The following is a 48,704-nucleotide window of genomic DNA, read 5'->3' as shown; positions in this document are numbered from 1 at the left end:
TATTCTATTCTTCTTTAATACTTTTATCAAGAATCATTGTTATTAATCTTGATATGCTTAAACCTTTACTTTTAGCACATTCTCTAATTTTCCTAATAACGCGAGAATTTGTGTAAAAATGCATACCTCTAGTTAAAGGTTCTTGTCCGGCAATTTCTAAACTTGAATCTATATAAACATCTTTAGATTCTTTTTCTTCTTTTTGTTCAGGTTTGTATTCAGTTTTATATTCAGAATTAGTTATTTTTACCGGTGATTCTTTAATTTCTTCTATTTTTGGTTCTCTTTTTTCTTCTTTCTTTTCTTCTCTTCTTTTATCTTTTATAAGATCGATTCTTGTTTGTTCGTAAGTTTCAGAATAAAAGAAGGGATCATTAGGGTCGATTAAGTTATTATCCTTATTCTTTTCGATTTTAACTTCTTTATCGTCTTCGTACTCAGGATCAACTTCTGTTAGATCATCATCTAAGTCAGCACTAAGATCAGTAAATCTTTTTTCCTTTTTCTTAGGTTTTTTATTATTCTCCATCTTGTTTACTTTCTCTCTCTTTCTTTTCTTTAATTGTTTCTCTAATTAGATTAATAATCTCTTTAGTTATTTCGATATATTCTTGTTGATACTTAGATTTTTGATTAATTAGAACAATTGGTAATTTTTCATAACCTACTGATGCTGAAGATTTAGTGGTAAATGAAACAATGTTTTTACTTAAAGGAATGTTCTTTTTATTTATTTTAGTTTTAACAATACTTAAGATATCGTTATGTAGTTTCGTTCTAACATTAACTTTAGTTGGTACCACTAATACCTTTAAATCTTCGTTTCTTTCTTTAAATGTTTCAATAGTATCAATAACTCTTAATAAACCTAATATAGAATATTGATCAGGTTCAAACGGAATAACAATAACATCAGATATGTGCATTGATACTGAAACTATTGTAGACATTGCTGGAGGAGTGTCTAAGAATACAAAGTCATAAGTTTCATCCAATTTCTCAATAATATTTTTTATTACTGATAATTTGTATTCTTTTCTAGCTACATCCATATCAACGAAACTTAGTTCATGATTAGAAGGAAGTATATCTATACCAGTAAATACATTTAATACACAGTCATCAATATCTTTTTCACCTCTAAAAATATCGATAAGAGTATTTTTTAATCTTTCAGGGTGTTGCCCGAATGTTGCAGACACATTACCTTGACCGTCAAGGTCTACAATTACAGATCTTGTTTTAGGAAAGAATTTAGAAAACACTGCGCATATATTGGTTGCTAATGTAGTCTTTAAAACTCCACCTTTATTATTAATGAATGATATGATCATAGTTTAATCGTTAATAATATTATAACAATATAATATTGATATTAAAATAATATTATTGTATGTATTAACCTTTATAAGTAAATAAAAATAACCTTATATGGTATTAATTGTTAAAAACAACAATATTTTTAATATTCAACGGTATTTTTAACAATATTTTATTAATATTAAAAAATATTATGAGTGGTATATATTCTTAATAATCTTCTTATATTTTCTTATATCTTTTCGTATAGTTTTAGTTAATAAATTTAATTACAAAACATATCAAGAAAATAATTAAGCTGTTTTATTTCGTTTTTAAAAACCTTTTAAAGGGCTGTAGCAATAGTATTATTTAATTATTTTGAGCTAGATTAGCTAAATGTTATCTTTTACTATTCAATTTTGTTTTTTAAAGTCATAGTTAATAATGTTTTAGGATTTATTTCTATAAATAGCTTTATTTTTAAGAGCTTATGTTTAAGTTTGTTTCGAGATAAGGTTATTTGTAATATTCAATAAAACTAATGATAATTTAGCAATATTTAATAATATTGTTTTAGTATTGTGACATTTCTATATTGTTCACTATATTTTAATAAATGTAATATTGTTTTAATATTGTCTATATTGAGCTTATATTTTGAGATTCTTAAATAATATTTAAATAATATTGTGCTACGTATATCAGTTTTAATATTGAATACATTATCCTGTTTTTGCTCTAATAATAGCTAATATCCGGTTTTTTATTACAATATTAAATTAATATTATAAATATATTATTATACACTAGCTTTAAGTGATCTTATTCTTTAATCAATAGTAAATCATTGGTCATTACTATTATCGGTCGCAATACATTTATATACGCCGTATATCGCTATATTTTAAGATTACCTATTAATGATTAATATTTATTACCTATAAATAACAATATTATTTTAATATTATTTAAATATTCCGTTCATATAAACCGCTTAATATTAATAAAATATCTATTTAGTATTTATTATTCGTATTCAATACTTAAATAATATTATGTTGTTTTAGGTCTTTTATAAACTATATCCATATTTAAGAATATTAATAATATTATTTAAATAATAAGCTTTAAATACTTACTAAACACTTAAAATAAAAACAATATTAAATTAATATTATTTGTTTATATTTACTTTTATATCTTGTCTATTGAGTATATTTTTATAATATTGTTTTAATATTACTTTTAATTCTATTGTTGATATTGATTATTATTCGTCTATTATCAGCTATTAATAAATAAACAATATTTTTTAATATTATCAAAATATCATTGTTTATTGACTACCAAACAAAACTAATAAGAAAAATACAATAATATTATTTTCATATTATTTTAATAAGACTAATATGTCTTAATATTAATCTTATTGATAAAGTTATTTAATAAACTATAAAAATAGTCGGGAATATTAATAATATTAATATAATATTGTTTTAGTATATCTCTTTTTTAACCGCTATACACATAATATTGATTTATAATAGCTACTTCAATTAATACTTTTCTTTTTATTTTTTAGTATTAAAATAATATTGTTTATAAATAAAGGGTTTTATAATAATATTTTTATAATATTATTGATATATAAAGGATTATTAAAATAATATTATGAACAATATTTTAATAATATTATTGTAGTATCGATACTTATTAATAATTTAATTGGACGACAATATTTTAATAATATTACTTTAATATTAAGACTTATTGTTAATTTTTAGAGAACAATATTTTTATAATATTGTTGTAATATTAAGGATTATTGGTTAATTTATTCATAATATTCTTATAATATTGTTTGAATATTGTGAATGCTATTGATAATTACTTAACGCTTTATTGCCGTAATACTTTAATAATATTGTTACCTTCGTATTATTCTTTATCCCATTAATAGATAAGCTCTTGTGTTTATCTTATAAAAATAACAATAGCCTTTTAATATTGTTATTTATCATATATTTATTGATATATTTCTGTATTATTTTTTAATATAGTTTTTTATAAAAAATGTTTTACTGTTTGTAATAGTCTTTTCTAATATTTTCTAAAAATTACGGTTAAATAAACAATATTTTTTTAATATTAAAAAACTATTATTAATAGTAATATTGTTATAATATTAAGCCTGTTTAACTAAAAAAACTATGCTTTATGCAAGTTTAATGACATAGGGTTAGATGGATTCATTCTGGCTTAGTGTTTGATCTGTAAGAAGTGTGTTTTGGTACTTTTAGGTAATAAAAACACCTTATAAAGTACCTAATTTACTTATTTTTTATTCAAAAACATTGATTTTAAAGGGTTTTAGGTGTGGAAAACTGCTGTTTTTAGTGTTTTTATTAAAAATTTAAAAAATGTCTGTTATAATTTTTAAGCTAACTATATTACATAGTAATATAGTTAAAAGTTATTATATTTTACTTATATATAATACTTGAATTTTTCAAAAAAAGCTAGTATAATTACATTAAAATATTTATATTTTAATGTAGCTAAAATAAGCAGAAAAAATAGTGGATTATCCACAGACTTATCCACAATTCGCAAAGCTAATAATAAAAATTTAAAAAGTAAAATATAAGAAATGAAATTCTTTACAAACAAAAATTCTTTTTTAGAGGCAATTAAGTTTTCAAGTAACTTTGCTTCAGACAACAACCTAGATCTTGTTTTAAAAAACTTGCTTATTAAAGTTAATAGCAAGGGTTGTAAGATTTACTCAAGTAATGGTCAGGTATCTTCTATCTACAAAATTGAGGATGACATTGATGTTGAAGAGGAAGGTGAATTTATTATCAATGCCAAAAAGTTATCTACCGTTATTCAATCGATTACTTCAGATACTGTAACTTTTGCTAAGCTAGATAATCAGTTAATTATCAAGTACGCTAAAACACAAACCTCATTAAGTCTAGAAGAGGATGTATCTTATCCGGACATTGAAATAGATGATTCTAAATTTAGCGTTATCGATATTGACAGTTTCTTATTCGCTAAGAGCATCAAGAAGGTGATGCACTCAACATCTATCCAAACCAACAAGAACTCAATAAGCGCAGCTATTAACTTCCAAAAAGATCCTGAAGATATGAATATATGAATTACAGGATCTGACACAATCAAACTATCTTCTTGTTATTACAAAGTTGGTAATACGGCTGATGCCCAAGAAACTAAATTCAATTTTTCAATTAACGCATCATCTCTTTCTTACGTGGCTTCATTCTTGAAAGAAAAAGATGAACTACTGTTGAAAATAAATAGCAAGAGTGATAAGGTTGTATTAACTAATGGCAGATTCGTTTTATACTTAAGAATTCAAAACGAACCATACCCTGAATTCAAGAGAATCTTAAATTCTGGTGAAACTTGCTGTAGCTTTGTTGTGGATAAAGATCTTATTAGTAACGAACTTCATTCATTAACTGGGGTATTATCTTTATCAGATCAAGGTAAGAATAACGTTGAAGCAAATTTCGAAATCACTAAAAACGTTTTAAAGATATCAACTAAGTCTTTAGATATTGCTTCATATAATTCAGAAATCGATATTAATCAGTTTCAAGGTGAAAGCATCGATATAAACATCAACCCTTTCTTCTTGAACGACCACATCAAATCATTTGAATCTAAAGATATAGTTTTTGAACTATTCTTACAACCTGCTATATCTGCTCATATACTTAAAGTTTATGAAAAAAATAATGAACAATTTAAACTTAAGTTTATACAGGTTTTAGCCCCTTCATCAACAAATTAAAATATGACATTATACGAATTGTTAGAAGTCAGCGAAAACGCAACATTAAGTGAGATAAAATCCTCTTACAAAAGATTAGCAAAAAAATACCATCCTGATATCAACAAAGACGGGCATGATAAATTTGTTCAAATAAACAATGCATACTCTATTCTTTCAGACGCTGAACAACGTGAAAAATACGACTTGATGTTAGAAAACGAAAATTCTAAGACTTTTGAATTTTCATCTGACGGTATTACTTACGAATATTCGGGTGCTGAAATATGACACGAGAATTTCACTAAAAATATTAGCTTAACTCAGCAATGAGATTTCAATCCTTCAAACTTTTATTACGAAGAGTATCAAAAATACAATAAGTTTGACAACATTTCGATTGACGGATTAGGTGCATTTTTAGATTACGATATATCTTGTTCTTTCTTTGAACTAGATAATAGCTTTAGTATTCCTAATAATCTTGTTACGAGATTGATGAATCGCCAAGATGTTATTAAGTACAACGTTACTAAAAACGAATTGATCGATTATCTAAAACATCGCTATGACTTCAGTTCATGATTAATCTTGAAAAAATACTTCAACATTGAAGCGATCATCGAAGTAACTCAAGATGAAATTAATAACCAACGTACTGTTAATATCCCGATCAAAATTAAAGTTATTAATAGAAACCGAAGTTATGAAATTTGACATGAAGAACTTAGAAACTATGCTTTCTTAGTTCCACCTAACACTAAGACAGGTGACGTATCAGAATTCTTTGGAAAAGGTAACGTTGCACTTGGATGACAAGGTGACTTAATTGTTCACTTCAAAGTTGTGCCTAGAGTTGAAAAACGATTAAAGATTTTCTCGAGTATTTTAAACAACGAAAAAACCAGTTTATGATTCTTAGTGCCTAGTGAAAATAACAAAAATCCTAACACCAAAATCTTTAATTACAAAACCTACCAGTTCAATAGTTAAGTTTGCCATATGGTATAATATAGCATATTATGAAAGGGTCTGGATTTAGGTAAAATTCACCTTTTTTATAATTTAAAAAATGGATAACTTTACTCACAAAATATAGATTACTTTTAATGATGATTTTCAATTAAAAGTAATATTCTTTTATTTTATGTGTAATATTTATGTGTTTTAGCTAGGAGATAGCAAAAAGTGAGCGACATAAAAAAAGACGAATATAGCTCTGAGAATATTACGATCCTTGAAGGATTAGAAGCTGTTCGAAAAAGACCTGGTATGTACATTGGTTCTACAGACCAGAAAGGTCTGCATCATATGATTTGAGAAATCATTGACAATGCTGTTGATGAAATGATGGCAGGCTTTGGTACAACCGTTAAACTTACATTGAAGGATAACTACTTAGTAGAAGTAGAAGATGATGGTCGTGGTATTCCGATCGACATTCACGAAAAGACAAGAAAATCTACAGTAGAAACCGTTTTAACAATTCTGCATGCCGGTGGTAAGTTTAATAGTGATTCTTACTCAATGTCAGGTGGTCTTCATGGGGTAGGTGCTTCTGTAGTTAATGCTTTAAGCTCTTCATTCAAAGTTTGAGTAAACCGTGAAAATAAAATTCATTTTATGGAATTTAAGGATGGTGGAATTCCATTAGATTCGCTTAAAGAAATTGGTTCAGATGATAAAAAACAAGGAACAAGAATTCAGTTTGTTCCTGATTTTAGCGTTATGGAACAATTCGAATTTGATGAAGTTGTAATATCTGACAGAATGCAACAATTAGCATTCTTAAATAAAGGTATTAAATTCATCTTTAATGATGAAAGATCAGATAAGAAAAATAACCAAGAATGATTATATGAAGGTGGAATCAAACAATACGTTGAGTATTTAAATGCATCTAAAGAGCCAATTATTCCTCAAATCATTTATGGAGAGCAAAAAACTAAGGTTACTTTACCTAAAAGAAATTTAGAAGTAACAATGTTATTAGAAGTAGCTTTTCAATACACAAATGGTTATTTCAATTCAACATATTCGTTCTGTAACAATATTCACACAAACCAAGGCGGCACCCACGAAGAAGGGTTTAGAAACGCTCTTTATAAAATCATTAATCGTTACGCTTTAGAAAAGAAATTTATCAAGGAAACTGATGGTAAGATTTCAAAAGAAGATATTGTCGAAGGTTTAACAGCAATTATCTCGATAAAACACTCAGAGCCGCAATACCAAGGTCAAACTAAAGATCGTTTAGGAAACACTGAAGTAAGAGAATTTACTAATACAGTAGTTTCCGAATTATTAGAAAGATTCTTTTTAGAAAATCCAGAAGAAGCATCAATAATAACATCTAAAGCAGTTTCGGCAATGTTTTCAAGAAAACGTTCAGAAGCAGCCTTAGAATCAGCTCGTAAATCTCCTTTTGAATCAGCTTCTTTACCAGGTAAGTTAGCTGACTGTACAACAAAGGATATGGAAATATCTGAACTATACATAGTCGAAGGGGATTCGGCTGGTGGTTCAGCTAAATCTGGTCGTGATCGTTTTTACCAAGCAATCTTACCACTTAGAGGTAAGGTTCTAAATGTTGAAAAAGCGAACCACGAAAAGATCTTTAAAAACGAAGAAATTAGAACATTAATTACAGCAATCGGTGCTGGTGTAAATCCCGAGTTTTCTCTTGAAAAAATTCGTTATAACAAAATCATCATAATGACCGATGCAGATGTCGATGGCGCTCACATTCGTATCTTGTTGTTAACATTCTTCTTCAGACACATGTATCCTTTAATTGAAAAAGGACACGTATATATCGCGCAACCTCCGTTGTACCGTATTAGTCAAGGTAAGAATAATAAATACATTTATTCGGACGCACAATTAGATCAATGAAAGAAAGAAAACCCGAATGCTCGTTATGAATTACAACGTTATAAAGGGCTTGGGGAAATGGATGATATTCAATTGTGAGAAACAACCATGGATCCTGAAAGAAGAACTTTATTAAAAGTTTCTATTAATGACGCTGCTAACGCTGATAAAACATTCTCATTACTTATGGGTGATGAAGTTTCGCCACGTCGTGATTTCATCGAGAAGAATGCTAAATTAGTTAAGAATATTGATTTTTAGAATTACTTAGGTTTAATCAATGAATCATAACGACAAAAATAATATAAAACAACTGTTAGATAAAACAGTAGTAAAAGAAGCATCAATAACCAAAGAACTTGAAACATCATTCATGGAATATGCCATGTCTGTTATTGTTTCCAGAGCTTTACCAGATTCTCGTGACGGATTAAAACCAGTTCACCGTAGAGTTTTATATGGGGCATACACTTCAGGTTTAACTCACGACAAACCGTATAGAAAATCAGCTCAAATCGTAGGGCATGTTATGGGGAAATATCACCCTCATGGTGACAGCGCTATTTATGAAACAATGGTTCGTATGGCGCAACCATTCTCATTGCGTTATATGCTAATTGACGGGCACGGTAACTTTGGTTCGATCGATGGTGATAGCGCAGCGGCTATGAGATATACTGAAGCTAGATTATCAAAAATATCAGCTGAAATGTTACGTAACATTGATAAGGAAACAGTTGATTTTGTTGATAACTATGACGCTTCAGAACAAGAACCGACAGTTTTACCTTCATTATTTCCAAACTTGTTAGCTAACGGTTCAAGCGGGATTGCTGTAGGGATGGCAACTAACATTCCGCCTCACAACTTAAGTGAATTAATTGGTGGGATTAAGTATTTATTAACGAATGAAGATGCAACTATTGAAGATCTTAAACAATTTGTTAAAGGACCAGATTTTCCAACAGCTGCTGAGATCTTAGGTGAAGCTGGAATTAATGAATACTTCAATACCGGTAGAGGTTCTGTTTCAGTTCGTGCTAAATCAGAAATAGAAGAATTATCAAATAATAAAAACAACATTATTATTACAGAAATTCCTTATATGGTTAATAAGGCAAATCTTATTAACAAGATTGCTGATTTAGTTAAAACTGAACAAATCCAAGGAATTGCAGATTTACGTGATGAATCTAACCGTGATGGTATTCGCATTGTTATTGAAACAAAACGTGATGTTATACCAGAAGTTTTATTAAATCAACTTTACAAATCTACACAATTACAAACAAACTTTTCGGTTGCAATGCTTGCTTTAGTTAATAACCAACCTAAGGTTCTTAATTTAAAAGAAGCATTACAAATTTACATTGATCATCAATTCGAAATTTTACTAAGAAAAACAAGCTACGAATTGAAAAAAGCGCAAGCTTCAGCTCATATTGTAGAAGGTTTAGTGATTGCTACTAACAATATTGACGATGTTATAGAAATTATTAAAAATGCTAAAGATAATGAAGATGCTAAGACAACTTTAATATCTAAGTATGAACTAAGTGAGTTACAAGCTAAAGCTATTCTTGATATGCGTTTAAGAAGTCTAAGTGGTCTTGAACGTGAAAACTTACAAAAAGAATTAGAGAAGTTACGAGAATTAATTAAAAATCTTGAAGAAATCTTACAAAGTAAAGAAAGAAGAATTCAGATTATTATTGAACAATTAGATGAAATTGATAACAAATTTGGTGACGAAAGAAGAACCAAGATTTGTTATGGTTTAAATTCAACTATTGACAATGAACAACTAATTCCGGTTGAAACTGTAGTTATTACTAGATCATCTAAAGGTTATCTAAAAAGAATACCGATAAGTGCTTATAAACTACAGCACCGTGGTGGTGTTGGTGTCAAAGGTATGAACACTTACGAGGACGATGACGTTGAATCATTAATCGTATGTTCAACTCACTCAGATTTATTATTCTTTACGAATTATGGTAAGGTTTATCGTATCAGAGCACATCAAGTTCCAGTAGGTTCTAGAACTTCTAAAGGAATTCCTGCGATTAACTTAATTAGCATTGAAAAAGATGAAAAACTAATGTCATTATTATCAACTAATGATTATGATAGTGGTTATTTCTTCTTCTCAACTAAAAAAGGTACAGTTAAAAGAGTTCAAGCTTCAGAATTCTCGCGTATTCAAAATAATGGGAAGATTGCTATCACTTTAACTGAAAATGATAGCTTATTTAAAGTAATTAAAACTTCAGGTGATGAAGAAATTTATTTAGGTGTTTCATCAGGATTATTAGTAAGATTTAAAGAAGATACTGTTAGATCAATGGGTCGAGCTGCTCAAGGTGTGATCGGGGTTAAATTCAAAGATCCTAAAGATGAAGTTATTGGTTTATCGTCATCTAATCAAGGTAATTTATTGCTTGCAGTTTGTGAAAACGGTGTTGGTAAGATGACTGATCGCCAAGAATACCGTATGACTAACAGAGGTTCAAAAGGTGTTATTACAATAAAAGTAACTCCTAAGACTGGTAATATAATCAATACACAATTAGTAAATGGTAATGAAGAATTATTAATGATCTCATCAACAGGTAAGATTGTAAGAGTTCCATTAGCAGAAGTTTCAGAACAAGGAAGAAACACTTCAGGCGTTAAATTAATTTCATTGAATGAAAAAGAAACTCTTCAATCTGTAGCAATCTTTGATGTTGAAGAAGATGAATCGCAAACACCAACTTCTAATCCATCTCAACAAGAAGAAAACAATTCATTAGATAACACTGAATCATCAAATACTAATGAAGAAAACAACGAACAAAACGATGGTTCTAATGAAGAATAAAAAAACTACAAAATAATAATTAGGTATTAAACATTATGCTAGACAAAAATCTCTTAAAAACTAACTCAAAGGAGATTAGAGAACAGCTTAAAAGCAGATCTTTTAATTTAGATTGATACGACGAATTCTTGCGTTTAGAAAAACAATTAAGTACATTACTTAAATCAATCGAAAAGATCAACGAACAAAAGAATTTAAACGCAAAAAAAGTAGCTACTGCAGAATCAGATTCTGAAAGAAAAAAACTAATTCAAGAAGGTGCAAACCTACGTGTTGAATTAGAAAAGAATGAAGCTAAATATAATGAAGTAAAAGAACAATTTGATTATATTTACGAAAGAATACCGAATTTACCAACTGATGATGTTCCGATTGGTAAAGATGAAAATGAAAATAAGGAAGTATATAAATCAAAAAAACCAACTGTTTTTGATTTCAAACCCTTAGCTCACTATGAGATAGCTACTAAATTAGATATTATCTCACTAGATGTAGCTGCTAAAATCACAGGATCTCGTTTTTCAATCTACAAAAAAGATGGCGCTAGATTAATGCGTGCAATTCAACAATTTTGTTTAGATGTTAATTCGGATAAATACGAAGAATACCTACCACCTGTAATTGTTAATAAAGATTCTTATTACGGCTCAGGACAATTCCCTAAATTTGTTGAAGATGTTTTTGAGTTAAAAGGTACTAATTATTATTTAGCATCAACAGCAGAAGTTCAATTAGTAAATCTTCACAGAAATGAAATTCTTAACGAAGCTGATTTACCTAAATATTACACTGCTTCTACTGCTTGTTTCAGATCTGAAGCTGGGAGTGCTGGTAAAGATACTAAAGGTTTGATTCGTCAACACCAATTCTATAAAACTGAATTAGTAAAAATAGTTCATCCTTCTAGCTCTAAACAAGAACATGAAGAAATGGCTCGTGATGCTGAAAAGATTTTAGAACTATTAGAATTACCTTATAGAAGAATTGTTTTATGTACTGGTGACATGGGTTTTAGCGCTGTTAAAACATATGATTTAGAGGTATGAATTCCTTCTGAAAATAAATATCGTGAAATCTCTTCTATATCTAATTGTGGTGATTTCCAAGCTCGTAGAGCTAATATTAAATTCAAAGATTCGATATCTAAAAAGAACCGTTATGTACACACGCTTAATGCTAGCGCATTAGCTCATGATCGCTTATTTGTTGCTATTGTTGAAAACTATCAACAAAAAGACGGGTCAATTAAGATTCCAAAAGCTTTATTAAAATATTTTGATAATAGAGAATATATAAAATAAAAAAAGATATAGTAAATAGATAGACATGAAAAACAAAGGGGTATTTATTGTTATTGAGGGAGTTGACGGCTCTGGTAAGAGTTCTTTTATAAAAAGAATGTCTGAAGAGTATTCTTCAATAGATTCTCAACCAATAATCTATTCACGTGAACCTGGAGGGTGTGAAGCATCTGAACCAATTCGTGAATTGATTATGAATCTATCAAATTCCGATCCATTAACAGAAGCGTTATTATTTAGTGCTTCTAGAAATGAACATATTAAAAAGAAAATTATCCCTGCACTTAACGAAAATAAGATCGTTATTTGCGATCGTTTTGTAATGTCATCTTGAATCTATCAAGGTCAAATAAAAGGTGCAGGTTATGAAAAAGTTAAAGAAATCAATAAAATTGTTGTTTATGGATTAGAACCTGATCTAACCCTAATATTTGATGTTGAACCTGAAATAGCATCTAAAAGAATATCTCAACGTAGCACAATGAATCACTTAGATACATATACGCAAGAACGAGTTCATAAAGTAAGAAATGCTTATTTAGATATTTACAAAAATAACCATAATATTAAAGTAATTAATGCTTCACTTGATTTAGATCAAGTTTATCAACAAGCTTTAAATATAATTACTTCTTTTGTTAAAAATCATGGATCTAACTAACAAATATACACCAGTTCTTTTATATGAAAATAAAGGGTGCTATTTAGAAAAATATCTACAACAATATTTGATTAATATTATTTGTTTAGAAGAAAATAAACCATGTAAAAAATGTAAATGATGTTTAAAAATCATTAATAATGGATACTATGATTTAATCAAGGTCTATCCTAAAAATAACATTATTAAAAAACAGGATGTTATAAATATCCAGAATAAATTTAGTGATACTGCTCTAGAAAATAGAGGATTAAAAATTTATATCATTAACCAAATAGAAAAAGCAAACAAAGAATCATTAAATTCTTTGCTTAAGTTTCTAGAAGAACCAAAAGACAATACCATAGGGATTTTAACTACCAGAAAGCCATACGGCATCTTAGATACAATTGTTAGTAGATGTGTTAGATATTCAACAAAAACTTATAACGAAAAAGTTCAATTTAAAAATAACTATAAACCTAAAGAACTAAAAATTATCAAATCAATTTTTTATAGTTATGATGATATTTTAGAATATGAATCTTTTAAAGATATTTATAAATTACTTGATTTAATAAATTTATTAGATATCAAAAACAAGAATTTTGATCATATAATGAAGATCAGAAATTTGTTCGAAAAATTGGATTATTACGAAATTAGTTTGATATTAAATTATTTAATATTTACCGGTGATTTTAATAAAAAAAATAAATTAATACCAATTTTAGATAACTTAAATTTAAATCTTTCTAAGAACGCAATTTTGTTAAGCATTCTTGATTAAATAGTGATGAAAAAATACGAGACAATATATGCATTAGCGACAGCACCATATAATAGCGCGATTCAAGTTATAAGAGTTTCAGGCCCTGATACATATGAAGTTATTAATAAGATTACAAACAAAGAAATAACCAAAGAAGGTTATAAAATTCAACATGCCAAGATTATAGATAGTAATCAAATTATTGATGATGTCTTATTAATGAAGTTTGTAGCTCCTAAAAGTTTTACAGGAGAAGATTCTATTGAAATAAACTGTCATGGTGGTATTTTTGTTGTTAACAAAATAATGGGATTGTTAAATAAACATGGATTGCACCTAGCTCAAAAAGGAGAATTTTCTAAAAGAAGTTATCTTAATAAAAAGATAGATCTAAATCAGGCAACAGCAATTCATGATTTAATTTTTTCTAAAAATTCATTAAGTCATTCAGCCAGTATTAATGCTTTAAGTGGATCATTTTCTAAAGATATAAAAAGTATTCAATTAGAGATTTTTAAATTAATAGGTTTAGTAGAAATAGCTATTGATTATCCTGAGTACGAAGATGAGAAAAAAGAATTAATTGAAGAATTTAGAAATTTAGAAAATATACGGCAAAAACTAACAAGAATAGTTAATAAATCTATTAATTTAAGAAAAAATTCTGAAGGTATAAATGTAGCGATAGTAGGCGAACCAAATGCAGGAAAATCTTCATTATTAAACGCTTTTTTAAAAGAACAAAAATCAATAGTAACAAATATCCCGGGTACAACCAGGGATGTAGTTGAAGGACAAATAATCTTAAACAATCAATTAATAATAAATCTTATTGATACAGCAGGAATCAGAAAAAGTAACGATAAAATAGAACAAATAGGAATAACTAAGAGTTATGAAATGATTGATAAATCTGATTTTGTGATTTATGTTTTGGATTTAAAAGATTATGAAAAGTACAACAAAACAGATATTTATAAGTATTTAATTAAAAACAAAAAAGAATTTGTTCTTGTTGGTAATAAGGCAGATCAATTTGATCCTACCCAATACACTGGTGAAGTAAAAATAAAAATAAGTGCTAAAAATGATGAAATAAGCGATTTAACCGATTATTTACAAGAAAAATGCTTAGCAATTTTTAATGATGAAAACAAACAGGACAGTATGTTTCAACAAGAATGACAAATTAATTTACTGCAAACAGCACTTTACAATATTAATTTAATATTAGAAGATAAAAGTCAGTTTCACGATATTGTGATTCAACACTTAAATGAAGCTAATAACGCATTATTAAAAGTATTATCTGAATACGAAGATTACAATTTGATTGATGAAATATTTAAAAACTTTTGTCTAGGTAAATAATCATGAAATATAAATCATACGACACACACTGTCATGTAAACTCACCAGAATTATTCGATAAATCAGATAAATTAATAAAAGATTTTGATAATGAACACATTTATATCAATGTTGTTGGTACTTGCTTAGAGGATAGTGTATTAGCTGATCAAATAGCTAAGAAATATCCTAATTGTTCTGCTTGTTTAGCTATTCATCCTAATGATGTTCAAAAACACGACATTAATGTCGTTAAAATGAAGTTCGAAGAACTGCTATCAAAACCTAACAACAAAATTGTAGCTATAGGTGAATGTGGTTTAGATTTTTATTACACAGACGAATACAAAGAGTTACAATACGAATTCTTGGATATGCATTTAGAATTAGCTAATAAATATAAAAAACCATTAATGCTTCACATTAGAAATGCTCATCAAGAAATTGTTGATTATTTAAACGCTAAACAAGTATTAGTTCCTATCATTTTTCATTGCTTTTCTCAAGATTTAAAAACATTTAACTTAATCGAAAATTTATTGAAAAATATAAAGAAATATTACTCAATCCCAGGTATTGTTACATTCAAAAACGCAAAGGCTTTGCAAGAAGTAATCCCGTTAATTAAAAATGATGAATTATTGGTAGAAACCGATGCTCCTTATTTAACACCTCATCCTTTCAGAGGTAAAGAAAATAATTCATTGTATTTAAAATACACAATTGAAAAGATTGCAGAATTAAAAAATATGAGTTTTGAACAAGTTCAACAACTCATATTTAATAACGCTTTTAATTTATTTAAACCTAATATGCATTAGGCATTTTTCTTTTTTCAACCATATTAACCATCGGTTTAGGGCGATATCCTGATCCATTATTTTGGTTGTTGTAATAACCTCTTTGATCATTACTGTGATATTGATCATTTGAGTAATTATTATATCGCTGATTTTGCGTATTTTTATTATTTTGGTTATTTCTTGCTCCACCAGAATTATTAGTTCTTAAGTTATTATAATCAGGATTAACATTCCCAGTCAGGGATTTTACCGAATTTCTTGCTTGGTTTTCTTGATTTTGATTAGGGTCATAAATCACTAAAGCATTTTGTGTTTTTTGCGATAGTTTATAAACTCTTACTTGATCAATTTCAGCTGTTTTATTAAGTTTTTTAAATTCTTCACGTATATCATTAAGAATATCACTAGTTCTGATATTTTGAGCTTTTATTTCCAGATACTTTTTCTTAGGGTTATTTTTAACAATATATTTTTCTTCAATCTGATTAATAAAAATAATTTCAGCTCGCAAAACTGATCATATTAATAGGTTAAGATAAGGTTCTTTCAATCTTTTATTTAGTGCGATAAAAATGAAAAAGAATCATCAAGCATATTGAATTACATTAAATAATCTTTTAAGATCCTTATCATTTTCGATGTTAAGTCTTTTAGCTTTAATGTATTCCTTATTAATTTTACTTAAGTTTATGATTGAAAAAATGTAATTAATAATAATCACACTTCCAAATAAAATTGAAGCACTAATCCCGATCCAAAAAACAGGTGAGTGCAAACCGATATTAGGTGTATCGTCAGGTTTTCTTAAAAGTCAAGGGAAAGAAACGAAAATCGAAAATAATATCAAACAAATGAGATTAAAAATAAAATCAAATGCAGAATATTTTCGTTGGTACTCCCAAGTTTTTCAAGCACTAAAATCAAAACTGCAAGCAAACATATCATATATATTTTAATATTCTTATCATTAATTGAATCAATAAAACTTAAACAGAAAATATTTAAATTAAAGATTTAAAAATATAATTAATTAATAAAAAACAGGTTTTAATTTTGAGTTTTACAGTAAGAAATATATACGAAAAGTTCGAAGTTTTATTAAAATTATTAGATGGTGAAAAAAATCTAGATCGAACAATATCCAAACCAGGGTTATCACGGGCAACATTTGAATTAGTTGATCTATTTGAATCAGATCATATTAATAATGTAATTGTTTTTGGGAATCGAGAATTCAAATACTTATCTTCTTTAACGGTTGATGAAAGAAGAAAAAGGGTTACAAAAATTCTTGAACTAAAACCTCCAATGGTAATATTAACTAAATCATTCTTGGATTCTAGTTTTTTAACAGAATGTAATATTGAACAACAAATCCCCATTCTAGCTTCTGATATGTTTTCAACTGAAATCAGCATCTCAATCGGGCTTTATATATCAGAGCAACTGGCTAAATTCAAAACATACCATGGCGTATTAATTGAAGTATATGGTGAAGGTGTTTTAATAACTGGTGAATCTGGGATAGGTAAATCTGAGGTAGCTATGGAAATGATTCGCAAGAATTGTTTGTTTATAGCTGACGATGCTGTGGATATCGCTAGAATTGGCGATCATTTAATTGGTAAACCCACTGATGTTAATCGTCAATTTATTGAGGTTAGAGGTATCGGTATTCTTAATGTGACCAAAATGTATGGAATTGAAAAAATTAAACCATCAGCAAATATTTCGGTTATCATAGAATTAATTAATATAAAAAACGACCAAAACTTTAATTTTGAACGAATCGGTCAAAAAACCCATTATAAAGTTATTGAAAATATTAAAATTCCTCATTATGTTTTGCCGATTAGTTCTGGTAGAAAAATTAGCGAATTAGTCGAAAGTGCTGTAATCGATTTAAAACTTAAAAGAGATTGACAATACAATTCTGGTGATGATTTCGTAGCTAGATTTGATGAAATTATGCGAGGTAAAAAATAATTAACTAATATGTATACACCTTCTGCAAACCACACGGTTAGTGATAGTTTTGGAGTAGCATTTTCAATAGGATCTTTTGATGTAAGATACTATGGTATTTTGTATGCTACAGGGATATTAGTGGCTATAATTGCTGGAATCTTAAGACTTAAATATAAATACAAAGTTGATGATAATCCTTATTTTTATTATGTATTTATTGGGATTATTTCGATTGTATTTGGTGCTAGAATATGATCTTTTGTTATAGGTGATTCTAAGTTTGGTGTTACGCCGTTTTTTGCTATCCACCAAGGAGGGCTAGCCATTCAAGGTGGAGTTATATTTACTTTAACTACGGGTATTATCTTCTTCTTCCTTGTCTTAAGAAAACCTAAATATTACACAAAAAAATGCTATTTAGTTTATGAAAATCATAATTTGATAACCAAAACTTTTTATAAGCAAACTAGTATGTGAGTGTATGCTGATGCGATTATTCCTACAATATTGCTAGGTCAAGCAATTGGTCGATGAGGTAATTTTTTTAATCATGAAGTTTATGGACTAGGTCTAACAGCTGAAGAAGCGCTAAGTAAATGAGGTTTCTTAAAAGTGTTAATGCCTGGTGTTTTTGATCACATGTTTATTACTGAAAATGGAGTAACGCTTTTTAGAATTCCGATTTTTTTAATCGAATCTTTTTGTAACGTAATTGCCTTTGTAGTAATAGTATTCTTACTTGATTTTGTTAAGAACCTTAGAACTGGTGGAAGATGTATGTTGTACTTCTTTTCTACAGGTATCGTTAGATTAATTATTGAAACCCAAAGAGATAGCAACTTTAAATTTGCAACATCAATTGTAACTTCAGCTTTATTTTTAGCTGGTGGTATCTTAGGATTCATCTTAACCCAATGAGTATTCCCTAGATTTAGAAACAAGAAAAATTATTTTTATGTTTTTAACAATATTAAGATTTTCTTGATGTCTATCAAGTTATATCAAACATCTAAAACTAAAGGTTTAACTAGAGAAGAAATAAGACATAAACTAGAACCATCTAAATCAATATATAACAAGAACTTCTCAGAGATGTTCTTCTATGGTGATGATTACGATTTAATTATTAAAAAAGACTAATTATGTTTATAAAACTAGATGGAACGCAATTATCTCTTAAATTAAAAAATAAGTTAGCTACACAAGTGGCTAACAACAAAATTAAGTTACTAATAATTGTTAGTGACCCATCAGATGCATCAAAAATCTATGTTCGCAATAAAGTTAAATACTGTGAATCATTAAACATTCAAACAGAAGTATATGATTTATCAGATATTAACGATACAGATTTTTTCATTATTAAAATGGATGAAAAAATCAAACAATACTCACCTAATGGTGTTCTAGTTCAATTACCAATTAAACAAACACTTAACACTGATAAGATTATTGATAGTATTCCAATCCATTTAGATGTTGATGCTTTTTTATATAAAAAGTTTAATGATTTACAAAAAACTAAAGTTATTCCATGCGTATTAAATGCAGTACTTGAATTGTTTGAAGAATATAACTTAAGTTTTATTGATAAAAAAATATTATTGGTTGGTAATGGTATTACTTCAAACCAACCAATAATTGATTATTTTAATGAACACAACATTAGTTTTGAATTGGTTACTAAAGAGAATAGTCATGAGTTAGTAAGCAAAACAAAAACAGCTGATATCGTAATATCTGCTGTCGGTAAAGCTAAGCTTTTAAAAGACTATGAATTTAAAAAAGGCATAATATTTATTGATATTGGTATTGATAAATATTTTGATCTAAAACAAAACAAGCAGATCGTTTGTGGTGATTTTGATTATGAAAAAATCAAGCAAGTGGCCTCATATGGGACTCCAGTTCCTGGTGGCATCGGACCTTTAACGATATATTCGTTAGTTAAAAATTTAATTAATTTATTTCTAATCCAACAGCTTAATAATTAGCTTTTTTATTAAAATTATATAGATTATATGTCTAAAATTAGAACAAGATACGCACCATCTCCAACAGGTTATTTCCATATTGGTGGTGCTAGAACAGCGCTATTTAATTATTTATTCGCCAAACATAACAATGGTGAATTTATCGTACGTATCGAAGATACAGATGTTGAACGTAATGTAGAAGGTGGTGCTGAGAATCAACTTTATAACTTAAAGTGATTAAATATATTTGCAGATGAATCGATTTGAAACCCAACTGAAAATGGTCCTTATCGTCAATCTGAAAAATTTGATGTTTATAAAAAATATGCTTATCAGCTTCTAGAAGAAAATAAAGCTTATCGCTGTTTTTGTACATCTGAAGAATTGCAAAAAAGTCGTGAAGCATTATTAAGTCAACAAAAGACACCGATTTATTCTAGAAAATGCCTAAATCTTACATCTGATGAGATTCAAAAAAAATTAGATGCTAATATTCCATTTACAATTAGATTAAGATTACAAGACAACAAAGAATACTCATGATCAGATTTGATTCGAGGGGATTTAATCTTTAACACTAGCTCAATGAGCGATCCTGTTATTCTTAAATCAAACGGAATATCAACATATAACTTTGCGGTTGTAATCGATGATCATGATATGAAAATATCTCATATCTTAAGAGGTGAAGAACATATATCAAATACACCTTACCAGTTAGCGATTAAAGAAGCTTTAGGGTTTAAAGATGAATTCGTATATGGTCACTTATCGATTATTGTTGATGAAACTGGTAAAAAGTTATCTAAAAGAAATTTAGGTGTTGAACAGTTTATTGAAGGTTTTAGAGAAAAAGGTTATTTATCTGAAGCTTTGGTTAATTTTATTGCTTTATTAGGATGATCGCATCCAGACAATATTGAGATCCTAAATCTACCTAGTTTGATTAAAGCGTTTACAATTAAAAACCTAAGTGCTGCTCCTTCTTTCTTTGATATTAAAAAACTAAATTGAATATCTTCTGAATACATTAAAACAATGGATGAAGTAATGTATTTAGCTTTTATCAAACCATATGTTGACCTTAATGAATATGAAGAGATTAAAAACCGCGTAACAGAAATCTCTTTAATGTTTAAAAATCAATTGAAATATGGTCGTGAAATTAATGATTTAATTAAAGAAAACTTTGTTCCATGCGTTTCATTTGATAACCTAGACAAAGATGATTTAGAATTCTTAAAATCTAATAAAAATTTCAAAGCGTTATTTTTAACATTCAAAGAAAAATACGAAGCATTAGAAACAATAAACGAAGATACAATTAAAGAAATTATTAGTTGGTTATCTAAACAAACTAAATTACAGGATGTTGAATTAGAAAAACCACTAGGTGGCAAAAATCTTTATATGCCAATTAGAATTGTTATATCTAATAAAAAACACGGACCTGAATTGAATAAAATTATAGCTTTATATGACAAGAATAAAGTTATAGAAAATCTTGATCGTGCGATCGAATATTTAAGTGATGGAAAATAAAGCTAACCGTTCATTCTTTATCAAGGATCCTATTCATAGTGAAATCATTTTTAAAAATGAAACAGCTTGAATGCACCGTTTGATAAAAACAAGCGAATTCTTAAGATTAAAAAGATTGCAACAACTAGGGTTGTCTAGCAATCTTTTCCCTGGCGCTTCTCATACAAGATATTCTCATTGTCTTGGCGTTTATGAACTTATTAGAAGAATGATGAATAATCCGACATTCAAGAAAGTAAGTGATTATGACAAACAGACATTGATGTGTGCGGGGTTATTACATGACTTAGGTCACGGACCTCATTCACATGGTTTTGAATTTTATATGAATAACTGTATTGACGATGGTCAAGAACGTTTTAACCATGAAGTGATGACTGCTAAACAAATCTTAAATAAGCACGGAGAAATCTATCATATTCTTAAGGAGAATGATATAGTCCCAGAAGATGTTGCTGGTCTAATCGATAAGAAAAATCCGATGTTAAAAAAACGACCAATGTGAATGCAACAATTGATTTCATCAGAATTAGATGCAGATCGAATTGATTATCTTAAAAGAGACTCATATTACACTGGCGCTACTTATGGAACGATCGACTCAAAACTCTTAGACCGATGAATTGTTTTTGATCCTAAATCTAAACAAGTTGGTTATGAAAAGAAAGCTATAACCACAATTGAAAGTTTGTTAATCGGACGTTATCACATGTATAAGTCTGTTTATAACAATCACAAGAGTGTTGCTTTAGAAAGAACAATTGCTTTATCACTTAAAAGAATGATTGACCTTATAAAAGAAGGTAAATTTGATTTTTTAGGTTTTGACATCATGGAGCAACTGTTTGATGCGTTGTTAATTAACAACGACATTAACAAAGTTGATCTTAATCAATATAAATATTTAACAGATGATTATTTCAACTCATTCTTGTTCCAACAATGATCAAAAACTCAAGACCATATTCTTAAGAGTTTATTAAAGAATTACTTTGTTGAAAATCGTTTTATCATTTGATCATTTGATGACCAATTAAGACGAGAAGAATTCTATAACAAGCTTAAACAAATTATTGATGATAATCAATACTTTGTAGTTAAAGAAAGTTATAAAGACAAAACTTTTTATTCAAGAACCACCAATTCTTTAGGAATTAATATTTTCGAACAAAATTCTAAAAAATTCCATCCAATTACTGATTATTCAAAAGTATTAAACATTAATTTCCCTGAAGTATTCAATCACCTAATTATTTTTGATTATGATCAAGCTAATAAAAAAACAAGAATTTTTAGACAAATCGAAAACCAATACAACAAATTAACACAGTAACCTTTGTATCGTGTTTATTTATTGACTTGATTAGGTTTTATATTTATAATAGTATTTATTACAAGATTTATAGTTATTTAATGAGCTTTTCTAATTTTCTTTAATAACCAATGTTAAGTTCTAAAAAGAGAAAGATCATTAAATTAGTATCGTTATCAGCTAGTTCTTTAGTAATTGCTGCAACTGGTACTATCGGTATTGTTTATAGCCAAAAAATTAGTAACAGTGATGGCAATTTAATTAAAAGACAAAACAAAGTCGCTTTAGATGGTGGTGGTCAAGCGCAAGATTTGTATAATTCAAATCGTGATAATAATTTACCAACTAAAGCTAAACCGGTTGATAATAGACCTGTGGCTCCAACACCAGAAAAACCAAAACCTAAACCAGAGCCCAAGCCTGAACCTCAACCTGAACCCCAACCACTACCTCAACCAGAAGACCCTCTATTAATCATTCCGGACGATACGCCGATTCCAGACGACCCGAATGACAATTTTGCTGCTACAACTGATATCAAATACGTTACTTACGACAAAATCGACTATAAATTAGATCCAGATACTCCTAAACAAATTAATGATCCTTCTAAAGTTATAGAACTATCAGAAGCTGATGCGAAAAAAGTATATGAATCAAGCAAAGCTCTAGTTTCAGGTGCTTTAAGCGCTCTGAGAGCTAAAGATAAAGAAGCGTTTAGAAACGCTATTAAATTTAATGATAAAGAAAAGTTTGACAAGTGATGAGATAGATTAATGCAACCGCCAGTTAACGAATGAAGACTGAGTGGTTATGATGATTTACTTACATCACTATCTGGAATATCAGATGAATTCATTCGTTCTGAAGCCAAAGCTAACAGAGTTCCGATGATTAGTGTTTGATATAACAACACAACAGTTACTTTTGGTTACCCATCTCCAGCTGATAACCCTTATATTAAATATCAATTAGATGTTAGAAAACATCGTGTTTTAGGTAGTGATACTTATTTTGGAACTGGTAGTCCTGCTGACATTTTATCTGGTAATTTCGAAGGATGATCTAAATACGATACTACTAACGATTTTATTAAAGATAATAAATACGGAATTACTCGTGATGATGGTATTAAAGTAAGACATTATATCCCTAAAAATAAGGAAAGTGATTATTACAAAAACAAGAAAGAATACAATGTTTTTGTATTAGATGTTGATAATACATCTGGTTATCAAAAATTTATTGATTTTGTTAATAAAGCAGCTACCACAACCCCTGAAATAGGTGTTGTACTTGAAAATGTTGGTAAGAGCAATACAAATAGAAATGTATATGACATTATTAAAGCCTTACCTAGCAATTTAACTTCATTAACTGTATTCTTTGAAAATGCTAATACAACTTCATTATTAGCATTAGAAGATCGTAATCTAAGAGAACTTAATATTTATACAACCGGTCAAGTTAATACTTCATTGTGAGCTATCAACCCTTTAGCAATAAGAAAAACTAACTTTATTCCATCATTATTAGATTACAATGTTGGTGGATATCCAGTTGGTTCTAAAGTTGCTTCTACACCAATAATTGAAGGTCTAAAATTTGATAGAAACGATGATCATAAGCGTGTTCAAGAAGGTTTAGATATTGCTAAAGCTAGAAGAAGTGAAAGAATTTTCCAAGGTAAGTTCCAAGGTGAAGGTGCTAAGCCTGTTGCTTGAGACTTTTCTGATGCTCCAATTATAAGAACTCTAGAAAACCTAGATGTTCATGATGCAGAGCTTCGTGAAATTAAATTATCACCATTATTACTTGATTCAGATGAGAAAGGTAATACTTATGTTACTTACAATTTATCTGAATTTAATCATTCTCAATTTGATAGAGCGTTAAGATATGTATCAGCTAGCCCTGATCGTTATGTTTATTTTGGTAGAGGAACAGAATTATCTCCTCCTAAAGCATTAGTTCTAAAAGGTAATGCAACTCAACTGGAAGAAGGTAGCACAATTGATTTAACCAACTTCATTAAGTACGGAATGAATGCTAATTCATTTAAACAAGTTTATACATCATCTAACACGATAGCTAGAAAAATTAGACAAGCTTCAAGCTCTTGAAGAAGAGCTCCACAAGTAATTGTTGTATCTGAAGAAAAACTAGCTAAGTTCCAACCAAAAATCTTCCATAAGGATCCTAATTTAAATCCAATTGGAGAACCTATAAAGAAACAATAATCAAAAATAATGTTATAATAAAGTCTAATAAGATTTTATTTATAAGATTGTTAAAATCTTTTACAGATTTATAGTTATTTAATGAGATTTTTCTTTTAAAAGAGATACTTATGTTAAATTCTAAAAAGCGAAAAATCATTAAATTAGCAGCTCTTAGTGCAACTTCTTTGGTTGTAGGTGCAGGTAGCACATTAGGAATAATTTATAATTCAAGCAAAGCAGAATCAAGAACTAATTTAGTTAAAAGAAGCAACGAAATTAAATTAGATAATGACACAGCAGGTACAAGTGATTCATATAATTCGAATCGCGATTTTAATTTAGAAAAAAAGCCTAAAAAACCAGATAATAAACCTGTTGCAGATAAACCATTACCTAAAGAACCTGAACCTCAACCTCAACCTGAACCTCAACCAGAGCCTCAACCAGATCCAGAGCCAGAAGTTCCTAGTAATTTGGCCGATGATACACCAATTGAATATGTAACTTATGATCATGAAGATTATGGTCTTGATAAAGAAGCTCCTATGCAACCTAACGACCCTTCAAAAGCAGTTTTAAGTGACGAAGAAGCCAGAGTTGTATATGCAAAAAGTCGTGAATCTGTAAATAAAATTAAAAATGCGCTTGAAAATGCTGTAAGAAGTGGCAATAGTGTTGAAGCTAGAGAAACCCTTCGTAAAGAAACTGGTTATGATGGCAATAAAGACTTCTTTGACGCTATTTGAGATAAATTATTCATAAGAACATATAAAAGAAATGGTCAAGATGTTCGTTATATTGATCTTTTATTAGAATCTTTAAATTCATATAATAACGATAGTTTTATAATGTCTGAAGCGAAGGCTAATAGACAAATTAAATTCTATGTTAATCTTGATGGGTCAGCTAACTTTGCTTTTGGTTATAGAAAAGAAGATGATAACCCGTATATTCGTTACTACAGAAAAGTAAATGAACATCGCGTATTGGGTAATAATGACCCTAATAAATGAGGTATTCAAAACTCTAGAGATATTCTATCGGGTCATTTTGATGGTTGAAAGATGACAGATGCTACTTCAACTTTTGTAAACAACAAAGAGTATGGCATTAACAATGATGACGGTATTGAAGTAAGACACTATACACCTGAAAATAGAAACAATGATTACTTCAAAAACAAACAAGATCTTAATGTGTTTGTTTTAGATGTAGATAACTCTAAAGGTTATGCTAAGTTTATGAATTTCCTTAAAAAAGTTAAGGAAAAAGAACCCAACAAGAAAATTGGTGTTGTTCTTAAAAATGTTGGTAAGAAAAATACAACTAGAGATGTTTATGACATTATTAAATCATTACCAGATAATGTTGAAACATTAACTGTATTCCTTGAAGGTGCTGATACAACTTCATTATTAGGGCTAGAAGGCAGACACTTACGAGAATTAAATCTGTTTACAACTGGTACAGTTAATACTGATCTTTGAGGAATTAATCCTTTAGCGATTAAAAACATTAACTTTATCCCATCTACTATAGCTTATAACGTTGGTGGATTTAATCCATATGAAAAGGGTGCTACAATTGCTTCTACGCCAATCTTTAGTACCTTAAAATTTGATCGTAATGACGATTATAAACGTGTCCAAGAAGGCTTAGATATCGCTAAAAACAGAAGAAGTGAAAGAATCTTCCAAGGTAATCATCAAGGAGAAGGGGCTAAACCAGTATTTTGAGACTTTGCTGATGCTCCTATTATTAGAAATCTTAAAAACTTAAATGTTCATGATGCTGAATTGAGAAAGGTAAGATTATCTGGTCAATTAATCGATTCGGATGAGAAAGGTAATACTTATGTAACTTATAATTTAGATGAGTTTAACCATTCTCAATGAACTGCTGCAATGCAATACAAACCTGAGTATGAAAAGAAATACATTAGTTTTGGACGCGGAACTGAAATTCAACAACCACAAACATTAATTCTTAAGGGTGATGAAAGCACTCTTCAGAAAAAAGGGTTAGAAGATTTATTAACCTTTGTTAAATATGCTTCTAATAGTTATGCGTTCAAAAAAGCTATTGTTACTTCTAAATTTTTAGCTCAACAAATAACAGATGCTGTTAGATCACAGCGAAATGATATCCAAGTTACTGTAGCAAAACCAGAACAATTAGAAAAATTCAAAATCAAAAAATTCGAAATAGATAAATCTTTAAACGCTATAGGTAAACCATTAAATAAAGTTGCAACTAACTAGTTATTAAAAATCAAAGATAGATATTAGGTATATAGTAAGCTGCCTTCAATTCCTTAATAAAATCGTAATGTTAAATTCCAAAAAACGTAAACTAATTAAACTAGCAGCTATTAGTTCAACTGCTGTAATAATCAGTGCTAGTAGCACCTTAGGAATAGTTTATTCAACTAGCAAAGTTGAATCTAAATCTAATCTTATTAAAAGAAGTAACGAAATTGATTTAACAAGCGATGCCACTGGAACAGATGATTCATACAATTCGAATCGTGATTTTAATTTAGAGAAAAAACCTGAAAAACCTGACAACAGACCAGTATCAGATAAACCTTTACCTAAGGATACGCCTCCTGAAGAAGAAACTAATAACAGTTTTGGTGAGTTAGCGGATGATACTCCGATTAATTTTGTAACTTATGATAAACAAGATTATGGACTTGATGAAAACACTCCAAAACAACCTAATGATCCTAATAAACAAGTAATTAGTGACGCAGAAGCTAAAATATTAGCAGATAAAGCTAGAACTACTCTAGCAACAGCTAAAAAAGCTGTACTAGATGCTATTAAAAACGGAAATTCAACTGCTGCTCGAGACGCTTTCTACACTGCTTCTGGATTTAGTGGAAACAAAGATTTTTTTGATATTCGTTGAGATAAGTTGTTTAGAGAATACACAAATAATGGTCAAAAAAGACGTTATATAGATGATCTATTAGATCAGATTAACGCTTTTAGTGATGAAGCGTCTATTGAATCTGAATCAAAAGCCAATAGAATTTGAAAAATTCAATTTAATACAGAAGGTATTAATCTTTCAGGTGGATATAGAAATGAAGATGATAACCCATCTATTCGCTATTATAAAGAAGTTAATAAATATCGAGTTCTAGGTAATCCTAATAAGTGAGCAACTGATAATTCTAGAGACATTTTATCTGGTCATTTCGATGGATGAGATATGACTATCGATACCCAAAAATACATAAACGATAAAGAATATGGAATCAATGAGAATGATGGCATCGAAGTAAGACACTATACTCCATCAAACAAAATGGACGATTATTACAAAAACAAAGATGATTTAAGTGTTTTTGTTTTAGATGTTGATAATAATGGCGGGTATGATAAGTTTATAAACTTTATTAAGAAAGTTTATGAGAAAAATCCTAATAAAAAGATTGGGGTTATTCTTAAGAATGTCGGTAAGGTTCATACCACAAGAAATGTTTATGACATTATTAAATCTTTACCTAATAATGTTGAAACCTTAACAGTTTTCTTAGATGGTGCTGATACTACTTCGTTGTTAGCGTTAGAGGGTCGTCATTTAAGAGAACTTAATATTTATACAACTGGTCAGGTTAATACCGATCTTTGAGGTATTAATCCTTTAGCGATTAAAAATATTAATTTTATTCCTTCGTTATTAGCATATAATGTAGGTAACATTAATAAGTTTGAAAAAGGAACTACAATTGCTTCTACACCTATTTTTACCACTCTAAAATTCGATCGTAATGACGATTATAAACGTGTTCAAGAAGGAATTGATATCGCTAAAAACAGAAGAAGCGAAAGAATTTTTCAAGGTAATTTCCAAGGAGACGGTGCTAAACCGATTTTCTGGGATTTTGCAGATGATCCAATTATAAGAAATCTTAAAAACTTAAATGTACATGATGCTGAATTAAGATTTGTTAGATTATCTGGTGAATTCGTAGAATCGGATAACCGTGGAAATACTTATGTTGTATATAATCTAGATGAGTTTAATCATTCGCAGTGAAATGCTGCTATGCAATATAAACCAGAGTATGAAAAAAAATACATCAGCTTTGGTCGTGGAACAGAAATCAAACAACCTAAAACATTAATTCTTAAAGGTGATGAAAGTACTCTTGAGAAAAAAAGTTTAGAAGATTTAGAAGCATTTGTTAAGTATGCATCAAATAGTAAAGCTTTTACTGAAGCTTATACTACATCTAAATTTATTGCTCAAAAAATCCATGAAGCAGTTTGATCTCAGCTAAACGATATTGATGTTAAAGTTGTTAGTAAGGAAAAACTTGAAAAGTTCCAAATTAAGAAATTTAACATTGATAAAGCATTAAATCCAATAGGACAACCTTTAAAAAAATAAATATATATAATAAAAAAAATTAGTTTTTCTTAAAAAGAAAACAAAGATTTATAGTTTTAATGAGCTTTTATTTTATTAAAGAAATAAGTAATAATGTTACATTCCAAAAAAAGAAAGATCATTAAATTAATAGGGCTTAGCTCTTCTAGTTTGGTATTAGGTGCTAGCGCAACAATTGGAATAGTTTTATCTACACATAATGTTGAATCAAAATCAGATTTGCTTAAAAGAAATGGTGAAGTAAAACTGGAAAATGAATCAGAAGGAACTAGCGATTTGCAAAATTCAAATCGCGATTTCAACCTGAAAAAAACGCCAAAAAAACCAGAAAAACCTGACAACAGACCTGTGTTAGAAAATCCTAAACCAGAAGAAATGGTACCGCCAGAACCTCAAGATGATCAAGGTAATGAATTAGCTGAAGATACACCAATTAAATATATTGAATTTAATGATAATGAAGATTATCAATTAGACGAAAAAACGCCAAAACAACCGAATGATCCTAGCATAGCAACAGTATCTGAAGAAAGAGCTAGAGAAATCTTTGTTACAACAAAAAGAAATTAAACGACACCAAAGAAGTAGTACTAAGAGCTGTTGCTAAAGGCGGGAATACTACTGCAAACAGAGATGCATTATTTAATGTTTTAGGTTATCACAACAAAGATTTGTTTGATTCTTGATGAGAACGTTTATTTGAAGATCCAGCACCAGGAAGACAACGTGGGATTGATGATTTATTAACATCAATTAATGTTACAAGCGATTCATTTATAATGAGCGAAGCTAAAGCTAATAGACGTTGAGAACTTTTAGTAGGTGCTGGTAATACCACAATAACATTTAGTTATGAACATGAAGAAGATAACCCTGTAAAAAACTACATGAAAAAGGTTAATGGTTATCGGGTTTTGGGTAATCCTAATAAATGAGCTGTTGATAATCCTGATGAAATTTTAAGTGGTGATTTTGCTGGTTGAAACAAGAGTTTGGCAACTGATGAATATATCACTGGTAACTATGGATTCAATGCTGATGATGGTATTGAAGTAAGAAGATATACACCAAAAGATAAGAATGATGCTTACTATAAAGATAAAGAAGATCTAGATGTATTTGTTTTAGATGTTGATAAAACTTCTGGTTACAATAAATTTATTAATGTTCTTAAAAATGTTGCCGAAAGAAAACCTAACAAGGGTATTGGAGTTGTGTTAAGAAATGTTGGTAAAACTCATACAACTAGAAATGTTTATAACATTATCAAGGCTTTACCAAATACAGTGCAAACCCTTACAGTATTTTTAGAAGGCGCTAATACAACATCTCTCTTAGCATTAGAGGGTCGTCATTTAAGAGAACTAAATATTTATACGACTGGCCAAGCAATTACTAATCAGTGAGGTATTAATCCTTTAGCGATTAAAAACATTAACTTTATTCCGTCACTATTAGGTTATAATGTCGGGGGATTTAATCCTTATCCGCCTGGTGCTACAGTAGCTTCAACACCAATCTTTACGACCTTAAAATTTGATCGAAATGATGATTATGCCAGAGTTCAAGAGGGTTTAAAAATAGCTAAGGATCGTAGAAGTGAAAGAATTTTCCAAGGTGATTTCCAAGGTGATGGCGCTAAGCCAATCTTCTGGGATTTTGCTGACGCTCCAATTATTAGAAATCTTAAAAACTTAAATGTTTATGATGCTGAATTAAGATATGTAAGATTATCAGCGGATTTAATAGATACTGATCCTAAGAGTGGTAGTACTTATGTGACATATGATTTAGATGAATTTAATCATTCACAATGAAGGGCTGCTATTAGATACCGTCCAGAAAATTACAAACGCTATATTAGTTTTGGTCGTGGAACAGAAGTTCAACAACCTAAAGCATTAATTCTTAGAGGTTCAGAAAAAACTCTTGAAAAAGAAGGTTTAGAAGAACTATTAGCGTTTGTTAAATACGCATCTAATAGCAACGCATTTAAAGAGGCTTATGTTTCATCTAATTATATAGCGAGAAGAATTAAAGAAGCGGTTGAATCACAAATGAATGAAATCAGCGTTAAAGTAAAAACTGTTGAAGAATTAAGTAAATTCAAGATCAAAACATTTAAAGTTGATAACACTCTTAATGCTATTGGTGATCCTTTAAATAGTCCTACAAATAATAATTAGGAGTATAATATTATTTAATAATAGATATTAATTAAGAATTAATACAATTAATACAAAAGATTTATAGTTATTTAATGAGCTTTTATTTAAGAAAGCAACAAATATGTTAAATTCTAAGAAAAGAAAGATCATTAAATTAATTGCTCTAAGTGCAACTTCTTTAGTTATAGGAGCAGGTTCTACTCTAGGAGTGGTTTATTCATCGAGTAAATCGGATACTCAATCTAATTTAATAAAAAGAAGTAATGAAGTTAAATTAGATAATAATTCAACATCTACAAGCGATTCATATAATTCGAATCGCGATTTTAATTTAGTTGATAAACCTAAAAAACCTGAAATTAAAGATATTATTGAAACACCTAAAGATCCTGAACCACAACCTGAACCTAATAAGCAACCTTCAGAATCAGAAGATGAATCTAGCGAGTTAGCTCCTGATACGGCTATTAATTATGTGACTTATGAAAAAGAAGCATACAATTTAGATAAAAATACCCCAGCTCAGCCAAATGATCCTAGCAAACAAGTCTTATCAGATGAACAAGCTAAAGCTTTGTTTACTGAAACTAAGAAAAAATTAGATGCAGCTAAAAATATAATAACGAAAGTTGCAGCTAATGGTAACGATCCAAAAGCTAGAGACGAATTTTATAAAATAATCGGATATCACAACAAAGAATTGTATGATTCTTGATGAGATAAATTGTTCAATCCACCAACTTCACCTGGTAGAGCTCGTGGTATTGATGATTTATTAATATCTATTAATACTACAAGTGATAGCTTTATTATGTCTGAAGCTAAAGCTAATAGACAATGAGAAGTTCAGCCTGGTTATGGAAACACAACCATTACTTTTGGTTACAAAAACGAGGATGATAACCCAGTAATTAATTACTATAAAAAAGTAAGTTCTTATCGAGTTTTAGGTAACCCTAATAAGTGAGCTCTTGATAATTCTGATCAAATTTTATCAGGTGAATTTGATGGTTGAACTAAAACAGATGCCACTTCAGAATATACAAATGGAAAATACGGAATAAATAATGACGATGGTATCGAAGTAAGACACTATACACCAACAAATAAGAGCGATCCTTATTATAAGGATAAAAAAGATCTTAATGTATTTGTTTTAGATGTTGATAACACTTCAGGTTATGAAAAATTCATTAACTTTATTAAGAAGGTTTATGACGATGATCATAATAAACAAATTGGAGTAGTTCTTAAAAATGTTGGTAAGAAAAATACAACAAGAAATGTTTATGATATCATTGAAGCTTTGCCGCCAAATGTTGCTACTTTAACAGTATTTTTAGAAGGTGCTAATACCACTTCATTACTAGCACTTGAAAACCGTAATTTAAGAGAACTTAACATTTACACAACAGGCACAGTTAATACTGATCTTTGAGGTATTAACCCATTAGCTCTTAAACATATTAATTTTTTACCTTCTTTAATAGCATATAATGTTGGTGGGTTCAATCCTTATCCAAAAGGAACAACAATAGCATCTACACCAATCTTTACAACTTTAAAATTCGACCGCAACGATGATTACAAGAGAGTTCAGGAAGGTTTAGATATTGCTAAAGCAAGAAGAAGTGAAAGAATTTTCCAAGGTAATTTCCAAGGTGATGGAGCTAAACCGGTATTCTGAGATTTCGCTGACGCACCAATTATTAGAAACCTTAAAAATTTAAATGTTCATGATGCTGAATTAAGATATGTAAGATTATCAGCAGATTTAATTCAATCTGATAAAAATGGTAATACTTATGTAACTTATGATTTAGATGAGTTCAATCATTCGCAATGGACGGCTGCTATGCAATATCGTCCTAGTTATGCTAAACGTTACATTAGTTTTGGGCGTGGAACAGAAATTCAACAACCTAAAAACTTAATCTTAAGAGGATCACAAAATACGCTAGAACGCGAAGGGTTACAAGACTTATTATCATTTATTAAATACACAACTAACAGTGGAGCATTTAAAAATGTTTATGTTTCATCAGGATATTTAGCTAATCAAATAAAAGCAGCGGCCGCTTCAGAAAATAACGACATTAATGTTTATGTTAAACCGCTTGATTATCTAAATAAACAAGAAAAGAAAGTATTTAATATTGATCCTACCTTAAACGCTATTGGTGAGAAAAAAGATAGTTCAACACTATCTAAAAACTAAATAAGAAATCAATGTGTTGTTTTATAATTGAAAATATTTTATATAATGGTTTGTCTTTATTAATATAATGCTAAGTTCTAAAAAAAGAAAGTTAATAAAACTGGTTACTTTAGGTTGTTCTTCACTAGTAATAGCTAGTACAGCTACTTTGAGTATTGTTTTTACGAGTAATATCAATAATTCTACGAGCAAACTTATTGAAAGAAGCAATAAAGTCGATTTAAAAAATAATGTTGCAGATGATAATCAATATAATGCTAATAGAGACTTTAATACATCAGAAAAACCTAAGCCAGTTGATAATAGACCAGCGCCAATTGACACTACTAAAAAGAATAAAGAACCAGACAAAAAATCGGATAATCCAACACAACCAGTTCCAGACGATACACCTGAACCCGTAACCTACACTCCTACAGAGTATAATCTAGATAAAACAACTCCAGAAATACCTTATGATCCTAGTACTCCAACAGCATCAGGTGATAAGGTTGGTATGATTATTGCTGAATCAAAGAAAATAGTAAATGTTGTAAGAAGCATTATTTCTAAAGGTTTAGCAGCTAATACTAAAGAAAATAAAGAAGCTTTTAAGAAAGCTGTTGGTTATACCAATAATCCAGACTTTTTTGATTCTTATTGAAATAACTTATTTGTTGAACGTAATGAACCAGGTAGAACGAAATATGGATTTCAAGACTTGCAGATATCTATAAGCACGGTAACTGATGCCGAAATTGAAAGAGAAGCAAAAGCAAATAGAACACTTGAAATCATGGTGCCTAATGTTTCTGTAACTTATGGTTACAAAAATATAGATGAAAACCCATATGTGTCCTTTTATAAGAAATCTAATGCTAAGAGATTATTAGGACAACCAAATAGAACATGAAATGATAGTCCTGATGATATCTTAAAAGGCGATTTTGATGGTTGAACTAAAACTGATATAACGTATCAGTTCATTGATAGTGAAGATTATAATCTTCGCAGAGGTGATGGTATTGAAGTAAGACACTACGAACCAACTAACTATAATGATCCATATTATAAGAACAAAGAACCCGTTAACTTGTTTATTTTAGATGTTGATAACGATAAAGGTTATGACAAGTTTATAGAATTCTTGAAAAAGGCGGCTAAAACAACAAAATCTGTTGGTGTCGAACTTAGAAATATAGGTAAGACAAATACTAATAGAAATGTATACAAAATAATTAAGTCATTACCTGAAAACGTAAAATTATTAAGAGTATTTATTGAAAACTTTAATACAAGTTCATTAATTGCTTTAGAAGATCGTAAACTTGATGAGTTAAACATTTATACAACTAATGTTGTTAATAGTGACTTATGAGGCATTAATCCATTAGCTCTTAAACACATCAATTTTATTCCTTCATTAAATTCATATAACGTAGGTGGATTCCAACCATACCCTCCAGGGGCTACAGTTGCTTCAACGCCAATTTTTGCGGCTCTTAAATTCGATCGAAATGATGATTATGCTAGAGTTCAAGAAGGAATTGATATCGCGTTTAATAGAAGAAGCGAAAGAATCTTTAATGGGCAATTCCAAGGTAAAGGAGCTAAACCAGTTGTATGAGACTTTTCTGATGCGCCTATTATACGTTCTTTCAGAGGTCTAGATTTAAAAGATGCAACTTTAAAAACGGTAAGATTATCAAGAGACTTGATAACTAAAGATCATACCGGTGAACACCTTGTATACAACTTATCTGAATTCAACCATTCGCAATGAGCTAGAGCAATGTCATTTACTCCGAGTGGTGGGAATACAATTAGTTTTGGTAGAGGTCCTGATGCTAGCCAACCTGATGATTTAATTTTATTAGGTAAAGCTTCTGATATTTCTAGTGGTTGATCTGATCTTCAAGCATTCTTAAGATACGCTATTGAAGGTGGCTCGTTCTCTAAAGCTATCTATGTAACTGATGAAAGTTTAGTATCACGTATTAGTTATATATCAGGTGGTGTGCCTGTTCAATATGTAACTCCAGAAATTGCTAAAACTTATCAACCTAAAATCTTTAAAGTTGATAACAAACTAAACGCAGTTGGTGATCCATTAAATCCTAATGATGTTAATATGCATAATAACACAAATGATGATGAAGATGATGAATAAAAATAAAACACCAGTTAAGTAATAAAACCTTAACTGGTGTTTTTTATTATCTAGTTAATTAAACTTAATTATTTTTCAAGTTGGTTTTGTCAGAACTTGTTAAATGCATCGTTTAAAGCTTGGGTTTTGCAACTTAAAGAAGAAGGTTTTTCTTTATTTTCTTCTAAATACTGTCCTAATCAGAATAAATATCTTTCCTTAAATTCTAATCAAGCATCAGGATCATTTTCAACTAAACTCATGCGGTGTTTAATCTCATTTAGGTTTTTTACCTTTGTTCAAACTTCATTAACTTTAGTTCGGTGTTTTTTTAATACATAAAAATTTTTACCATCGAATTTATAAATATTAAATTCGATAAAAAATTTAGTTTCAGGAGTATTTTTATTAAATAAATTTATTATACAAAAGCCAGTGCTTGTGCTTTTTATAACAACATCTTTATTAGCAAATTCTTGATTAATTACCTCTTGAATATCTTTTTTAATAATATCTTTTAATTCGTTGTTAGCTCTACCTTTTAAGGCTGTAGCTGGTCTTGTTAGTTCTAAGATAAAATCAAAACCAAAAGGATAACCTTCTTTTTCGCAAGCAAGTTTTTCTTTTGTTTCAGCTAAACTATGCAATCTAGTATCAATTAAATGTTTTGCTAAAGTTGCTTGAATGAGTTTAGTTAATTTATTAGCAACTTCAAAACAACTATCTATCAATTTTTTATCAGATATATATTTAAACATAATTAAAGACTATAATAAACAAACAATCCATAATTCTTATAATAATAATATTAGATTATATTAATATGTCATTACTTTTTTAAAAAGTAAGTACTATTCAAATAAAGATAAGATATCTTTAACATTCAATCAACTTAAGCTATTATCAGTTTCTTGAATTAATTTAGAAGCTAATTCTTTCTTTCGTTCCTGAATAGCTACAATTCTTTCTTCAATAGTATCAGCAGCGATTATACGATAAACCTGAACATGGTTTTTTTGACCAATTCTATGGGCACGGTCGGTTGCTTGATTTTGTAAAGCTAGATTTCATCATAAATCATAATGAATAACAATCTCAGCTCCAGTTAAGTTTAAACCGACACCACCAGCTTTAAGTGAAGCAATAAAGACTGCAGGTTCTTTCAAGTTATTAAATTCATTTACGTATTCCAAACGAACCTCTTTAGGAGTTTCACCTGTAAGAATAAAGTATTTAATTCCTTTTTCTTCAAGATCTTTTTTAAATAGATCAATAACACCTAAATACTGACTGAAAAGCAATACTTTTTTATTGCTTTTCATAGCGTTATTAATGATATCAATAGCAGCAGTAAATTTAACGTTTTCACCGTTAAATTTTGAATCTATTAATTTAGGAGAACAACAAATTTGTCTAAGTTCATTTAATAACTTAGCTAACATGATTCCAAGACCTTTTTTTGATTTATCTTTTGATTGAATAATCTTTAAAATTTCGTCTTTAACTTCTTTTTCTCTTTCTCGATAGAAAGCAACATGATCTAATGATAAAGCTACTAATAAATCGCTTTGAGTTTTAGGAGGCAAATCTTTAAGAACTTTTTCTTTAGTTCTTCTTAAAATAAATGGAGATATCTTTTTCTTTAAACGTTGAATAGCTTCTTCATTCATTTTTTCGTCACGTTCAATAGAACTAGTATAGTTGAAATTAAAATCAGATATCGAACCAAAGAAACCAGGTAAAACGAAGTCAAAGATTGACCATAATTCTGATAAGCGGTTTTCAATAACTGTACCAGTTAAGGCTACTTTATGAGCAGCTTTAAGACTTTTAATTTCTTTAGATAGAATTGATGAAGCATTTTTAATACTTTGAGCCTCATCTAGTACGATGTAAGCGTAGTCTTTTTTAGCATGAAGTAACTTATCTCTTCTAAATGCTGCGTATGTGGTAATCTCAACAACATGGCTTCTAGAAGATATTACTGCTTTACGACTATCAACATTCCCTTTGATAGCAGCTACTTTTAAATCAGGCGCAAACTTTTTAAATTCACTTGCCCAGTTAAGTAATAATGATGAAGGTGCTACTATTAAACTTTGTTTTATTTCTTGAGGATGTTCTTTGTAATATTGCGCAATAACTGAAATTGTTTGGATTGTTTTACCTAACCCCATGTCATCTGCCATGATAGCTCCAAATCCGAACTTTTGCATAGTTCTTAATCACTTATTACCTTCTTTTTGATATGGTCATAGGAGTCTATCAAACGGAGCATCAATTTTTAATTCATTTTTAAATGAATTATTAAATAATGCGTCAATTAACTCTACAATTTCATCTACTGCAATCTTTTTAAAATTATTGTTATAGTTTTTAAAAGCGTTGTAAAGATCTAATAAACGATATCGGTTAAATATTAAAGTTTTAGAATTAACTTTTTTAATTCCATAAAAATCAAATTTAGATCAGAATTCTAAGAATTCTTGATTATCAGGATCTTTTAAATAATAAAAACCATTGCTAGTTATGAATACTTCTTTAGATAATAAATGATATGAAACGATTTCTTTAATGAAATCAAAATCATAGCCAAAATCATCTAAAGTGATTTTAATTAAATCGTTATGTGTTTCGATTTTTTTAAAGTTTTTAATATTAAATTTAAGTTTTAGCTCTTTTGTATAAGCATCTAACAATTTAATATGAAATTGTTCATTACCAATAAAACTATCAGCCAGTTGTTTTAATTCTTCTAAATCTTTAACATCTAATAGATTCTTTTTTAGTTTAGAAGATAATTTTTTGTTTATTACTTTTTTAAAGAAAAAATCATAAGTATTTTCTTCATATAAATGCAATCTTTGGTTTCTAAGAGTTTCTTTATTATCGTAATAAACGATATTATTTTCATTAGAACGCTTATAATTAAAGATAAGGTTACTAATAACACATGATTTAGAATCGTCAAAACCGATTACTAAACCAGCCTTAGGTAAATAATCAATTAATTTGATAACTTTTTTAGAATCATCAATATAAATATCTTCAAACCCTAACTTACTTAAGTAAATATAGAGATCAAGAAACTCCTTTGATGTAATTGATACTTTATTTAACACTTCATGGTTAATCTGATTTTGATTTAATATCTCATTAAAAGGGTTTAGGAATAAACGATTATCTTTAGATAAGTAATGACTTAAATATGGAACTCATTTTTTATCAACAAATGTTTCGATATTAAATTTATAAACATCCCCTTTATCAGTTATTAATACTATTCTGTTAGGATTCTTCTTAGAAGAAACTATAAAACTACATTCATTAAAACATGAATTAATTTCATTTATTAAATCTTCGCTTAATTCCTCTTGTTGGTATGATTGATCGTATTGATCTAAAAAATCTTTAAAATTTTTTACATCATTAAGTGCGTACAATCCAGGATTGCTTATTTTAAAATCGCTATGAAGATAAGATCCTTCTCTTAAAAATGTTTCGTCATTAACATTATTAGTATTACATAAATATACTAAGTATCAGAACATATATAAATCCTGATACTTGAATGAATTGCTATCTATACTAATTTTTAATAATTTTGCCGGTGTTTTCGCATTTTCGTAACAAACGTAAAAGCTGATTTCTTCACCATTCATTCAATTTTGTTTTAATAAGAAATAGTTTTCATTAACCAATTTAAATTTGTATTCATCAACATTTAAAAAGATCGATAACTTAGTAGTATTAAATGATTTCTTAATAGATTCAATACTAAACGAAATGGAGTCCTTAACTTTAAGCTTGGTTTCGCGTATTTTGTTGCTATTAGATAATATATCTTGTTTTTTACTTTCTTTTTGCTGCTTATCGCTAATTTTTTTTAATTTGATGTAAGCACTATAAATTGTTGCCGCTATATAACGACAATATTTTAATCGTGACTTACAATCGCAGGTAATATCTAGAAGCTTTTCATTAACACCGTCAACAGTTACTTTTGTATTAACTTCTTTTTGTTCATCGCGAATTATAGCACTTAGTAGCAATAATCGATTTTCTTGATGATAAGTTAATTTAACTGTTTTACGGTTTACTAGATTTTTACCACGAACAAGCTCACTATCTTGAAAGTAATATTCGAGGATTTTATTTATCATTCAATCACAAAATTGAAAAAATAGTAATATTTAATATTATAAAACAAGAATTATTATAGATGGTAGATAAAACAAATATTATTATCTAGAAATAATAATGAAATTTAACCATAAGGATAACAAATGACTAAGAAAATATATTTAGCAGGTGGCTGTTTTTGAGGTGTTCAAGAGTACTTTAGAAGAACCAAAAGAATAATTAAATCAACAGTAGGTTATGCTAATTGCAAACCAGAGTTTAAAAATCCAACTTACAAAGAAGTGTGTAGCGGTCTTACTGGAGCTGTAGAAACTGTAGAAATCATCTATGATGATCAAATTATCAACTTAGAAGAAATAATTGATCTATTTTTAAAAGTTGTTGACCCAACGACTTTAAATTACCAAGCAAACGACAAAGGGACTCAGTATCGCAGTGGGTTTTATTTTGTAGATGAAGCAGATGAAACAATTATTAAATCTAAATTAGCTCAAGCTCAAGGAAGATATTCTAAACCTATAGTTACCGAAGTTTTGAAGTTGCAAAATTATTTTGAAGCAGAAGAATATCACCAAGATTATTTAGTTAAAAATCCTAGTGGTTATTGTCATATTAAGTTTGATTAGTTAACTTACATAGCAATAGATCATTTTATTGTGTTAAAATATTTAAAGGTGCAGATGTAGTTCAATGGTAGAACGAGACCTTGCCAAGGTTTAGACGCGAGTTCGATTCTCGTCATCTGCTCCATTAATAATTTAACGAAGATAATAAAATCGACCAATCATTATAATAACCTATAGTGATTTCATAATGATCCAAATTTCTAATACCTCAGATAGCGTATAATGAGGTATTAGTTTTTTTTATAACCATCAACTTGTGCTAGTAAAAACTAACTATGTTGATGGTTTTTTATTTGTTTTGGATAAATTTATTTAAATTAATTAAAATAAATGTTATATATAATAATATTTTTATAAAATATTATTATATATAAGCAATATATTGATTAATATAAAAAATTATAAGTTTTAGTGATTTAGTGATGTTTAAGATAAGTCATAAATTTAAATAATTGGCACAGTAAAAACAGTCTTAAAAATCAATTCTATAAAAGAATGTAATTAGGTTATAAAAATTTGTAATAGCAAAAATCTACATTTTATTGGTGACAGGTCATTTAATGAAATATAAGTTTTGACAATAACTATTTTGATAAGTTTTAGTTTTATCATCAAACTAATTGACAAGGATTGAAACAACAGTTAAAAACTTATTAATTTAAAATTAATCGTTATTTTTAAATAAAAATAGTTTATTAGATATATAAGTTGATTATGAATAATAGTGAAAAAGATAAAATATATTCAGTAATTCAGGATTTAGTTAAAAAACTGAATAAATGAGAACATGAGTACTATGTGTTATCTAATCCTTCTGTTTCTGACGAAGTTTATGACAACGCATACAAGACTTTAAAAGAATACGAAAGTAAGTATCCTGAATTTATATTAAGTTATTCTCCGACCCAGAGAATAGGTTCATCAATCAGCAATAAATTCACTAAAGTTAAACATGATTATCTAATGCTTTCATTAAATAACTGCTTTAATTTTGATGAGTTAATAAATTTTAATGACAACATTGCTAAGATTAGTAAAAGTGAAAAAAATTCATATGTTTTAGAACCTAAAATAGATGGTTTATCTATTTCGTTAATTTATGAAAATGGTTTATTGATAGATGCTTTAACTAGAGGTGATGGCGTAATTGGTGAAAGTGTTTTTTCGAATATTAAAACTATTAAAACGATTCCTCTAAAAATTGATACCGATATCAAAAAACTTGTTATTCGCGGTGAAGTTTATGTTTCAAATAAAGATTTTGAAGAAATAAACTCATCAAGAGATGAAGATAAGAAATTCGCTAATTCTAGAAATTATGCTTCTGGAAGTTTAAGAAATATCGATGTTACTGAAGTTGCTAAACGAAAACTTAACGCATTTTTTTATTACATTCCTAACTCTTATGAAGTTGGTTTTAAAACTCAATACGAGGTAATTGAAAAATTAAAAAAATGAGGCTTTAATGTAGCCAAAGAAATTAAATTATTTAACAACATAAAAGATGTTTATGAAAGTATTAAAGATCTTGAAAAAAATAAAAATAATTTAGATTACAGAATTGATGGAGCTGTTATAAAATACAACAACTTCGAAGATTATGAAAAAATTGGTTATACTTCGAAATTTCCTAAATGAGCAATTGCTTATAAATTTGCTCCAACACAAGTTGAAACTAAATTAAAAAACATTATCTTAAATGTAGGAAGAACTGGTAAGTTAACTTTTGTTGCTGAACTTGAGCCTGTAGAGTTAGAAGGCTCAATTATTACATATGCAACCTTACATAATATTGAGTACATTAATGAGCTAGATATTAGAGTTAACGATTATGTTTATTTAATAAAAGCTGCCGAAATTATTCCGAAAGTAATTGGAGTTAATTTCGATAAAAGAAAAGATAATTGTGTCAGATTTGAATATGACTTCAAATGTCCTAGTTGTAAATCTGATTTAGCTAAAAAAGAAGAAGAAGTCGACTGATATTGTATTAATGATGAATGTAGTCAAAAACAACTTCAATACCTAATTTATTATTGTTCTAAACCAATAATGAATATTGAAGGTTTAAGTGAAAGTACATTAGAAGTTTTTTTTAACACTAAAGTTAACGATGTTATTAAAGAATGTAATGAATTGATAGCTAATCAAAATGTAAACGAAGATGTTCAGCCATTTGAATTACTTGAAAACGATAATCAAACATTTATTTCAAATATCTTGGATATTTATAAACTAGAAAAATATAAAGAAATTATTATTAAGCCTTGACTTAAAAAAGGATTTAAAAAATCAGGAATCAAACATAACTTTAGATTTCAAGAGAAATCATTCGACAAATTAATTAATAACATTAATGAGTCTAAAAATAGAGAACTTTATCGTTTGTTAGCTGCTTTAAATATTAAATTTATCGGCGTTGCTACTGCTAAATCAATTGCTAGCGCATATAATGATATAGATAAGTTAAGAAATCTAACTGTGGAAGATTATACTAGATTGGCTGATATAAGTAATATTACTGCGAATTCGATACATAGCTTTTTTTCATCTGATAAAAACTGAGAATTAATTGAAAAATTAAAAGAACTGAATATTAATACAAAAGATGAAATCAACAATGAATTAGTGGATGAATCATCAATTTATTTTGGTAAAAAAATTGTCATAACTGGTTCATTTAGCATTTCTAGAAATGAAATAATTAAAAAATTATCTCTAAAATATAAAATTAAATTTGTAAATAATGTCTCTAAAAATGTTGATTATCTGTTAGCTGGCAATAAGCCTACTGCTAAAAAAATTAATGAAGCTAAAGAATTAAATATACCAATAATACAAGAAGAGATTTGGAACTAAAAAACCGTGAAATTATACGATACCCTAACTAGAACAAATATAAATATTGAAGATGAAGAAATTAATATCTATGTTTGCGGACCAACTGTTTATGATCACATTCACATGGGTAATTTAAGACCAATAGTTACCTTTGATGTATTAAGAAGATTATTAGAACATTCAAACAAGAAAGTTAATTTTGTTCATAATATTACAGATATAGATGACAAGATTGTTGCTCAAGCAACTAAACTTTGTTTAGCTGAAAATGATGTCGCTAAACAATATACAATAGCTTATCTAGATATACTTAATGAACTAGATATCAAAATGCCTAAAATTGTTAAAGTAACTGAACAAATGGACGGCATTATTGATTATGTTAAACGTATTTATGAAACCGGATACGCTTACAAAATAGAGAATGATGTATATCTAAATACATCTAAGATTAATAATTACGGAATTTTATCTAAACGTAAATTAGATGAACAGATTGCTGGTCACAGAATTAAAAGTGATGAAAATAAATTAAGTCCTAATGACTTTGTGTTGTGAAAGAAAACAACTACAGGTATTGTATGAAAATCAGAATTTGGCGATGGTCGCCCTGGTTGACACACTGAATGTTCTTACATAATTGATAAAGAATTCCAACAAAAAGGATTTATTATTCATGGTGGTGGTATTGATTTGTTATTTCCTCACCACGAAAATGAAAACGCGCAAAACATTGCGTTATATAATCGTAATTTAGCTAATTGTTGAGTGCATGTAGGACACCTTTTAATTGAAAATGAAAAGATGTCTAAATCACTTAATAACTTTATCTATGTTAAGCATTTAATTGAATCGTTTAATTATCGTTCAATACGATGAGTTTTTTATAATTCATCATACACTCTTCCGCTTAATTTTGATGGCAATGTAATTAAATCTGCTCAAAAAGACATTGAGAAAATAGTTAATTGTATTAATCGTTTCAGAACATATTTAATTGCTAATAACCAAAACATTCCAAGTACTTCATTAACTTGTGATAGTTTTAAAGAATCGCTATTAGATAACCTTAGTTTTGCTAACGCGACAAAAACTATTTGAGAGCATGTTAAGACGATAAATGAAGCTATAGCTCACAAAAAGATTGAAGAAAATATCTGAGCTTATCAAAAATTAATGTGGTGTTTAGAAATCTACGGAATAGTTCCAGAAATGCTTCATAATGATCATATTAATGAACAGATTCGTAACTGAGCTGAATTGTTAGCTAATAAGGATTATGAAAATGCTGACATCATAAGAAACAAATTGATGAATAAAAAAGTTTTATAAAATGAAAGATCAATTTAAACCCCAAAATAAAAATAATTCCAAAAAAGAAAGATTATACTTATTCGGTTTCAATGCCGTTTATGAAGGTTTAATTAACAACTTAAAAATCAAAAAAGTATTTTTACACAAACAAGAAAACGAAATTATCAAGTTATTGAAACAAAGGAATATTGAATACGAGTTGCATTCTTTAAAATGATTTGATAATCAATATAGAGATTCATTAAATCATCAGGGTTTTGTTGCTGAAATTGATGCTAATTCTTTAACGATATCATTTAATGAATTTTGCGAACGCATTAAAGAACAACAAGAAGGAATTATTGTTGTTTTAGATCAAATACAAGACCCAGGTAACTTTGGTGGAATATTGCGAACATGTTTAGCGGCTAATGTATCTGGCGTGATTTTTAAAAAAGATAATCAAGCCAGAATTAATAACACTGTAATAAAAACATCGCTTGGTGCTTGTTTTTATCTTAATTTAATTGAAGTTGCAAACCTTTCATATGCCATAAAAGACCTTCAAGAAAAATATGGATATTGATCTTATGTTTCGAATTTAAGCAGTGAGGCTGCTGACTACAACCAAGAATATGCTAAAAAATCTATATTAATTGTAGGTAATGAACAAAAAGGTGTGTCTAACCAACTAATTAAGAATTCGGATTACCAAATTAAGATTCCAATGTATACAGACAAGATTCAATCCTTGAATGTGTCTGTAGCTACAGGTATAATGCTATTTAATATGAAACAAAAATTGCAATAATTTTGTTTAACATCTCAGTTATTCTTTGTATTAAAATAACATTCAAAATAAATAGAAATTTATATAGATACAATAATTCAAGCTTTCGATTATCACTAAATTGATTAAATCATTAGCACCATTAAATAAAATCTTATGTCAGATACAAATAAAAAAGAAAAAATAAATAATAAACAATCTTTATTGAATAAGAAAACAAATATTAATATTATTGTTATCTTTTTTGTTTTAGCTGCTGTTTTTATTTTTTTAGGGGCTTTAGGATTTAGTATTGTTGGTAGATCATTAAGACAGGTTTCTAATAACAACGAAATAGAACTAACATCAACTGGTGTTGGGTTACTAGCAATGGGAATAATTGGTGTAATCTTTGGTTTAGTTTTCTTAATAAGTGGAATCTGTATGTGTATAATGAACTATTTAGTAAAAGTTAATTTACTTAAAGAGTTACAGTTAGAAATCATAAGAGAAACAAAGAAAGTCGAAGAACAAAAATTACTTACTTTTTCTGAAAGTAATGAACATAATGAATTAAAACAAGAAGAAATTAAGAAAAAAGAAGTTGATTCTGAAATAAATGAAACTCAGCCACAAGTTAAAGAAGAAATTATTCCGCCAAAAATCAATTATCAACCTAATGTCAAATTAATACCAAACCAAGTTAATGTACCAGCTAATAATATAAATCGTCAGATTTTTAATCAAAATATTGTTGCTAACAATAATTTAGTAGTTAATTCGAATTTTAATCCGCAATTAAACATTAATAATAATCAACAATTAAGACTACCTAATAGATTTCAACAAAAACCAGTACATAGCGTTAATAACCAGCAAAATCTGATGGTTCGAAATCAAAACCCATTAATGAATATAAATCCAATGAATCAGCCTAATATGTCATTGAATAATAAGAGTAAATTCCCTGTTCAAATTAATTCTAACCAAGTTAATTTAAGAAGCACTCAAGTTCATAATGCTCAAAATAATTTTCAAAATAAAAATAGAAATATTCAGACTCTTTATAAAAATTAAATTATAATTTCAATATCATTCGTTAAACAATTTGCTAGAAAATTTGTAAATAATAACAAAATTTAGCTAAATTAAAGTAATATATATAGGTAGGTTATCTCGTTATGAAAAAATTATCAAAAGGAAAAATAGCTGTAATTACGACTACAGCTTTAGCAGTAGCAACAACTGCTATTATTACACCAGTTGTTTTTGCTAGTAAAAACAATGCAACCGACTCTAAACAAAGTTCACAAAACGCAGCTAAAGAAAATAAGAACGATTCTAATTCTTCTATAAACGAATCAGACGCTTCTAGCGAGAGTTTGGCTAAGAATAATGACTTATCATTCTTGCCATTCTTAGATGAAGATAATGTAAAAGATTCTAAAAACCTTATTATTGTAGGTGATGAAACTAGAGTTTCAGCTTCAAACGAAAGAACAGATCTAGATGAATCTGCTCCAATTAATGGAAACCAACCTATTAACCCTGTAGGTCCAATTAATGCTTCAATTCCTAATTTAAAAGATAAAGAGGTTAGCGGCAATATTGATAAAACTAATCTAGCTGCTATAATAGGATCAACTGTTGGTACGGTATTAGGTGCTTCTGTTGCTGGTATTTCAGTTCTTGCTTATAACTGAAAAAATTCATCTAATAGAACAACAGTTCCAACTGCTATAGATTTACAAACCAGACCTAACGAAGTTGAATTATCATCAATTCCATTAGATTCTCCTTCATCAAGCAAATCATTATTAACTCAAGGGAGACAACTTAAAGATTTAGTAATTGATTTCAAAAAAGAAAATACGCAACGTAATTATTTATTACCTTCTGATTGATTCGCTTCAATGAATAATGGGTTTAATACTGGTATCATAAACCCTGATTTCGGTAATTTCGTTAAATTTTTAAATGAAAATCCAGAACAAAAAGATAATAAATTAGCTTTCTTTAATTACTTAGATAAGAATGATAATGCAGTTAAGCATTTTCAATCTAATCTAAAATCTACTAATGAATTAATAGAAGAAGCGTTTAGTTTTTTAGATGATGAAAGTGTTAGTTCAACTGATAGTTCGCCAAGAAATTCTGTTAAATTACCTAATCTAAGCGCTGTACCTAATGAAGAAAATAACGTAGGAATTAGAGCAGCTAAAGATGTTAGAAAATCAACAGATGATCCATTAACTGCTTTAGGCGCTTCATACGAACAATACCTTTCTCAAAAAATTGATAATCCTAATAAACCAGTTGTTTTAACAAGTTCTAATGATCTTGAAGATTCGGCTAACAAATTAGTTGAAAGTTACGCAAAATATACATCTAAATCTAAAAACGGTACATTGGATAGCACTTCTTCTGAAGAATTAATTAATAACTACTATAAATTTGTAAGTACTGCTAAAGATAAAAAGGCTGATAATGACAATGTTGCTTTGCCTAAATTATCAGCAAATTTAGATTTAGATAAAGTTTACGATGAATTAAAAGGTAATACATCAGTTGCTGGTATTAATAAAATTGATAAGATAAGCGATAAAATACAAAAAGCACTAATTTGAGAAGATCCAGTATTAAGTACACCAAATAAAGGTTCATTTGAAAACCTAAACATCTTAAATAAATTTGTTACTGGAGATGATGAAATTGAACCTGCTCCTTATGCTAAAGTTCCGAGAGATAGACAAGGTAGACCGGTTATATCAAAACCATTCAATCAAGTAGCTGGTACATTCGTTAAGAATAATCCTGAAGCATTAGAAAAAGGTTATATATACATTACAACAACTAGAGGTAATAATCAAACCTTTAAACGAGAAGCTCGTTCATTCTTTATCCCTGAAGTTTTATTAGCTAAAAAGAATAAAGATTACTTTGAAAGTTCATTAAAGCTTATTTGAAACGATCCTAAAGCTAAAGATAATCCGTATATCTTTATTCAAAAATTTGATCAAATCAAAAAAGAAAATCCTAGAAAACACATTACTCCTCACTACAATATAAATACTAGCGGAGATTTAACTTACGCTACTTTATCATTCGAAAACACTTTTGAAGATAGAGAAATCCGCGATCAACTAAAACGCAGCTTATCCGCTAACGATGTAGATAAAGTTGTGTATAGTTCAATTAGATTTGATTCTAATGGCATAAATTCTAGAGCTTTAAATACTCAAAAAACAACAGTTGAATCCGCTTCAAGATCGCTTGCAAAAATAAGTGTTGATTCTGAAAGAAGAGAAGAAGAATTAAGATCTCCTATTATTGTAAATACGATCAACGAAAATAGTAAAATTGATTCAAGAAGAGAAAGAGCAA

General features: G+C 28.5%; 32 protein-coding genes and 1 tRNA gene (1 of these 33 cut by a window edge). 28 read left to right on the top strand and 5 right to left on the bottom strand.

Translation table 4 applies throughout. The annotated features are described in order from the left end of the window. Nucleotides 1–4: 4 nt before the first annotated feature. Nucleotides 5–529 (bottom strand): hypothetical protein, encoded by a 525-nt coding sequence (locus NMG77_RS03865; protein ID WP_255045836.1) that lies wholly within the window; start codon nucleotides 527–529, stop codon nucleotides 5–7. After that, nucleotides 519–1,334 (bottom strand): ParA family protein, encoded by an 816-nt coding sequence (locus NMG77_RS03860; RefSeq protein WP_255034659.1) that lies wholly within the window; start codon nucleotides 1,332–1,334, stop codon nucleotides 519–521. Before NMG77_RS03860 ends, NMG77_RS03865 begins: the two co-directional genes overlap by 11 nt. Before the next feature lie 2,618 nt (nucleotides 1,335–3,952). Here NMG77_RS03860 and NMG77_RS03855 point away from each other — a divergent pair. The 9 genes from NMG77_RS03855 (at nucleotide 3,953) to NMG77_RS03815 (ending at nucleotide 15,728) form a co-directional block, all read left to right on the top strand. Further along, on the top strand, nucleotides 3,953–5,128 hold the full coding sequence (locus NMG77_RS03855) for a DNA polymerase III subunit beta (RefSeq protein WP_255045835.1): 1,176 nt from the start codon (nucleotides 3,953–3,955) through the stop codon (nucleotides 5,126–5,128). 3 nt (nucleotides 5,129–5,131) lie between these two features. Next, nucleotides 5,132–6,100, top strand: a complete 969-nt coding sequence (locus NMG77_RS03850; protein WP_255034657.1) for a J domain-containing protein — start codon at nucleotides 5,132–5,134, stop codon at nucleotides 6,098–6,100. A 195-nt stretch (nucleotides 6,101–6,295) separates the two neighbouring features. Then, nucleotides 6,296–8,242, top strand: coding sequence for a DNA topoisomerase (ATP-hydrolyzing) subunit B (gene gyrB, locus NMG77_RS03845; RefSeq protein WP_255034656.1), 1,947 nt, complete (start codon nucleotides 6,296–6,298; stop codon nucleotides 8,240–8,242). A 19-nt stretch (nucleotides 8,243–8,261) separates the two neighbouring features. After that, nucleotides 8,262–10,844, top strand: coding sequence for a DNA topoisomerase (ATP-hydrolyzing) subunit A (gyrA, locus tag NMG77_RS03840; protein WP_255034655.1), 2,583 nt, complete (start codon nucleotides 8,262–8,264; stop codon nucleotides 10,842–10,844). 35 nt (nucleotides 10,845–10,879) lie between these two features. After that, a complete protein-coding gene (serS, locus tag NMG77_RS03835) occupies nucleotides 10,880–12,145 on the top strand; it encodes a serine--tRNA ligase (protein ID WP_255045834.1) in 1,266 nt (421 codons plus the stop codon). 25 nt (nucleotides 12,146–12,170) lie between these two features. Beyond that, on the top strand, nucleotides 12,171–12,806 hold the full coding sequence (gene tmk / locus NMG77_RS03830; protein ID WP_255045833.1) for a dTMP kinase: 636 nt from the start codon (nucleotides 12,171–12,173) through the stop codon (nucleotides 12,804–12,806). Further along, nucleotides 12,793–13,575, top strand: a complete 783-nt coding sequence (locus NMG77_RS03825; protein WP_255034652.1) for a DNA polymerase III subunit delta' — start codon at nucleotides 12,793–12,795, stop codon at nucleotides 13,573–13,575. The genes tmk and NMG77_RS03825 overlap by 14 nt, the downstream gene beginning before the upstream one ends. Nucleotides 13,576–13,581: 6 nt before the next feature. After that, a complete protein-coding gene (gene mnmE, locus NMG77_RS03820; RefSeq protein ID WP_255045832.1) occupies nucleotides 13,582–14,928 on the top strand; it encodes a tRNA uridine-5-carboxymethylaminomethyl(34) synthesis GTPase MnmE in 1,347 nt (448 codons plus the stop codon). Nucleotides 14,929–14,930: 2 nt separating this feature from the next. After that, complete coding sequence (locus NMG77_RS03815; RefSeq protein ID WP_255045831.1) at nucleotides 14,931–15,728, top strand: TatD family hydrolase; 798 nt, start codon at nucleotides 14,931–14,933, stop codon at nucleotides 15,726–15,728. On the opposite strand, the gene NMG77_RS03810 is transcribed toward NMG77_RS03815, so the two are convergent. Further along, nucleotides 15,715–16,650, bottom strand: a complete 936-nt coding sequence (locus NMG77_RS03810) for a hypothetical protein (RefSeq protein WP_255045830.1) — start codon at nucleotides 16,648–16,650, stop codon at nucleotides 15,715–15,717. The genes NMG77_RS03815 and NMG77_RS03810 overlap by 14 nt on opposite strands. Nucleotides 16,651–16,763: 113 nt before the next feature. On the opposite strand from NMG77_RS03810, the gene hprK reads away from it, so the two are divergent. The 12 genes from hprK to NMG77_RS03750 all read left to right on the top strand — a co-directional run bounded on the left by hprK (nucleotide 16,764) and on the right by NMG77_RS03750 (nucleotide 35,669). Beyond that, nucleotides 16,764–17,696, top strand: a complete 933-nt coding sequence (gene hprK / locus NMG77_RS03805; protein WP_255034648.1) for an HPr(Ser) kinase/phosphatase — start codon at nucleotides 16,764–16,766, stop codon at nucleotides 17,694–17,696. Nucleotides 17,697–17,705: 9 nt separating this feature from the next. Further along, nucleotides 17,706–18,818 (top strand): prolipoprotein diacylglyceryl transferase, encoded by a 1,113-nt coding sequence (gene lgt, locus NMG77_RS03800; RefSeq protein WP_255045829.1) that lies wholly within the window; start codon nucleotides 17,706–17,708, stop codon nucleotides 18,816–18,818. 2 nt (nucleotides 18,819–18,820) lie between these two features. Beyond that, the gene (locus NMG77_RS03795) at nucleotides 18,821–19,672 is read left to right on the top strand and encodes a bifunctional 5,10-methylenetetrahydrofolate dehydrogenase/5,10-methenyltetrahydrofolate cyclohydrolase (RefSeq protein WP_255045828.1); all 852 of its coding nucleotides are present in this window, start codon (nucleotides 18,821–18,823) and stop codon (nucleotides 19,670–19,672) included. 27 nt (nucleotides 19,673–19,699) lie between these two features. Further along, nucleotides 19,700–21,196, top strand: coding sequence for a glutamate--tRNA ligase (gene gltX, locus NMG77_RS03790; RefSeq protein ID WP_255045827.1), 1,497 nt, complete (start codon nucleotides 19,700–19,702; stop codon nucleotides 21,194–21,196). Further along, nucleotides 21,186–22,529: an HD domain-containing protein gene (locus NMG77_RS03785; protein ID WP_255034644.1), complete on the top strand. Its 1,344-nt coding sequence runs from the start codon at nucleotides 21,186–21,188 to the stop codon at nucleotides 22,527–22,529. Before gltX ends, NMG77_RS03785 begins: the two co-directional genes overlap by 11 nt. A 110-nt stretch (nucleotides 22,530–22,639) precedes the next feature. After that, nucleotides 22,640–24,748 carry a putative immunoglobulin-blocking virulence protein gene (locus NMG77_RS03780; protein WP_255045826.1) on the top strand — a complete coding sequence of 703 codons (2,109 nt, stop codon included), beginning with the start codon at nucleotides 22,640–22,642 and terminating at the stop codon, nucleotides 24,746–24,748. A 110-nt stretch (nucleotides 24,749–24,858) separates the two neighbouring features. After that, a complete protein-coding gene (locus NMG77_RS03775; protein ID WP_255045825.1) occupies nucleotides 24,859–26,991 on the top strand; it encodes a putative immunoglobulin-blocking virulence protein in 2,133 nt (710 codons plus the stop codon). A 67-nt stretch (nucleotides 26,992–27,058) separates the two neighbouring features. Beyond that, a complete protein-coding gene (locus NMG77_RS03770; RefSeq protein ID WP_255045824.1) occupies nucleotides 27,059–29,134 on the top strand; it encodes a putative immunoglobulin-blocking virulence protein in 2,076 nt (691 codons plus the stop codon). Nucleotides 29,135–29,227: 93 nt separating this feature from the next. Further along, nucleotides 29,228–29,704: a hypothetical protein gene (locus tag NMG77_RS03765; RefSeq protein WP_255045823.1), complete on the top strand. Its 477-nt coding sequence runs from the start codon at nucleotides 29,228–29,230 to the stop codon at nucleotides 29,702–29,704. 101 nt (nucleotides 29,705–29,805) lie between these two features. Beyond that, entirely contained in the window at nucleotides 29,806–31,320 is a 1,515-nt protein-coding gene (locus NMG77_RS03760) for a putative immunoglobulin-blocking virulence protein (RefSeq protein ID WP_255045822.1), read from the top strand. Nucleotides 31,321–31,423: 103 nt separating this feature from the next. Further along, nucleotides 31,424–33,520 (top strand): putative immunoglobulin-blocking virulence protein, encoded by a 2,097-nt coding sequence (locus NMG77_RS03755; RefSeq protein WP_255045821.1) that lies wholly within the window; start codon nucleotides 31,424–31,426, stop codon nucleotides 33,518–33,520. A gap of 67 nt (nucleotides 33,521–33,587) precedes the next feature. After that, nucleotides 33,588–35,669, top strand: coding sequence for a putative immunoglobulin-blocking virulence protein (locus NMG77_RS03750; RefSeq protein ID WP_255045820.1), 2,082 nt, complete (start codon nucleotides 33,588–33,590; stop codon nucleotides 35,667–35,669). A gap of 68 nt (nucleotides 35,670–35,737) precedes the next feature. On the opposite strand, the gene NMG77_RS03745 is transcribed toward NMG77_RS03750, so the two are convergent. After that, a complete protein-coding gene (locus tag NMG77_RS03745; RefSeq protein ID WP_255034637.1) occupies nucleotides 35,738–36,406 on the bottom strand; it encodes a hypothetical protein in 669 nt (222 codons plus the stop codon). Between the two features lie 93 nt (nucleotides 36,407–36,499). Then, nucleotides 36,500–39,811, bottom strand: coding sequence for a DEAD/DEAH box helicase (locus NMG77_RS03740; protein ID WP_255045819.1), 3,312 nt, complete (start codon nucleotides 39,809–39,811; stop codon nucleotides 36,500–36,502). 123 nt (nucleotides 39,812–39,934) lie between these two features. Between NMG77_RS03740 and msrA the strand changes: the two genes are divergently transcribed. The 7 genes from msrA to NMG77_RS03705 form a co-directional block, all read left to right on the top strand. Next, a complete protein-coding gene (gene msrA / locus NMG77_RS03735; RefSeq protein ID WP_255045818.1) occupies nucleotides 39,935–40,417 on the top strand; it encodes a peptide-methionine (S)-S-oxide reductase MsrA in 483 nt (160 codons plus the stop codon). Nucleotides 40,418–40,467: 50 nt separating this feature from the next. Continuing rightward, nucleotides 40,468–40,541 (top strand) — tRNA-Gly (locus NMG77_RS03730). Between the two features lie 590 nt (nucleotides 40,542–41,131). Next, nucleotides 41,132–43,276, top strand: coding sequence for an NAD-dependent DNA ligase LigA (gene ligA, locus NMG77_RS03725; protein ID WP_255045817.1), 2,145 nt, complete (start codon nucleotides 41,132–41,134; stop codon nucleotides 43,274–43,276). A 6-nt stretch (nucleotides 43,277–43,282) separates the two neighbouring features. Beyond that, nucleotides 43,283–44,590 (top strand): cysteine--tRNA ligase, encoded by a 1,308-nt coding sequence (gene cysS, locus NMG77_RS03720; protein ID WP_255045816.1) that lies wholly within the window; start codon nucleotides 43,283–43,285, stop codon nucleotides 44,588–44,590. A gap of 1 nt (nucleotide 44,591) precedes the next feature. Further along, on the top strand, nucleotides 44,592–45,362 hold the full coding sequence (rlmB, locus tag NMG77_RS03715; RefSeq protein WP_255045815.1) for a 23S rRNA (guanosine(2251)-2'-O)-methyltransferase RlmB: 771 nt from the start codon (nucleotides 44,592–44,594) through the stop codon (nucleotides 45,360–45,362). Between the two features lie 135 nt (nucleotides 45,363–45,497). Then, a complete protein-coding gene (locus tag NMG77_RS03710) occupies nucleotides 45,498–46,397 on the top strand; it encodes a DUF308 domain-containing protein (protein WP_255045814.1) in 900 nt (299 codons plus the stop codon). Between the two features lie 104 nt (nucleotides 46,398–46,501). Further along, nucleotides 46,502–48,704: the 5' portion of a hypothetical protein gene (locus tag NMG77_RS03705; protein WP_255045813.1), read on the top strand. Its footprint extends 206 nt past the window's final position; the window shows 2,203 of its 2,409 coding nt (coding positions 1–2,203); it begins with the start codon at nucleotides 46,502–46,504; the stop codon falls past the right edge of the window.

This window comes from Mycoplasma bradburyae (assembly GCF_024339025.1).
Taxonomy (GTDB): Bacteria; Bacillota_I; Bacilli_A; order Mycoplasmatales; family Mycoplasmoidaceae; genus Mycoplasmoides; species Mycoplasmoides bradburyae.
This window is presented reverse-complemented; position numbering and strand designations above follow the sequence as displayed.